Raw genomic sequence first — 57671 nt, 5'->3', positions numbered from 1 at the left:
ATGGTGAACGCACCTTTGTGACTAACCGTAACGGCAGTTTATGGAAACTGAATATAAACGATGTTGATTTTGACCGATTCTCGCAGGCAAAGCTGCTGTCGCTGGCGAGTATTTTTAATAGTCCGCTGCTTGATGGCCAGGCGTTAACGGATATTTTCACTCAGGCCAAAGTGCATGGATTAATTATCTGCGCCGACATGATTAAGCCACGGCTTAACGAAACGCTGGACGACATCCGTGAAGCGCTGAGCTACGTGGATTATCTGTTTCCCAATTTTGAAGAGGCAAAACTGCTCACCGGGAAAGATACGCTGGATGAGATTGCCGACAGTTTCCTGAACTGTGGTGTGAAAACCGTCGTGATTAAGACCGGCAAAAGAGGCTGCTTTATCAAACGTGTCGATATGAAAATGGTAGTCCCTGCCGTGTCGGGGATTACCGCCATCGACACCATCGGCGCGGGGGATAACTTTGCTTCAGGATTTATCTCCGCGCTGCTTGAAGGTAAGCCGCTTCGCGACTGCGCGCTGTTTGCTAATGCAACGGCGGCAATATCGGTACTGAGCGTGGGTGCGACGACGGGTGTGAAGAACAGAAAGCTGGTTGAACAACTTCTTGACGAATACGAAGGGTAATAGCGGCAGATGAAAATGATTCCTTTAGGCAGTACGGATATTACGCTTTCCCGCATGGGATTAGGTACATGGGCCATTGGCGGCGGTCCGGCATGGAATGGCGATCTCGATTTGCAGATTTGTATTGATACCATTGTTGAGGCGCATCGCTGCGGTATTAATCTGATTGATACCGCGCCAGGATACAACTTTGGCAACAGTGAAGTGATAGTCGGTCAGGCGCTGAAAAAGCTGCCGCGCAGCGAGGTAGTGGTTGAAACCAAATGCGGCATCGTCTGGGAGCGAACAGGCAGCCTGTTTAACAAAGTGGGCGATCGCCAGCTGTATAAAAACCTCACGCCTGAGTCGATTCGTGAGGAGGTTGATGCCAGCCTGCAAAGATTGGGTATCGACAGTATTGATATTTATATGACCCACTGGCAGTCGGTTGAACCCTGTTTTACGCCGATTGCGGAAACCGTAGACACGCTGAATACACTGAAAAAAGAGGGAAAAATCCGTTCGATTGGTGCGGCGAACGTCGATGCCGGGCATATAAGGGAGTATCTCAAACACGGTGAGCTGGATATCATCCAGGCCAAGTACAGCATTCTTGACCGGGCGCTGGAAGCTGATCTGCTGCCGCTATGCCAGCAGAATGGCATCATCGTGCAGGTATATTCACCGCTTGAGCAGGGGTTATTGACTGGTACTATCGCCCGAGATTATGTTCCTGGCGGCGCACGGGCTAACAAGGTTTGGTTTCAGCGGGAAAATATGCTGCGGGTGATTGATATGCTAGAGCAGTGGCAGCCACTGTGTGAAAAATACCGCTGCACAATCCCCGCATTAGCTCTGGCGTGGATTTTAAAGCAAAGCGATTTGATCACCTTACTGAGTGGTGCAACCGCACCTGAACAGGTTCGCGAGAACGTCGAGGCGTTAAACATTCCCCTGACAGATGATGATTCATCATTGATGAGGCGAATGGCGGAAGCGTTGGATATAAATTAAGTCGGATAGAATTGACCTCTGTTTCTGCGTAAAAAAGTATTGAAATCTGTGATTCAGACATGTTCTTTTGAAAATAAACATAGCCTGTGAGATACTAGGGTCTTATTATTACTTTGCAGGAAACAGAGGTGTCATCGTGGCGGCAAAAGACAGGATTCAAGCCATTAAGCAAATGGTGGCTAACGATAAGAAAGTGGCGGTATCTAATTTAAGTTCAATCTTTCAGGTGACTGAGGAAACGATTCGCCGCGATCTTGAAAAACTGGAAGATGAAGGTTTTTTGACCCGAACATATGGCGGTGCAGTGCTCAATACCACCGCGTTGTCCGACAATATTCATTTTTATAAGCGTGCAAAATCTTTCTTCGAAGAAAAGCAGATTATTGCCCGTAATGCATTACCGTTTATTAAAAATAAGACCACAATGGCTGCCGACTCCAGCAGTACCGCGATGGAATTATTAAAGCTGTTGAAGGAAAGAAACGATCTGACGTTGCTAACCAATTCGGCTGAAGCATTTCATGAGTTGGCGCAGTCAGAAATTAACGTGGTTTCTACCGGCGGTGAGTTGAATAAGAATACGCTGTCGCTGCAGGGAAGAATCACCAAGGAGATTATCAGCCGTTATCATGTTGATATCATGGTGATGAGCTGCAAAGGTTTGGATATGCAGAGTGGGGCGCTTGATTCTAATGAAGCGGAAGCGGAAATCAAAAAAACCATGATCCGCCAGGCGACTGAGGTGGCCCTGTTAGTTGATCACTCAAAGTTTGACCGTAAAGCTTTCGTTCAGCTCGTGGACTTTAGCCATATTAATTACCTAATAACCAATAAGGCACCGGGTGCAGAGTGGATTGCATTTTGCAAAGAGAATAATATTCAACTCGTTTATTAGCTATAACGAGGGTTGTGTCGATATTATTTTAAGTTTGCACCTGGTAAATGCCATAAGAATCTAATGATGATGGATGGCGCGGCAAAAATTTTTCTGCCGCGATCGCCATACTTTCTATTTAGCTGAATTTGAGGCATCCAGATGGAACAATGTGACCCTATCGGCGCAAGATTAGATCGCTTACCTTTATCTCGATTTCATTTTCGTATTTTTGGAATTATTAGTTTTAGTTTGTTAATAACTGGTTTTCTCAGCTATTCCGGGAATGTGGTATTAGCAAAACTAGTCAGCACAGGCTGGTCAAACAATTATCTCAATGCCGCGTTTACCTCAGCGCTGATGTTCGGTTACTTTATCGGTTCGCTAGCCGGTGGCTTTATTGGTGATTATCTCGGTCGACGCAAAGCGTTCCGCGTCAATTTGTTAATCGTCGGGGTCTCAGCCTGCGCTGCAACGTTTGTGCCCAACATGTACTGGCTTATTTTCTTCCGCTGTCTGATGGGGATAGGAATGGGGGCGCTAATTATGGTGGGCTATGCCTCATTTACAGAATTCATTCCACCCGCGGTTCGTGGGAAATGGTCTGCCCGTCTGTCATTTGTCGGCAACTGGGCACCAATGCTATCTGCGGCAATTGGCGTCGTGATTATTGCACTTTTAAGCTGGCGGGTGATGTTTCTGCTCGGCGGCATGGCAATGCTGTTGGCCTGGTATCTGTCGGGAAAATACTATATTGAATCCCCGCGTTGGCTGGCTGGCAAAGGGCAGAGAAGCGAAGCTGAAAAACATCTTATGCAGGTGGAATCGCAAATTGAGAAAGAAAAAAACATCACTTTACCATCCTGCCGGAACGAATGCTCGTCGGCGGATTTAAGCACGATAAGTGGTTCATTTTGGCTCTTGTTTAAGGGGCCAATGTTGCGCTGTACACTGGTGGCGATCACGGTGCTTATTGCAATGAATATTTCGCTCTACACCATTACGGTATGGATTCCGACGATATTTGTTAATTCGGGAATCGATGTAACGAAATCCATATTTATGACCGCGATAATTATGATTGGCGCGCCGGTCGGGATATTTATTGCCGCGTTAATTATCGATCGCTTTCCTCGGCGATTGTTTGGCTCATTCTTGTTGATTATTATCGCCTTGCTTGGGTATTTCTATTCGCTTCAAACTGAAGAGTGGGCAATTCTGAGCTACGGACTGGTGATGATTTTTTTTCTGTATATGTATGTCTGCTTTGCCTCTGCAGTTTATGTCCCGGAACTATGGCCCACGCATCTTAGATTGAGAGGATCGGGTTTTGTGAATGCGGTGGGGAGGATTGTCGCTGTGTTTACGCCTTATGGCGTCGCTATTTTGTTGACCCGCTATGGCTCGGTTACGGTCTTTATCGTGCTAGGAGCAATGTTGGTGCTATGCGCTTTGATTCTTTTTTGTTTTGGCATCGAAACACGCAAAGTATCGCTGGAAGAGATTTCAGCGCTGGCCTGAGATAACGCGCCGACAGGAGTGACCCGGTCGGCATCGCTTACGGCTGGGTTTCCAGCCAGTCGTCCAACGTATACAGCGTTGCGCCCGCAGCTGCCATTTCCATAAAGGCGTTTGCACTGTCCTGGGGATGAATATTAACGCCACGGCAGCCGTCGGTTATAACGCTGACGGTGTAGCCAAGATCGAGCGCATCCAGTACGGTGAATTTGACGCAATAGTCGGTAGCCAGACCCATGATGATGAGCTCGGCAATGCGGTGTTCGAGTAGCCATGCATTTAGCGCGGTTGCCTGACGACGACCGTTATCAAAAAAAGCACTGTAGCTGTCGACCAGCGGGTTCTCACCTTTAGTGAACGTTTGAGTTATCGCACGCTGGTTCAGCAGCGGATGCAGGGCAGCACCTTCGCTGTTTTGTACGCAATGATCGGGCCAGAACGTCTGCGCCAGGCCATCGAGTTGTCCCTGGCTGTAGGGCTCGACCTGATGCTGGCTGGCAAAACTACCGTGATTCGCCGGGTGCCAGTCCAGACTGGCAACGACCGTGTCGCCGCGTATGGCACACCAGTCAATCAGGCGGTTGGCGATATCGATTGTGCTGTCACCTTGTGGGACCGCGAGGGCACCACCGGCACAAAAGTCATTTTGTAAATCGACCAACAGTAAGGCTCGGGCCATGGGCATAGACTCCTTTAATCGTCAGGCGTGAGCTCACCACGCAGATTTTGCGTCATTGCTTCACGAATTGTCTGCGTATCCAGTCCCTGACTCAGCAAATAGTGCAGTTTGGTGAGTGTGGCTTCGACGGTCATATCCGCGCCGCCAATCACGCCAGCATGCGCCAGCGCATTCCCTGTCGCGTAGCCCCCCATGTTCACCTTGCCGGACATACACTGCGTAAGGTTCACCACCACAATGCCACGCGAGCTCGCATCTTCAAGTTCTTTCAGGAACTCTTTATTCTGCGGCGCATTGCCCACGCCGTAGGAGCGCAAAATTAATGCTTTTACCGGCTGGCGCAGGAAGTTGCGTACCACGTCAGCGGAGATCCCAGGATAAATAGTGACCACGCCAATCGGTTGCGGAGTGATAGGATGCACAATCAACTCACCTGTGCCGTGAGGTGCGGGCGGTGTTCCCAGACGACGAATGTGGATCCCGGCTTCCAGCAGTGGTGCAAGGTTGGGTGAGGCAAACGCGTCAAAACCATCAGCATGCGCTTTAGTGGTCCGGTTACCGCGAAACAGTCGGTTGTTGAAAAACAGGGTCACTTCATTGATCGGATAATTTGCTGCAACGTACAACGCATTCAGCAAATTGATTTGTCCGTCAGAACGTAGCTCTGCTAATGGGATTTGTGACCCTGTCACAATGACTGGCTTGCCCAGATTCTCCAGCATAAATGAGAGCGCCGAAGCCGTAAACGCCATGGTGTCAGTGCCGTGCAGAATGACAAAACCATCGTAATCGTCGTAGTGCGCTTTAATGTCTTCAGCAATATGTTGCCAGTCTTCTGGCGTCATGTCTGAGGAATCCATCAGCGGGACGTATTCGTGGATGGTGAAGTCTGGCATCTCTGGGCGGTGGAATTCAGGCATCAGTGCCAGCTGACGCTGGAGATGACCGGAAACAGGAATATAACCCTGTTCTGAGCGCTGCATACCAATGGTACCGCCGGTATAGGCAACGTAAATCGATTTCTTTTGCATGGGCGTCACAGGTTAAGTTGTGCATAAACAGGCGCAGTATAAAGTTCCCCCCGAAAAAATACAGTGCAAATGACGCATACCTGCCATCCGATCAATATGTCATTTATGTTCAGTGCCTTGTCCCGTTTGTTCAGTGTGGTTTTGCACCCTCGGCCCTACAGTAGCAGCCTTCTATGGTGTGTGTTGTTGTCGAGTGCAGAAATGATCAGAAAGAGAATTGATAATGCGGCTATTTTGCTGATGGTGCTGATTTGCGGTGTCTGGGGCAGTCAGCAGGTGGCAATTAAAGCGGCTGCTGATGATATGTCACCTTTTTTGCAGGTCGGTTTGCGTTCCGCAATCGCCGCGCTGTTTATTGGATTGCTGTTTCAGCGACGAGATAATATTTTTGGCCTTCTGCGTGACCGTAATATCGCCAAAATGGGCGCAATCGTTGGATTACTATTTGCGCTTGAATTTGTGCTGGTTTCCGTAGGGATCACGTTAACGACGGCCTCCCATATGGCGCTTTATCTGTATACTGCGCCTTTGTTTTCGGCCATTGGATTACATTTTCTTTTACCTGAAGAGCGACTGAGTCGTCTGCAATGGTGTGGGCTTGCGATCGCCTTTTTGGGCATTGCCATCGCCGTTACGATGGTTCCTCAAAATGGCAACACACAATGGAGCCTGACGGGCGATCTGTGCGGGCTTTTCGCCGGTATGGCGTGGGGGGCGTCCAGTGTGGCGATCCGCTGTAGCCGACTCGCCACTATTCCCTCGTCCTGCACACTGTTTTATCAACTGGCGACTACCGCGCTGATTTTATTGCTTATCGGACTGATGCTGGGAGAAACGACGGTACAACTGACGACTGTGTTGGTGATGAGTCTGACTTTTCAGACGGTGATTGTCGCCTTTTTAAGTTACCTGATCTGGTTTACCCTGCTGCGTTATTATCATGTCGCATCTTTGGGAACCCTGATTTTAATGACGCCAGCGATGGGAATCATTGCCGGGGTACTCTTTCTTGGTGAATCCCTGCAGCCCGCGTTTATCGCAGGCGCTCTCTTGATATTGATTGGATTGCTTTGTGTTTCATTACCCTCCAGCGCGAATTTACGCCGCCTTTCACGTTTATAACGGGAGCCTGAAGTGAAGAAAGACCTGAGAATTTTTCAGCCAGGCGAGTGGGCGGATGGAGACATCATTACGGCTATCGATGCGAGTCAGACAGAGACACCGCACAGACCACAGTTGAATGTCGGCATTCTTCTGTGGCCGGAATTTCCTCTACTGGCGCTGGCGGGGTTAACCGATGCGTTACGTCATGCGGCGGATATGGGGGATGATAGCCAGAAAATTCGCTGCTCCTGGCGTCTGATGAGCGCTACACCAGACCGACCTGTTCTCAGCAGTTCAGGAATGGCGATGATGCCGGATAGCGCATTCGTTGCACCGGAACAATTTGATTATGTGGTGGTGATTGGCGGCTTGCTGCGCAGCATGGCGAAAGCCGATCGGGCCGCGCGACGTTACCTGCATCTTGCACATCAGCTCAATATTCCGCTGGTAGGTATCTGCACGGGGAGCTTTGTTCTGGCGCAAGAAGGTTTCCTCAATGGGCTGACGGCGGCGATCCACCCCTGGCATCTGAATGATTTTAAAACGCAATTTCCTCAGCTGGCTGCCCGCAGCGGGGTCGATTTTCATGAGGAAAAAGGGATTCTGACATGTCCGGGGGGCATTTCGACGATAGGGCTGGCAACAGAACTTATTCGCCGCCACTGTGGCCCCGACAGGGCGACAAAAGCCATCTTCCAGATGTCCGTCCCCAACCGCATAGACAGCACGTCAGTGGCGGTCTCCAGAGCGATAGGTTTTACCCACGTGAGCGACAGTCGGTTACGCAAAGCGGTCTTTTTAATTGAGCAAGGGCTGGTAAAGCCCATATCGACCCGCTGGCTGGCCGCAGAAGTCAACCTGAGTCCTCGACAGCTTACCCGGTTGTTTAACGCCGAATTCGCCCAATCGCCAGGAGAGTTTATACGACGAGCGCGTTTGCGTTATGCCCACTGGCTGCTGATGAATTCTGGAGAGAGCGTCACGGAGATTGCGCTGCGTCTGGGATTTAGCGACTGTGCGCACTTTATTCGTTTGTTTAGTCGGGAGTTTGGCTGTACGCCAGGAGATTTTCGCAGTACGCGACATCAGAATGTGTAAAAAAATGCTGCCCCGACTTGGGGCAGCATTGGCAGATTAGCGAACGTTGGCGCAGGTCAGGCAAAACGCATAGCGGTTTTGCGGATCGTTAAACGCGGCCAGCTTATCGCTCTCCGCTTTAACCGTACTCGCCGCAGAAGCGAGCGGCGCCGGGAGCATCGCCTGGATAGCTTCAGGCAGCATGGCACGAACGGAACCGGACATGCTGTCCATCACCATATCAACGAATGTCGGTTCGTCCTGATAATACTCAATGTGCCATTGCTTCAGTTTGGCCAGCTCAGCCGCTTTCGCCACGGCGTCATCAAAATCACCCAGACTGTCTACCAGACCGTTGGCTTTCGCATCCTGGCCGGTCCAGACGTGGCCCTGCGCGATTTTGTCAATCTGCTCAGGCGTTGTCTTACGCGCATCTGCGACCAGCGTGATAAAGCGCTTATAGCCGTTCTCGATGCTCAGTTGCATCATTTGCTGCACTTCAGGTGGTAACGCTTTGGTGATGGAGATATCCGCCAGTGGGGATGTCGCCACGCCGTCGGTGTGTACACCAATGGAATCCAGACTGTTTTCCACAGTGTTGATCACGCCAAAGATCCCGATTGAACCGGTCAGCGTGCTGGGGTTCGCCACAATGTAGCTTGCTGGGGTGGAGATCCAGTACCCGCCGGATGCCGCCATGCCGCCCATGGACACGACAACCGGCTTGCCTGCCGCTTTTGCCGCAGCCAGCTCAGCGCGAATGACTTCGGAAGCGCTGACGCTGCCGCCAGGGCTGTTCACGCGCAGCACAATTGCTTTCACTTTCGGATCAAGACGCGCTTCGCGGATCTGCGCGGCAGTCGTGTCACCGCCCACATTCCCAGGGGTTTCTTCACCGTCCATAATTGCGCCATTCGCGAAGACGACGCCAATGCTGTCCCCAGTATCCGCTGGCGTTTTCAGCGAGTAATCGTAATAGCTGACGGCGCGATAATTTTTATCCGCTTTGCTCCAGCCAAACTGTTTGGTCAGCATTTTTTCGACTTCGGCGCTGGAGGCCAGTGCATCCACCAGTTTGTTGTCGAGCGCATATTTCGCGGTATCACCATCGACTTTTGTCAAACCGTCCAGCATGGCCTGTGCGCCCGGGAACACCTGCTGAGCAGGGATCTGGCGGTTGGCAGCGACCGTGTCGAGATAGTTCTGCCACAGCTCGCCGATCCAGCGGCTGTCGGCCTCGCGCGCGGCAGGAGACATATCATCACGAATGAACGGTTCTACGGCAGACTTATAAGTCCCGACACGGAACACGTGCGTGGAAACTTTCAGCTTGTCGAGCAGGGACTTGTAGTACAAACCGTTGGTGGCAAAGCCGTGCAGATCAACGGAACCCTGCGGAGAGAGATAAATTTTATTGGCGAAACTGGCCAGGTAGTACTGCCCCTGGCTGAAGTTATCGCCCACGGCAAAGACCGGTTTGCCGCTGTCGCGGAATTCCCGCAGCGCTTTACCGATATACTGCATGGAAGGCTGGTCGGCCCCGGCAAAATTTTTCAGATCCATCACAATGCCGGTGATGTTGCGATCATCTTTTGCCTGGCGAATAGTATTCACGATATCGAACAGGGAGTTTTCCTGCAGACGATCTGAGCTGGCGCCAAACAGTTGACGACCAATAACGCTTAACCGACTGGTGCTCGAAGGCTTATCGACAATCACCCCCGAGATATCCAGCAGCAGTGCGCCTCGCTCAGCGTGTTCACTGGTATTGCTGCTGCTGACCTGCATCCAGATGCCCACGCCCACCAGCACCAACAAGATGAAGAACAGGTTAAGCACAAATTCACGGACGAAATTCAGTAATCGCCATGTCCATTTAAAAAATCCGGCAATAAATCGCCACAGGGTTCGCATGTATTCTCCCTACCGATTAACAACACGCCATCCCGAAATTCCGGAGAAAGGCGATAAGATGAGGCTATCGTAATGACCCGACAGGCACTTGTCAGCAGGAATCACCGCCTGTGCTGTAACAAAATCCGCTCACGTGTTAATTTTGTGAACAAATCTCATTGTTGGAGTTAAGCAAATGGATGCACTCGAATTACTGATTACCCGTCGTAGCGCCTCTCGTCTCGTCGAGCCGGCCCCGACAGGAGAGCAACTGCAAAACATTCTGCGGGCGGGTATGCGCGCGCCAGACCACAAAACGCTGCAACCGTGGCAATTCTTTGTCATTGAGGGCGAAGGGCGTGAGCGTTTTAGCGCGGTGCTTGAAAAAGGGGCGATTGCCGCAGGCAGTGACGCGAAAGCCCAGGAAAAAGCGCGCAGCGCACCGTTTCGCGCACCGCTGATTATTACCGTGGTGGCGAAATGTGAAGAAAACGACAAGGTTCCTCTGTGGGAACAAGAAATGTCTGCCGGTTGTGCGGTGATGGCTATGCAGATGGCCGCAATTGCCCAGGGCTTTGGCGGTATCTGGCGCAGTGGTGCATTAACCGAAAGTGCGGTCGTGCGCGAAGCATTCGACTGTCGCCCGCAAGATAAAATCGTCGGTTTCCTCTATCTGGGCACACCGCAGCTAAAAGCATCCACGACGATTAACCTTGCCGATCCGAGCGCATTCGTCCGTTATTTCTGATATCAACGGCAAAACTGTCTGGATTCTGAGCAAAGACACCCGAATTCAGACAGTCACTCTTACCACATCAAGGAATGAGCGCTACCATATCCGGATTGCAATGACAGGAGATGTCCATGAGCGAGCAAGCTATTCGTTTAACGCAATACAGCCACGGAGCCGGTTGCGGTTGTAAAATTTCCCCAAAAGTGCTGGAAACCATCCTGCACAGCGAGCAGGCGAAGTTTGTTGATCCGAACTTACTGGTGGGTAATGAAACCCGCGACGACGCGGCCGTATACGATCTTGGAAACGGCACCAGCGTTATCAGCACCACCGATTTCTTTATGCCGATTGTCGATAATCCGTTTGATTTTGGACGCATCGCCGCGACTAACGCCATCAGCGATATTTTCGCCATGGGCGGCAAACCGATTATGGCAATTGCTATTCTGGGCTGGCCGCTGGATAAGCTGGCACCGGAAATCGCCCGCGAAGTAACCGAAGGCGGACGCTTTGCCTGCCGTCAAGCGGGTATTGCGCTGGCGGGCGGCCACTCTATCGATGCCCCAGAGCCTATCTTTGGCCTTGCGGTAACCGGCGTTGTGCCGACCGAACGCGTGAAGAAAAACAGCACCGCTGAGTCAGGGTGTAAGTTGTTCCTGACCAAGCCTCTGGGTATTGGCGTTCTGACAACTGCAGAGAAAAAATCACTGCTGAAGGAAGAACACAAAGGACTGGCGACAGAAGTTATGTGCCGGATGAACATTGCCGGTGCGGCATTCGCCGATATTGACGGCGTGAAAGCCATGACCGATGTTACCGGTTTTGGTCTGCTGGGGCATCTGAGTGAGATGTGCCAGGGCGCAGGCGTTCAGGCGCAGATCGTCTACCAGGATATTCCTAAGCTGCCTGGCGTTGAAGAATACATCGCGCAGGGCGCGGTGCCGGGTGGTACCCAACGTAACTTTGCCAGCTACGGACACCTGATGGGTGAAATGCCGCAATCGGTACGCGATCTGCTGTGCGATCCGCAAACTTCCGGTGGCCTGTTGCTGGCGGTAACGTCGGAAGCTGAAGCCGAAGTGAAAGCGGCAGCGGCGCAGTTCGGTATCGATCTCACCGCCATTGGTGAGTTAGTGGAAGCTCGTGGCGGTCGCGCCATGGTTGAGATTCGTTAACTCGATGCGGTTGTTTATTGCCGAAAAACCAAGTCTGGCGCGTGCTATCGCCGATGTGCTGCCGAAGCCGCATCGCAAAGGCGATGGTTTTATCGAATGCGGAAATGGACAAGTGGTGACCTGGTGTATTGGTCACCTGCTTGAACAGGCGCAGCCGGATGCCTACGACAGTCGTTATGCTCGCTGGAGTCTGGTCGATCTGCCGATTGTCCCTGAAAAGTGGCAACTGCAACCGCGCCCCTCGGTGACCAAACAGCTCAACGTCATTAAGCGCTTTTTGCATGAGGCCAGCGAAGTTATTCACGCCGGTGACCCCGATCGTGAAGGGCAACTGCTGGTGGATGAAGTGCTGGATTACCTGCAACTGGCGCCTGAAAAGCGCCAGAAGGTGCAGCGTTGCCTGATTAACGACCTCAACCCGCAGGCCGTTGAGCGGGCTATTGAGCGGCTGCGCGCCAACAGTGAGTTTATCCCGCTGTGCGTGTCAGCACTGGCGCGAGCGCGTGCGGACTGGTTGTACGGTATCAATATGACGCGCGCTTACACCATTCTTGGACGTAACGCGGGCTATCAGGGCGTACTTTCGGTCGGGCGCGTACAAACGCCGGTGCTCGGGCTGGTTGTGCGTCGCGATGAAGAGATAGAGAACTTCGTCGCCAAAGACTTCTTCGAAGTGAAAGCGCATATCGTAACGCCCGCCGATGAGCGGTTCACCGCTATCTGGCAGCCGAGCGAAGCGTGTGAGCCGTATCAGGATGAAGAAGGGCGCTTGCTGAATCGCACGCTGGCTGAACACGTGGTGAACCGCATTAACGGTCAACCGGCGATAGTCACCAGCTATAACGATAAACGGGAATCAGAATCCGCGCCGTTGCCGTTCTCGCTGTCGGCGTTGCAGATTGAAGCGGCGAAGCGCTTCGGTTTAAGTGCGCAAAACGTTCTGGATATCTGCCAGAAGCTGTATGAAACCCATAAGTTGATTACCTATCCGCGTTCGGATAGCCGTTATCTGCCGGAAGAACACTTTGCCGGACGTCACGCGGTACTGAACGCGATTAGCGTCCATGCGCCGGATCTGCTCCCGCAGCCGGCGGTCAATCCCGATACGCGAAATCGCTGTTGGGACGACAAAAAAGTGGATGCGCACCACGCCATCATTCCTACCGCGCGCAGTTCGTCCATCAACCTGAATGACAACGAAGCGAAAATTTACAACCTGATTGCCCGTCAGTATCTGATGCAATTTTGCGCAGATGCGGTATTCAGGAAGTGCGTCATTGAGCTGGACATCGCCAAAGGCAAGTTTGTCGCCAAAGCGCGTTTTCTGGCGGAAGCCGGATGGCGCACGCTGCTCGGCAACAAAGAGCGCGACGAAGATAATGACGGGACGCCGCTGCCGGTGGTGGCAAAAGATGACGAACTGCTGTGCGAAAAAGGCGAAGTAGTTGAACGTCAGACCCAGCCCCCGCGGCACTTTACTGATGCAACTCTGCTGTCAGCGATGACCGGGATTGCGCGATTCGTGCAGGATAAAGATCTGAAAAAGATCCTGCGCGCAACGGATGGTTTAGGTACGGAAGCAACGCGCGCCGGAATTATCGAGCTGCTGTTTAAGCGCGGGTTCCTGGTGAAAAAAGGACGTTATATCCATTCGACCGACGCGGGAAAAGCGCTGTTCCACTCGCTGCCAGAAATGGCGACGCGCCCGGACATGACAGCGCACTGGGAATCTATCCTGACCCAAATCAGCGAAAAGCAGTGTCGCTATCAGGATTTCATGCAGCCGCTGGTGGGGACGCTGTATCAGCTTATCGATCAGGCGCGCAGCACACCGGTACGACGCTTTCGTGGAATTGCCGCGCCGGGCGGTAGTGGTAGCGATAAGAAAAAAAGCGCGCCGCGTAAACGTCCGGCGAAAAAAAGCCCGCCATCTGAAGAGGCGGGCCTGTAAGTTTGTAGGCCTGATAAGCATAGCGCATCAGGCTTAGCCGGATGCGGCACCCGTGCCTAATCCGGCCTACTGGCCTGCAGAGACAATATTAAATCACGCCCTGACCCAGCATCGCGTCGGCAACCTTCACGAAGCCCGCGATGTTGGCGCCACGTACGTAGTTGGTCTGCTTGCTTTCGCCGCCGTATTCAACGCAGGCATGGTGAATATCCAGCATGATGTGGTGCAGGCGCGCATCCACTTTCTCCGCTTTCCAGCCCAGACGAGCGGCGTTTTGCGCCATTTCCAGACCGGATGTCGCTACGCCACCGGCGTTTGCGGCTTTACCCGGTGCGAACAGTACGCCCGCTTCGAGGAACAGATCGGTGGCCTCGATAGTGGTCGGCATGTTTGCCCCTTCGGCGACTGCCTTCACGCCGTTGGCGATCAGTACGCGCGCTGCATCGACATCCAGTTCGTTCTGAGTGGCGCACGGCAGGGCGATATCGACCGGAACCGACCACGGCTGTTTTCCTTCCAGATAGGTCAGGCCAAACTCACGGGCGTAATCCGCCACGCGACCGTCACGGCTGTCTTTGATCGCACACAGACGCGCCAGTTTTTCTTTAGTAAATCCGCTTTCGTCAACTACGGTACCGCTGGAATCGGAGGCGGTAACTACTCGCGCGCCAAACTCCATGGCTTTCTCAATGGCGAATTGCGCTACGTTGCCGGAGCCAGAAACCGCCACGCGCATGCCTTCAAAGCCCAGACCATGGCGTTTGAGCATTGCTTCGGTGAAGTACACCAGACCGTAGCCGGTGGCTTCCGGGCGGATCAGGCTGCCGCCAAAAGAGAGACCTTTACCGGTAAAGACGCAGGCGCTGTTGTTGGACAGTTTTTTCATCATCCCGGCCATAAAGCCGACTTCACGACCACCCACGCCGATATCGCCCGCCGGGACGTCGGTATCAGGACCTAAATGGCGGAACAGTTCGGTCATCAGTGCCTGGCAGAAACGCATGATTTCGCCTTCGCTTTTACCTTTCGGATCGAAATCGCTCCCGCCTTTACCACCGCCCATTGGCAGCGTGGTGAGGGCGTTCTTAAAGGTCTGCTCGAAACCCAGGAATTTCAGGATCGACAGGTTCACGGAAGGGTGGAAACGCATACCGCCTTTGTACGGGCCAATGGCAGAGCTAAACTGTACGCGCCACGCGCGGTTGACCTGCACCTGATTGCGATCGTCCAGCCAAACTACGCGGAACTGGATCACGCGCTCCGGTTCAACCAGACGTTCCAGCAACGACATCTGACGATAACGCGGGTTCTGCTCAAGAAAGGGCCACAGCGTCGTCATTACCTCACGAACGGCTTGCGCGAACTCGGTTTGATTCGGGTCGCGCTTTTGCACATGGTTGAGAAATGACTCCAGAGAACATGTCTGATCCATAGATATAAGAACCTCTTATGTATTGATATGGTTATATTTTTGATATTTATGTTATGTGTTGTGCAGTTTTTGACTATACCATCAGCAGTGTGACGTGACGCAAGAAAAAATTAACCCCGCTAAGTAAATTAATATTGCGCCGTGGGTCATAACCAAAAGCGATGATGGAAGGGACTAAAGTTTCTGCCGATTTATACCGTTATACTGAGCATAAATGTCAGTTAAAAAGGAAAGACAATGCGCCGTTTAATCATGGCAGGAGCGTTGGTACTGGTGTCCAGCGCGACGCTGGCAAATCAGCTTTATCGCCCGGACGTGCAGGTGAATGTACCGCCGGAAGTGTTCAGTTCCAGCGGTCAGCGGGCGCAGCCCTGTAGCCAGTGCTGTATTTATCAGGATCAAAACTACTCTGAAGGGGCGGTGATTAAAGCCGATGGCATTCTGTTGCAGTGCCAGCGCGATGATAAAACGATCAGCACGAATCCGCTGGTCTGGCGGCGCGTAAAAGGATAAACGTCTCTAACAGCGGGATATCGGCGGGCGCCAGTGGATAACGCAGCGCCTCTTCAGGTGAGCACCAGACGATATCCTGATGTTCAAATGCTCTCAATTCCCCCTGAAAAGACGGTACATGCCAGGCGTGTAGGTGAATCAATCGGCCTGAAACCTCGCGTTGATGACTGGCAATGTAGCGCCCCACGACCGCCTCAATGCCCAACTCTTCACGCAGTTCACGGATCAGCGCCTCGGGCTGACTTTCGCCAGATTCAACCTTACCGCCAGCAAACTCCCACATGCCTGACTGATCCGCATGCAGCGGACGCTGAGCCAGTAAAATTTTGCCATCACGTTCAATGATAGCGGCGACCACGTCGAGGGTTTTCATCATATTCATCAAGATCTAACAGCAGAAAATGACATACTATCGTTATCTTTGTTTTATCTAAAGTATTCAGGAGCCACCGTTGAACGAACCTCAGTCGTGGGTAAAGCCGTTAACGCGTATCCCTTCCAGTTTAAAACCGCTCGTTGCCACGCAGAAAAAACATTATGGCGATGTGCTGCATCCCACGCGCTGGTGGGGGCGGATGCCGTTTCTGTTCTGGCTAGTGGCGCTGTTTGTCGGGTTTCTGGAGCGTAAAAAGGCGCGCTTAACGCCGGTGATGCGTGCGCTGTTGATGACCCGCGTTTCTCAGGTCTGCCATTGCGCTTTCTGTGTTGATGCGAATAGTTTACGGCTGGCAGAACGCTGTGGCGCGCTGGATAAAGTCATGCAGGTTGCCACCTGGCAAGATTCGACGCTGTTCAGTGCAGAAGAGCGCGTAGCGCTGGCCTATGCCGATGCGGTTACCGCAACGCCTCCACAGGTTGACGATGCGCTGAAAGTGCAGATGAAGCAGCATTTTACCGATGATGCCATTACGGAAATGACCGCGCTGATTGCGTTTCAAAATCTCTCGGCGCGTTTTAATGCCGCTCTCGATATTCCCTCGCAGGGACTGTGCGACAGTTTTAAAGGACGCCCGCATGCTTGACCGCCATCTTCATCCACGATTAAAACCGCTGTTGCATCGGTGCGTAGGTATTATCGATAAACCGGCGATTACCCCGGACGGACTTACGCTGGTAGGATTTGCCATTGGCGTGCTGGCGTTGCCATTTCTGGCGTTAGGCTGGTATCTGGCGGCGCTGGTGGCCATTGTGCTCAATCGGTTGTTTGACGGACTGGATGGGGCGCTGGCACGGCGCAGAGGGCTCTCCGACGCGGGGGGATTTCTCGATATCTCGCTCGATTTTTTATTTTACGCCCTTGTGCCGTTTGGTTTTATTCTTGCCGCTCCGGCGCAGAATGCGCTGGCAGGCAGTTGGCTGTTGTTCGCGTTCATTGGCACCGGTAGCAGCTTTCTGGCCTTCGCCGCACTGGCAGCGAAACATCAGATTGATAACCCCGGTTACGCGCATAAATCGTTTTATTATCTTGGCGGGCTGACCGAAGGAACTGAGACAATTTTGCTGTTTGTGTTGGGGTGTCTGTTCCCGGACTATTTTGCCGTGCTGGCGTGGGTCTTTGGCGCGCTGTGCTGGATGACAACGTTCACCCGGATCTGGAGCGGATATCTGACGCTGAAAACCGTTCAGCGTCAGGCGTAAGGTAATGCGTTGCCGGATGCGCTTCGCTTATCCGGCCTACAACGATGATATATCCAGGCTGGGTCAAGCGTTCTCGCCGCATCCGGCAATAATGCCAGTCTTACTTGCTGGCGTCCGGACCCCGTTCACCGCTGGCGACCGGGTTTTTCGGATTGCTGCTCCACTCGTACCAGCCACCATCGTAAACAGAGACGTTTTTCCAGCCCATCGCGCGGGCATACATAAACGTTTCTGAAGCACGCCAGCCGGTACCGCAATAGAAAGAGACCTGTTGATTCGGCAGGATATTCCATTGCTTCCACATGGCGGCGATGTCATCCGCGCTGCGCATGGTGCCATCCGGGTTATGGAAATCTTCCATGTGGGTGGAGTCGCTGCCCGCGTGGCCCCAACGCGCGCCTGCGATCTCACCTTTTGGCTTAATGTAGCTGTAGCCGCTGGTAGTACCGACAAATTCTGGCCAGGAACGAATGCTCACCAAAGACGCATCCTGGCGATGCAGCAGACCGCGAGCCTGTTCCGTATCGAGCATCAGCTGCGGCTGGGCAGGGATTTTTACGCCGAAATCAGGTTCTGGTTTCACCGTTGGCGGAGTGCCGCGTTCGACCGGTAAACCTGAGTCGGACCAGGTTTGCCAACCGCCGTCGAGCAGACGAACGTCTTTCACGCCTGCGTACAACATAATTTGTGCCACGCGTGCGGCGGCATAGACATCGCGGCCGTATAAAATTACCGTGGTGTCGTGGCGGATACCGTGTTTCGCCAGCATCGCTTTAAGCTGCTCATCGGAAACTTTATTCCACAGCGGTTCGCTTTCAACTTCATTGGTATCAATGTAGCCCGCGCCGGGGATGTGGCTGAGCAGATACAACTTCGGCGCGCCCCAGGCGGCTTCAATCACTTTCCAGTCACCCGCCGGTTTGGCAGTCACGTCTTTACCCTGCTGAAGATTGTGCAGCCACTGTGGGTAGACCAACTGTTCGAAGTGCGGCAGACGTTGCAGACGCGCAGGATCTGTCAGCGCATCGCTGAGGGTTGAAATCTGGTTAAAGCCAACTTTTTGCAGACGGGATTTAACGGCCTGCATGTCGTTATCACTGCCATACAGCGCCACCGGAGCGTCGGTCTTAAGTTGATGTGACTTAACCCAGGCGCTGAGTTGTTCATCATTCATCTTGTCGAGCCAGGCGGCAGACAGGTTCAGTGCGGAAAGTTCGTGTCCTGAAGGACCATTGAGCGATTGTGGCCAGCCGTTGTAAAAAGCGCTCTGACGGGTATCGATCGCCGCGCCTTGCTTTTGCTGTAACTGGTTGAGGGTGAGCGTCTGTGCTGTTTCAGCAGCCCAGGAAGAAGCGCAAGCGAGCCCTAAAGCCAGTGCCAGCGCGGTCATTTGAGAAACACGTTTCATCGAATAGCCCGACGTTGAAAAAAAGAAGACGACATTCTGTGCCGCCAGTTACGTAAAAACCTTGCGTTAACGCAGCATATCGCCACATTCACGCCCAGTTTTCCATCTGAAATACGCGGCCTGCAGGCGGTACGTCCTGCGCGTCATGTGTCACCTGTACCACCGGGATCCCCAATTTACACACCTCGGTGAAGACCCATTGGCGAAAGTTATCGCGTAGCGACGCATCCAGCCTGCTAAAGGGTTCATCAAGTAACAGCGCCTGGGGCTGCGCCAGCAGCGCGCGGAGCAGGGCGACCCGCGAACGCTGCCCACCGGAGAGCGAAGCCGGATCGCGCGAATAAAAACCTGCCAGGTCCGCGCGTGCGAGGGCGCTTTCTACCTCATGACGCCTGGCAGGACCTTGCAGTCTGGCGGGTAAGGCTAGCAGTAAATTCTGCCCAACGCTGAAATGGTCAAACAGCAGCGCATCCTGGAACAAAATGCCAATCTGGCGCTGCGTGGTAGGTAACGTATCGATGCGTCGTTCATTAAGCCAAAGTTCGCCTGAGGACTGGAACTGGGGAGATAACGCCCCGATCATCCATGAAAACAGCGAAGATTTCCCGCTGCCGGAAGGTCCCATAATTGTGACAATGTCACTTTTGTTAACCTGAAAATTAACGTCTTTCACCAGCGCTTTCGCGCCCTGGTACAACGAAACGCCTCGTATGGTAAGCATTAGCGGAGTCCTTGTCGAAAGCGGCCGATCCACGCGGCGAGAAAGGCTGCAAGTGCGAAAACGAGCAGTGGTAAAAGCAGCTGCCACAACGCTTGTGTTGCCAGAATCGCACTGCTACCGCCGCTGCTTAATGCCACCGCTTCGGTGGTTAACGTGGGATAGCGTCCGGCACCTAGCCACAGCGTTGGCATATACTGGGCGATACTAACCGAGAAGCCAACCGCGAAGGCAATCAATGCCGGGCGCGCCAGCTGCGGGCATTTCACCAGCCAGAATATCCGCCACCGCGTCCAGCCCAGGGTTTGCGCAATCAAAATTAATCGTGGGTCAATGCGCTGCCACGCCGGTTTAAGCACAAATAGCATCCAGGGCATCACCCACAGCAGGTGGCCCCAGATAATGGTCGTCATCAGTCCATCTTGTTCGGCATATAACGCCAGCAGATATTGTCCGGTTACCAGCGGTAGCGCAGGCAAAATGAGCGGTAGCCAGACCCAGCGGTGTCCGGTTTGTGGACCCCATTCCAGCCAGGCAAAAAGTATCAGAAGCGCCAGCACGCTGGAAAGGAGCCCCAGTTGCAGGCTATTGCTGAGCGCCTCGTTGTTTAGCGAGGAATAGCTGGCGATAAGCGCCAGTACCAGCGCGCATACCACACCGCTGACGGGCAAAATCTGTACCAGCGGGCGTACGATTGTCATAGATGAAAAATGCTGGCGTTCACCGTTTACTGCCGGAATAGTATGTCGCCAGGCACGCCAGAGCAGATAACCCACCAGCGCGATAACAAGGAGCAACAGCACCAGCAACAGACTGGCAAGTGCGCCTTTCGCCTGCTGTTCGACGTCGCCCTGACTGAGCCACTGCCAGCTCAATACGGCAAGCGTTGGCGGATTGCCGGGGCCAAGAACGATTGCCACATCAACAACGGAGAGTGACCAGGCAACAATCGCCAGCATAGCTTTACCTAATGCCGGGCCGATAGCGGGCAGAACCAGCCAGTTCAGGCATTGCAGTCGGCTGTAACCCAGCGAATCCAATACGATAACCTGCTGAGAAAGTTGTTTTTCACTCAGCAGGGCCGAGAGAATCCATAACAAAAAAGCGCTCTCTTTCACCGCCAGCGTTACGCCAAGTCCAATGCCGTAGCGGTCCGGCTGTGGGCTGAGGAGCGGGAGCCATTGCCAAAGTATGCCGCCTTCAGCAAAAACCAACAGCACGCTCGTGGCGAAGGCAACGTGCGGAATTGCCAGCAGCCACGGAAGACGCGTATACAGACGTACCCAGCCTGCGCCGGGCCACAAGGCGAGGATTGCCAGCAGCGCGATAATCAGCGCGCTCCCAGCCGCGAGGCCGACGGAAACCAGCGTTGCCAGTAACGCCTGCGGGAGTTGAGGATCGGCAAAGAGCGCCAGCCAGTGTGTGGTACTAAGCGCCGGTGTTATCAGAGACCATGCCGCTGGCGCCAACGGCAGATAAACTGCCGCCATGATGGCCCAGAGTAGCAGAATTAATGCGTACCGTAGCGGCGTAGCCATTCTTGTTCCAGAGCGTTTACCCAGGCTGCATGCGGTTCTGGCAACACGGCAGGGAGCCCCTGTGGGATCCGCGCCAGCAGCGCATCACGCTGTTCGTCAGGCAATTTTTGTGGATCAAGCACCGAAGGATCTCCCCAGATAGCCGGGTCAGCTTTGCGCAGTTGTGCTTCAGGAGAAAGCAGGAAGTTTGCCACGACTTTTGCTCCGGCACTGGCGTGGGCATTCGCCGGAATGGCAACAAAGTGCACGTTGCCGAGCATGCCCTGTGAGAAACCAAAACTGTAGCTGCTTTTAGGTAATTCGCCGCTCGCCATTTTTTGCTGCGCGTGGGCAGGGTTAAAGGTCAATGATAAACGCAGGGTACCGCTATTGAGCAGTGAATCCATTCGTGCTGGCGTGGGCGGAAAATCTTTGCCCTCACGCCAAAGTACAGGATGCAAGGTATCAAGATACTGCCACAATGGCGCGGTAACTTCGGCGAATGTCGCTGCATCTGGCGCAACTTTCAATGCCTGTGGTTTGGTGGTGAGCGAAATTAGCAACTGCTCAAGAAAAGCCGTTCCGGTAAAGTCTGGCGGGCGTGGATAGGTCACCGTGCCAGGGTGCGCCTGCGCAAATTCGAGAAGTGCCTGCGGAGATAACGGCGGCTGCGCGGTGAGATCGCGCCGGGCAATAAAGGTGAGTTGGGCACCGCCCCACGGTGATTCAGCCCCCTCTGTTGGAACGGAGAAATCTTCGGTCACCGGTTTTTGTGTATCAACATAGCGCCAGTTAGGCAGCGATTGTGCCCACTGGGTTTGCAGCAGCCCGGCTTCTTTTAGCGTACGGAAGTTTTCGCCGTTAACCCACAGTAAATCGACAGAGCCGCTGGTTTTTCGCCCGGATGCCGCTTCCGTCTGGATGCGTTTTACGGCATCGGCGGCGTCTGCCAGGCGCACGATTTTCAGGTTAATGTCGTAGTGCGTTTTCATCTCGACGCTAACCCAGTCGAGATACTGGTTAACTGCATTGTCGCCACCCCAGGCGTTGAACCACACCGTTTGACCACGGGCGTCATTTTTGATTTGTTGCCAGCTGGCGTCCTGGGCAAACGTCGCCAGCGGGCAGAGCAACAAACTCAGACACAATAAGCAGTAACGCATAATATCTCCATGGCTAAAAATGGGGGAAGGTCTCAGCTTTTTTTCCGTTGGCGCTCAAGATAAAGGCTTCTCGCTATCGATATCACCACGCTTAGGGCAAACAGGACAAACAGACCCGTCACAAACCAAAATGTGCCGCCGGTTAACAGGCTTCCCGCCCATGAGTAGACGATAGTGGCGGGTAACTGTCCGATGCCGGTGGCGATGAAAAAATGGCGAAAACGAATTGAGGTCAGGCCAGCCGCGTAGCTTACCGGGTCGAACGGCACAAAAGGTAACAGGCGGCAGACCAGAATAGTGTGCTTACCATAGCGCTCGAAAAAAGCGTCCATATTGTTCAGCACCGTTTTTCCGGTCAGCTTTTCCACCGCACCGCGACCTAAAATGCGGGCAATAAAAAAGCACAGCGCCGCACCTGCCATTGCGCTGCTCCAGGATAGTACGCCGCCCCAAAATGCGCCAAACAGCGAGGCATTGGCAAACGTGATCACAAACGCAGGAAGCGGTGCAACGATGGCCTGTAAGATCATCAGGAAGAACGACACCACTGCCGCCTGGGTTCCATAAGAACGAATAAAGTTCTCAAGAGCATGCTGATCGAGTGTGGTAAATGCTGCCAGGCTGCCGTGGAGAAAATCACTCACGCCAGGTATCCATGCCCATGCCATTAGCCCGAGCAGTAGCAGAGCAATCAAACCCGCCCGGTAATAGCGAGTCAGCCGCGCTTTATTCCGTTTTATCATTTACCCGTACACTCATGGTTGGCTGACGGATCGGTATGCTTATATCGGGCCCAGGCTTTGGCTGCCTGAACGAGGGTGAATAACGCCAGCCCTGCCACGCTGAGCTTACCGATGAATACCAGGGTAATGCCTTCGCTGGCGAGTTCATGCGACATCAGCGTATAGATAAAGATGCCGGGTAAGGTGGTAAGTGCCGATATTACGGTAAATGACCAGAACGGAATGGCCGTCAGCCCATAGGCGTAATTTTGAATATTATAGGGGAACAGCGGCACGAGCCGGGTCAGGATTAGAAAGTCTACTCCGCTATGGGCAATGCCTTTTTCGATAGCCTGAAACGTTGCCGTGTGCCCAACGTATTTCAGTAGTAGATCCCGTCCAAGCCATCGAGCCAGCAAAAACGACAGCGCCGAGGCCACGGTTGCTGCCACTAACGAGATAAGCGTCCCAGCCACGGGGCCAAACAGCACACCGCCGACGATCACCAGGATGCTGCCTGGGATCAGACACAGCGCAGCAACAATAAACAGCAGGATATAAAGCGTATAGCCGAACATACCGCTTTGGCGGATGACGTCTTGTAAATGATGGAAATTGGTTATCAGGTCGGTCAGACCATAATGATGGAAAACTCCCGCCAGAACGCAGAACAGGACCGCGACAATCAGCAGCCGGTATTCTGCTTTATGCGAACTTCTTTTTCATGGGGGTTCTCCTGTAAAACCGAGTGCAATGGAGCATTTTCGTCAGCGAAAAGCGCGCGCGAAGATATAATAAATTCCCGGCCGTAACAATGTATTACCGTCACTTTATTGATTTTGCACAGAATAAACAGACTCTCCAGGCCGGGCCTGGAGAGTAAAAAGACGCAGAAGGTCAGACGCGGAATTTAGCCCATACAGGCGCATGGTCGGACGGTTTTTCCATGCTGCGAATTTCATAGTCGATGCCGGTTTCTTCGCAGCGTTCCGCCAATGGGTTGCTCGCCAGCAGCAGGTCGATACGCAGGCCGCGGTTATCGTCAAAGCCTTTTGAGCGATAGTCGAACCACGAGAACTGGTCATTCTTTTCAGGATTTGCGTGACGGTAAGTATCCACCAGACCCCAGCCCAGCAGGCGTTCCATCCACTCACGCTCCTCCGGCAGGAAGGAACATTTACCGGTACGCAGCCAGCGTTTACGGTTTTCTTCGCCAATTCCGATATCGAGATCGGTTGGGCTAATATTCATATCGCCCATGATCAATACCGGATTGTCGCGTTTCAGCTCTGTCTCCAGATAGTTTTGCAGGTTCTGATAAAACGCGGCTTTGGCCGGGAATTTGGTTTCATGGTCACGGCTTTCGCCCTGCGGGAAATAGCCGTTGATCACCGTGATGCTGCCCAGAGGGGACGGAATTTCTGCCATGATGATCCGACGCTGCGCTTCTTCGTCATCGCCCGGGAAGCCACGACGTACCGCAATTGGCGTTTCTTTCGTTAACAGCGCCACGCCGTAATGACCTTTCTGGCCGTGATAAAAGACGTTGTAACCGAGCTTTGCTACCTCTTCGAGAGGGAACATATCGTCGTGGACTTTTGTCTCCTGTAAGCCAATAACATCCGGTTGATGTTTTTCGACAATGGCTGCCAGTTGATGGGGACGGGCACGCAGGCCGTTGATATTAAAAGAGACAAATTTCATAGTCGCTGCCACTTTGCAAGATGAATAGTGCAAGGATGGTAGCAGAATTTCTGCAGCCTGACTGCTTCTTGTCACCTGATTCCAACAATGATTGCTAATGGTGTTAACGATGGAGCAAAAACTGCACCGTTTTGGCGCGAAGCGCGTCGGAATGGGTCAATAATTTCCGAAAAATTTCGTATACGATCACAATTCCAGAATTATATTTGGCGACTGAATAAAACTGCGTTTTTTCCTCTGTTTAGTCGCCTGATGCGCAAACATATTCACTTTATATGCACATGTAGTGAATATCGCCACGTTGTAACTTGTTGATATTCCGTCATCGACCTCCGTTTATGCACTTTTTTCGCTGGCTGGCACGAACCCTGCAATCTACATTTACACCGCAAACACTATATTTATTAACATATAAATAACCTTTTATTTACCGTTGAGGTCGCTATGTCTCTGTCAATTACGCGTGAAAATTTTGATGAATGGATGATGCCCGTATATGCTCCGGCCCCTTTTATTCCGGTGCGGGGTGAAGGTTCACGTCTGTGGGATCAGCAGGGTAAAGAGTATATCGATTTCGCGGGAGGCATTGCGGTTAACGCGCTGGGTCACGCCCACCCGGCATTGCGCGAGGCATTAAACGACCAGGCGAGCAAATTCTGGCATACGGGAAATGGCTACACCAACGAGCCGGTACTGCGTCTGGCGAAAAAGCTGATTGACGCCACCTTCGCCGAGCGCATTTTCTTCTGTAACTCCGGTGCAGAAGCTAACGAAGCGGCACTAAAACTGGCGCGTAAATATGCCCACGATCGTTTTGGCAGCCAGAAGAGCGGGATTGTAGCGTTTAAAAATGCTTTCCATGGCCGCACGCTGTTTACCGTCAGCGCCGGAGGACAGCCTGCCTATTCACAGGATTTCGCGCCGCTGCCGCCGGATATCCGTCATGCCGTATACAACGATCTCGATTCTGCCAGCCAACTGATTGATGACACCACCTGTGCGGTTATCGTGGAGCCTGTGCAGGGTGAAGGCGGTGTGGTACCGGCAACAAAAGCCTTTTTACAGGGGCTACGTGAGTTATGCGATCGCCATAATGCGCTGCTGATTTTTGATGAAGTTCAGACCGGTGTTGGCCGTACCGGGGAGCTGTATGCCTATATGCACTACGCCGTGACGCCGGATCTGCTGACGACAGCAAAAGCGCTGGGCGGTGGTTTCCCCATCGGCGCACTGCTGGCGACAGAGCGTTGCGCCAGTGTGATGACGGTTGGTACACACGGTACAACGTACGGCGGAAACCCGCTGGCGACGGCGGTGGCAGGTAAATTGCTGGAAATTGTGAATACACCGGAAGTGCTCAACGGAGTAAAACAGCGCCACGACTGGTTTGTGGAGCGTATAAACGCCATTAACGAACGTTTTGGACTGTTTAGTGAAATTCGTGGACTCGGACTGCTGATCGGCTGCGTGCTGAACGCGGAATTTGCCGGGAAAGCGAAACTCATCTCGCAAGAAGCGGCTGTTGCCGGGGTGATGGTACTGATCGCTGGCGCTAACGTGGTGCGTTTTGCGCCAGCGCTCAACGTCAGCGAAGAAGAAGTCGCCACCGGACTGGATCGCTTTGCGCTGGCCTGCGAACGCATTAAAGCAGGAGGTTCATCATGATGGTGATTCGTCCCATTGAACGCGCGGATATCACCGCGTTGATGCAGCTTGCCAGTAAGACCGGCGGCGGGTTGACCTCGCTACCGGCGAATGAAGCTACGCTGATGGCGCGTATCGAACGTTCACTCCAAACCTGGCGCGGTGAGTTGCCAAAAAGTGAGCAGGGATATGTGTTTGTGCTTGAAGACAGTACCAGCGGAACCGTGGCCGGGATTTGCGCCATTGAGGTGGCGGTAGGGCTTAACGATCCCTGGTACAACTACCGGGTTGGTACCCTGGTCCACGCCTCGAAAGAACTGAATGTCTATAACGCGCTGCCGACGCTGTTTCTGAGTAACGATCACACGGGTAGCAGCGAGCTTTGCACTCTGTTTCTCGATCCGGACTGGCGAAAAGAAGGCAACGGCTATTTGCTGTCAAAATCGCGCTTTATGTTTATGGCGGCCTTTCGCGACCGATTTAATGAGAAAGTCGTGGCCGAAATGCGCGGCGTGATTGATGAGCACGGTTACTCGCCGTTCTGGCAAAGCCTTGGTAAACGCTTTTTCTCAATGGAGTTCAGCCGGGCGGATTTTCTCTGCGGGACAGGGCAGAAAGCCTTTATTGCTGAACTGATGCCCAAGCATCCTATTTATACCCATTTTCTGTCTGATGAAGCGCAAGGCGTGATTGGTCAGGTGCATCCGCAAACTGCCCCGGCGCGGGCGGTGCTGGAGAAAGAAGGATTTCGCTACCGCAACTATGTCGATATTTTCGACGGTGGGCCAACGCTGGAATGCGATATCGACCGGGTTCGGGCTATTCGTAAAAGCAGGCTGGTGGAAGTGGCGGAAGGTCAGCCAGCAACCGGTGATTATCCGGCCTGTCTGGTTGCCAATGAAAACTATCAAAACTTCCGCGTCATGCTGGTTCGCGCAGACCCGGATACCCAACGTCTGGTACTGACGGCGGCGCAACTGGATGCCCTGAAATGCCACGCGGGCGACCATGTACGTTTTGTACGTCTTTGTGCAGAGGAGAAAACAGCATGACACTATGGATAAACGGTGACTGGGTGACGGGTCTGGGCGAGCGTCGGGTGAAAACCAACCCGGTAAGCGGTGATGTGCTGTGGCACGGTAATGATGCAGATGCAATGCAGGTGACGCAAGCGTGCCAGGCCGCACGCGCAGCCTTTGCCGGTTGGGCTAAACAGCCTTTCAGCGCACGCCAGACTATTGTTGAAAAGTTTGCTTTATTGCTGGAAAGCAATAAAGCCGAGCTAACTCAGATTATCGCCAAGGAAACCGGAAAACCTCATTGGGAAGCCGCGACTGAACTGACGGCGATGATCAATAAAATCGCCATCTCCGTCAAAGCTTATCACGCCCGTACCGGTGAGCAGCACAGCGAACTACCGGATGGTGCGGCAACGTTGCGCCATCGCCCACACGGCGTGCTGGCGGTTTTTGGTCCGTATAACTTCCCCGGACATTTACCAAATGGTCATATTGTTCCGGCATTGCTGGCAGGCAATACGTTGATTTTCAAACCCAGCGAGTTGACGCCGTGGACCGGTGAAGCAGTAATAAAACTGTGGGAGCAGGCGGGGTTGCCGCCGGGCGTGCTGAATCTGGTGCAGGGCGGACGTGAAACGGGGCAGGCGCTGAGTGCGCTGGAAGACCTCGATGGCCTGCTGTTTACCGGCAGTGCGAATACCGGTTATCAGCTGCATAAGCAGTTATCCGGCCAGCCGGAAAAAATCCTTGCCCTGGAGATGGGGGGCAACAACCCGCTGATTATTGAGAATCCGGAGGATATTGATGCCGCGGTGCATCTGACTATTCAATCCGCATTTGTCACCGCCGGACAGCGCTGTACCTGTGCCCGCCGCCTGCTCGTAAAAAAAGGCGCGCAGGGTGATGCGTTCCTGACGCGTCTGGTGGAGGTTAGTCAGCGTTTAATGCCCGGCAACTGGGATGCACAACCGCAGCCATTTATGGGTGGACTAATTTCCGAACAGGCAGCGCAACACGTCTATGATGCCTGGCAGCGTCTGGCGTCGTTGGGTGGCCGTACGCTGTTAGCGCCACGTCTGTTAAATGCCGGAACGTCACTGTTGACCCCTGGAATCATCGAACTGACCGGGGCGGGGAACGTACCTGATGAAGAGGTTTTCGGTCCGCTGCTCGGCGTCTGGCGTTATGACAGCTTTGATGATGCGATTCGTATGGCGAACAATACCCGCTTTGGACTGTCGTGTGGGTTAGTTTCGCCCGATCGCGGCCAGTTTGAACAGCTACTGTTGGAGGCGCGGGCAGGGATCGTCAACTGGAATAAGCCGTTAACCGGCGCTGCCAGTACCGCACCGTTTGGCGGTGTAGGCGCTTCCGGGAACCATCGCGCCAGCGCGTGGTATGCCGCAGATTATTGCGCCTGGCCGATGGCAAGTCTGGAATCCCCGGCCTTAACGCTGCCAACGGCGCTTAGCCCGGGACTGGATTTTTCTCGCGAGGATAAGCTATGAAAGCCCGTGAGGTAAATTTTGATGGTTTGGTGGGGCTAACTCACCACTATGCTGGATTGTCATTTGGTAATGAGGCCTCAACCAAACATCGATTTCAGGTGTCGAACCCGCGTCTGGCGGCAAAGCAAGGTCTGCTAAAGATGAAAGCACTGGCGGATGCAGGATTTCCTCAGGCGGTGATCCCGCCCCACGAGCGGCCTTATATTCCGGTTCTGCGTCAGTTGGGTTTTAGCGGCAGTGACGAACAGGTGCTGGAGAAAGTGTCGCGTCAGGCGCCTCACTGGCTCTCCAGTGCCAGCTCCGCATCGCCTATGTGGGTAGCGAATGCGGCGACGGTTTGCCCTTCGGCAGACTCGCTGGACGGGAAAGTGCATCTAACGGTGGCGAATCTGAATAATAAGTTCCACCGTTCACTGGAAGCGCCTACTACCGAAGCATTGTTACGGGCGATTTTCCGTGATGAGAATAGCTTTGCGGTCCACGGTGCGTTACCCCAGGTTGCGCTTTTTGGCGATGAAGGGGCGGCAAACCATAACCGCCTCGGTGGCGATTACGGTGACCCCGGCGTACAGCTGTTTGTTTACGGTCGTGAAGAAGGCAATGCATCCCAACCGAAGCGCTATCCGGCAAGGCAATCCCGTGAGGCCAGCGAGGCGGTCGCGCGACTGAATCAGGTCAACCCACATCAGCGCATTTTTGCTCAGCAAAACCCGGACGTTATCGATCTTGGCGTGTTCCATAACGATGTGATTGCGGTATCGAATCGCCAGGTGCTGTTTTGTCATCAGCAGGCGTTTGTCAGACAGCAGGCATTGTTAGAGCAGTTGCGCAGTCAGGTGGCAGGTTTTACCCCGCTGGAAGTCCCGACAGCGGAAGTGTCGGTGCAGGATGCCGTGACCACTTATCTGTTTAACAGTCAGTTGCTGAGTCGTAGTGACGGTTCGATGATGCTGGTCCTGCCGCAGGAGTGTCGGGAGAATGCTGGCGTGTGGCGGTATTTGAACCGGCTTCTCGAGGAAGACAATCCGATCGATGACCTGCGGGTATTCGATCTGCGTGAAAGTATGTCCAACGGCGGTGGTCCGGCATGCTTGCGCCTGAGAGTGGTGCTCACTCCGCAGGAACAGCAGGCGGTGAATCCGGCGGTTATCATGAACGACACGCTGTTTAACACGTTGAATAACTGGGTTGACCGTTACTATCGCGATCGTCTTACCGCTGCCGACCTTGCCGACCCACAGCTGTTGCGCGAGGGGCGTGAAGCGCTGGATACGCTGACGCAATTGCTCAACCTCGGCTCAGTGTATCCTTTCCAGCAGGAGGGGATGCACCATGGATAACTTTCTGGCGATCACGCTCGCAGGCGCCACTCCAGAGAAAACGCAAGGAACCACTCATGGTTTTGACTGGCAGTGGATCGGTCACGGAATTCTGGAACTGACGCCGCTTGCACCCGTTGAACATTCACTGGTGCTGTCTGCGGGGATCCATGGCAATGAAACCGCGCCGGTAGAGATACTCGATTCATTGCTTTCCAGTCTGTTTAGCGGCGAGCTGACACTGACATGGCGGCTGCTGGTGATTCTGGGAAACCCGCAGGCGCTGGCTGCGGGAAAACGATATTGTCATAGCGACCTGAATCGTATGTTTGGCGGCCGGTGGCAGATTTTTACCGCGAGTGAAGAAACGCACCGAGCCCACGAGCTTGAGCTGTGTCTTGAAGATTTTTATTCGCGCGCAAAGGAGCCTGTGCGCTGGCATTTGGATCTGCACACCGCGATCCGCGGTTCACAGCATCTGCGCTTTGGCGTATTGCCACAACGCAACGTTGCCTGGGACGAGGATTTTCTTGAATGGCTGGGGGATGCGGGACTGGAAGCGCTGGTTTTCCATCAGACGCCTGGCGGCACGTTCACCCATTTTAGCGGGGAACATTTTGGTGCGTTGGCCTGTACGTTGGAACTGGGTAAAGCGCTGCCGTTTGGACAAAACGACCTCACCCAGTTTGCACAAACGGCAGACGCACTGGAGAAACTGCTGCGGGGTGAACGAGGGGCGACGAGAGAAATATCCCCGCTGCGTTATCGCGTGGTGTCGCAAATCACGCGTCGTAGCAATGATTTTATTCTCCACATGGATAACCAGACGCTAAACTTTACCCCCTTTAAAGAAGGCACCTTGCTGGCGCAGGACGGAGATGAACGTTTTATCGTCACCCATGATGTTGAATACGTTCTCTTTCCCAACCCTAACGTGGCCTGTGGTTTACGTGCCGGATTGATGCTCGAAAAGTTGTGATCAATATATTCGCCCTGCAGGATTATCCTTTAGGGCTTATTTTTGCGTGCTGTTTTTATTTATTACGGATTATTCCTGGTGAATTGCTTTCTTAATAAACAGGGTTCAGGTATAGTTCTTCATAATCCGTTCAAAATCATACGGTTGTAAATTTTTATTGCAACTCTGCGCAATTTATTCTTTTTTTCTTCATAATTGATGAAAGTTTGTTTTTTACACTTTCACTGTTTTACCGTTGCTCTGATTAATTGACGCTTAAGCCGGTAAAGTTAATCTCGTCAACACGACATCACATTGCATAAGAGTCGCATGAGTGTCGTAAAAATAACTGAAAGAAAGGATAGAAATTATGCGTAAACTGACTGCTCTGTTTGTTGCCTCTACTCTGGCGCTGGGTGCTGCGAACCTGGCTCATGCTGCTGACACTACAACAGCTGCACCAGCGGATGCTAAACCGATGATGCACCACAACGGCAAATTTGCCCCGCATCACGACATGATGTTTAAAGACCTGAATCTGACTGACGCTCAGAAACAGCAGATTCGCGAGATCATGAAAGGCCAGCGCGATCAGATGAAACGTCCGCCGCTGGAAGAACGCCGTGCAATGCACGATATCATCGCCAGCGATAGCTTCGATAAAGCGAAAGCCGAAGCGCAGATTGCGAAGATGGAAGAACAGCGCAAAGCCAACATGCTGGCGCATATGGAAACCCAGAACAAAATTTACAACATTCTGACCCCGGAACAGAAAAAGCAGTTTAATGCCAATTTTGAGAAGCGTCTGACAGAACGTGCAGCGCAGAAAGGTAAAATGCCGGAAGCTGCCGAGTAATCGATCAGCGTCTACACTAAATCATTCACACTGTGTCGCGCTGATTGCCGCACAGTGTGAAACAAAACTCAAGACCGCCGCTCTTGTCCACAACACGTATAACGATGTGGGCAGGATCGGCGGTTTTTTCATTTCTGCCTATTGCACCGGACGCACGACACGCTATTCTCCTGAAGCCTGCGAAAATTCTACCTGGATCAGCGCGTTATTCTTTTTTGCAAAATGCCGGGTTCATCGCTAAGGCAAATCAACTCTGCTGCCGATAACAATAATCTGCAGGGTGAACATAATAATGATGATTTATGGCTGTCTGTTTACGGCAGGCTGCCATGCTGCTCCTTTCTGGAGGGATGATGGAATACTTTGATATCCGCAAAATGCCGGTTAACCTCTGGCGAAATGGTGCGGGAGAAACGCGTGAGATTTGCTGTTTTCCGCCAGCAACACGAGATTTTCACTGGCGGGCGAGTATCGCCTCCATTGCAGCAAACGGTGAGTTTTCACTTTTCCCGGGTGTAGAGCGCGTGATTACGCTGCTGGAGGGAGGGGAGGTCACTCTGGAAGAAGCGAACATCTTTACGCATACCCTCAAACAGCACCAACCTTTTACCTTTGCCGGTGACAAGGTGGTAAAAGCAAAGCTGACGGAAGGGCAGATGTCTATGGATTTTAATATCATGACCCGACGAGATGTTTGCCAGGCAAAAGTCAGAGTTGCCGATCGCACCTTTACGACCTTTGGTTCACGCGGCGGCGTGGTGTTTGTTATCAGTGGTGCATGGCAACTGGGCGATAAACTGCTGACGGCCGACCAGGGTGCGAGCTGGCATGACGGCAAACACACATTACGACTGCTGGAGCGCGAGGGAAAATTGCTGTTCAGCGAGATTAACTGGATGCCGGGGCATTCTCCGGACACAGTTCAATAATGTCATATTGACCAGACAGAACAGGCCGGCAGAGAATTTTGTAGCCATCATGGTCAAAGCCTGCTGGCATACGCGCAAGGGTAGTCGCTTCATCCAGCGTTGAAACGGCTCCCAGCCACAGCCAGTTGTTGATGATATGGTACTGTGTCATTTCAGCGCCGGTTTCCTGCAGTGCAATAGCATTGCTCCATGGCCAGCAAATCACTCTCACTCTTTCCAGCGCCGCTAACAGACGCAAATGATGCGCTTCATGACTTTCTTTTCCGCAGCACGCTCCGGCGCAGCGTTTAAGCGCGGAGCGAAAACAGGCGCGCCCGCGACTCAGGGGTTCCAGCCCCAACAGGCCGTAGCACAGCTGTTGTTCATCCGCGAGGCTTTGCAACGCTTGTAGCGCTGTGCGACGATTGGCAAACAGGCCAAACAGATTGGGTGCATGGGAGAAATCAATATCTCGTGCGTAGACAATCTGAACAGTTCGGTCGGTAAGCTGCAAGGCGCAAAGCTGACGATTGCGCCGCAGTCGTTTATTAAACAACGGCTGTTGTTCTTTGATCAACCGCGCTTCCAGCAGCAGGGCACCAATTTCTCCCGCCGTACAAATCCAGCTAATGCGTTTGGCCTGGCGCAGCATTGCCGCTTCGTCTGCGGTACGTAGGTGTGCCAGCACGCGGCTGCGAATATTGACGCTTTTACCAATATAGAGCGGCATAGTGTCGCTTTCACTGTGAAACAGATAGACGCCTGGCGCGGTGGGAAGCGCACTCAAAAATGGACGCAGGTGCTCTGGATATTCATAGATTGCCGCTGCCTCAAATGTCAGGCGTGGGGCTGATTGACGCCGTACCACTTCTCACTCCGGATGCTGGTTATTCATCCAGTGTAGCAGTTTGAAACCGATTAAAAAAGCGGCATCAGACCAGGGGGAGGGGCCGGACAGCGGTGATCCCAGTGCTATCCGGCGATATGTGATTAAAAAAATTACGCTTTTTTCCAGAAGTCATCAAACACCGTGATCGGTGTGCGACGTTTGTGCTCGGTCTTCAGATACCAGCCTTCAATTTTTTTCGCGATGTCGGCAGCCAGCTTTTTTCCTTCCAGATAATCGTCGATGTTGTCATAGGTGACGCCTAATGCGGCTTCATCCGGCAAAGAAGGGCGATCGTCTTCGAGGTCGGCGGTTGGCGCTTTCTTATATAAATGTTCCGGGCAACCCAGTGCGGCAAGCAGCTGCTTACCCTGACGCTTGTTCAGGCGGAAAATAGGGTTAATGTCAGTACCGCCATCGCCGTATTTGGTGAAAAATCCGGTGATGGCTTCTGCTGCATGATCGGTACCCACGACAACACCGCTGGTCATTCCGGCGATACTGTACTGGGCCTTCATACGTTCACGGGCTTTTTCATTGCCACGGACAAAATCGCTCAGTTCAATACCCGCTTCACGCAGGGCCTGTTCACTGGCCAGTACCGCACCCTTAATATTTACTGTGAGCACGCGGTCAGGTTGGATAAAGGCGATGGCATCCTGACAGTCCTGTTCATCAGCCTGAACGCCATACGGCAGACGTACGGCAATAAACTGCAGCGCGTCATTCCCCGTTTCTTCGCGAAGCTCGGAAATAGCCATCTGGCAAAGTTTTCCCGCGAGCGTTGAGTCCTGTCCGCCGCTTATCCCTAATACCAGTGATTTCAGAAAAGGGTAGGTTTGCAGGTAGGATTTCAAGAAATCCACGCTGCGGCGAATTTCCTCTTCTGCATTAATTCGCGGTTTTGCGCCAAGCGCCTGGATTATCTCTTGCTGCAGAGTCATTTAACCCCCTCCGAAAAATGAAATGATCAAAAAAATGATGTGTTAAAGCTAACGCGTTGGGACCCAAACGACAAGGGATGCAGGCCTGATCTAACATCATTTTGTTTTAATAGAATTTTCCGAAACGACCTAAGTATCATCTGATTGCTTGAAAAATGTGTTGTTGTGCTCCAGGCTTATATAACACGCTGAAATACAAGAGGACGGAATATGAACAAGAACCTAACAGGAATTCTAAGCGCAGCGGCTGTTTTGACTATGCTGGCAGGGTGTACGGCCTACGATCGCACCAAAGACCAATTTGTTCAGCCCGTGGTGAAAGATGTGAAGAAAGGGATGAGCAGGGCGCAGGTGGCGCAGATTGCCGGTAAACCTTCTTCTGAAGTCAGTATGATTCATGCGCGCGGGACATGCCAGACCTACATCCTGGGTCAACGAGATGGTAAAGCTGAAACCTATTTTGTTGCTTTAGACGACACCGGACATGTGATTAACTCCGGTTACCAGACCTGCGCAGAGTACGACACTGACCCGCAGGCGGCGAAGAAGTAACAACTGCCTATTGCCTGAGCATTCAGAAGAACCGGCCATCGTGCCGGTTTTTTTGTGCCGAACGATCTTATTTATTGCCGCGAATTATTTGCCCGAAATGTGAGGGGGGTCATAACGACAGGTCAAGGAGAGACAATTTAGTTGGTCAAGGAAATACCATCCACCGGTGCAATCCCGTATACTCATTTCAGCCACCTAAAAAAGTAATTTAGCTGACGCAAGTTACCCAGAGCATGGATGCAGGTTATGGCTTGCGGAGTGTCTGGTTGACAGATAATCGCACATGAGGATCGTTTTAATGGAAAAGAAACACATTTATCTGTTTTGTTCTGCGGGCATGTCGACTTCATTGTTGGTTTCGAAGATGCGTGCTCAGGCCGAAAAATACGAAGTGCCGGTTATTATTGAAGCATTTCCTGAAACGCTGGCCGGAGAAAAAGGTCCTGTCGCCGATGTCGTGTTATTAGGTCCACAAATTGCTTATATGTTGCCCGAAATTCAGCGTTTGTTACCCAACAAGCCTGTGGAAGTGATTGACTCGCTGCTGTATGGCAAAGTCGATGGTTTAGGCGTGCTTAAGGCTGCTGTTGCAGCAATTAAAAAAGCCGCAGCAAATTAATTATTTTATTTTAATTTTTCCCGTCAAAGAGTTATTTCATTAACATTCACCGCAATTATTAATTGCGGTATTTAAGGGTATTTTTCTATGAGTAACGCTATTGCTTCACTTGAAAAGGTACTCCTTCCTTTTGCTGTAAAAATTGGAAAGCAGCCACACGTTAATGCAATCAAGAACGGTTTTATTCGTTTAATGCCGTTAACCCTCGCAGGGGCTATGTTTGTATTAATCAATAACGTTTTCCTGAGCTTTGGGGAGGGGTCGTTTTTTTATTCAATGGGCATTCGACTTGATGCTTCAACTATTGAAACTTTGAATAGCTTGAAAGGCATTGGTGGAAACGTCTATAACGGTACGCTGGGTATCATGTCATTGATGGCACCGTTCTTTATCGGCATGGCGCTGGCAGAAGAACGTAAAGTCGACTCACTGGCTGCCGGGCTGTTATCCGTCGCCGCGTTTATGACCGTAACGCCTTATAGCGTGGGTGAAGCCTATGCCGTTGGCGCGAACTGGCTCGGCGGTGCCAATATTATTTCCGGTATTATTATCGGCCTTGCGGTCGCGGAAATGTTCACCTTTGTGGTTCGTCGCAATTGGGTCATTAAATTACCTGATAGCGTACCGACATCCGTATCGCGCTCTTTCTCTGCGCTGATTCCTGGCTTCCTTATCCTCTCCATTATGGGGATCATCGCCTGGGCACTGAACACCTGGGGTACGAACTTCCACCAAATCATTATGGATTCCATTTCAACTCCGCTGGCGTCGTTGGGCAGCGTGGTGGGCTGGGCCTACGTGATTTTTGTTCCGCTGCTGTGGTTCTTCGGTATTCACGGTTCACTGGCGCTGACTGCGCTGGACAGCGGTATCATGACGCCATGGGCGCTGGAAAACATCTCTATCTACCAACAGTTTGGTTCCGTAGATGCCGCGCTGGAAGCCGGTAAGACGTTCCACGTCTGGGCGAAACCGATGCTCGACTCCTATATTTTCCTTGGGGGTAGCGGGGCAACGCTGGGTCTGATTATCGCTATCTTCCTGGCATCGCGTCGTCCTGACTATCGTCAGGTTGCTAAACTGGCACTGCCGTCAGGTCTGTTCCAGATTAACGAACCTATCCTGTTCGGTCTGCCGATCATCATGAACCCGGTGATGTTTATCCCGTTCATTCTGGTGCAACCGATTCTGGCGGCGATTACGCTGGCAGCTTACTACTCAGGCATTATTCCACCGATTACCAACATTGCACCGTGGACTATGCCAACCGGTTTGGGCGCGTTCTTTAACACCAACGGTAGCGTCGCTGCTCTGCTGGTCGCGCTGTTCAACCTCGGTATCGCAACGCTGGTTTACCTGCCGTTCGTGGTGGTAGCCAACAAAGCGCAGAACGTTATTGACCAAGAAGAAAGCGAAGAAGATATCGCTAACGCATTAAAATTCTAAATTTAATCCGGCATGGCTTTACGGTCATGCCGGACTGAACCAGAGGAAAAAAGTATGTTGGATATCGAGAACATCGTCGATACGCAGTCAGAAGCAGAAGAACTTGAAGAAGTGGTGATGGGCCTCATCATCAACTCCGGTCAGGCGCGTAGCCTGGCGTACGGCGCACTCAAAATGGCCAAGCAGGGTGATTTCGAGTCAGCTAAGACCATGATGGACCAGTCTCGTCTGGCGCTGAACGAAGCGCACCTCGTGCAAACGAAACTGATTGAAGGCGATCAGGGTGAAGGTAAAATGAAAGTCAGCCTGGTGCTGGTCCACGCGCAGGACCACCTGATGACATCAATGCTGGCACGTGAGCTGGTGACTGAACTGATTGAGCTTCACGAAAAGCTGAAATAGCGAGGAGTGCATAATGCAGCTACAGATTAACGCACCGGAAATCAAAACCGTTTATGAACAGCAGCTGTTTAATGGCAAAAATTTCCATGTGTTCATCTATAACAAAACTGAGAGCATCAGCGGGCTGCATCAGCATGACTACTATGAGTTTACCCTGGTTTTAACGGGGCGCTATTATCAGGAAATCAACGGTAAACGCGTACTGCTAGAACGTGGAGACTTTGTCTTTATCCCGTTGGGATCGCACCACCAGAGTTTTTATGATTTTGGTGCGACAAGGATCCTTAACGTTGGCATCAGTAAACGTTTTTTTGAACAGCACTATCACCCGCTGCTGCCATTTTGTTTCGTTGCATCGCAGGTCTACCGGGCGAATAACTCGTTTCTTACCTACATTGAAACGGTTATTGCATCACTTAACTTTCGTGAGAGCGGGCTGGATGAATTTGTAGAAGTGGTCACCTTCTATATTATAAATCGGTTACGCCATCATCGCGAAGAGCAAGTGCTGGATGATATTCCGCAGTGGCTTAAAACCACCGTCGAGACCATGCACGACAAACGGCAGTTTAGCGAGAATGCGCTGGAAAATATGGTACACCTGTCCGCGAAATCCCAGGAGTATCTGACCCGCGCTACCCAGCGTTATTACAGCAAAACGCCGATGCAGATTATTAATGAAATCCGCATTAACTTTGCTAAAAAACAGCTGGAAATGACGAACTATTCTGTAACGGATATTGCTTACGAGTCTGGCTACAGTAGTCCAAGCCTGTTTATTAAAACGTTTAAAAAGCTGACGTCGTTTACACCGAATAGCTACCGTAAGAAATTAACTGAATTTAATCAGTAGATATTATTTGCCAATAACCCATTTTTTATAGCTTGCCCAAAATAGCGTCGGGACAGCCACGCTATACCTGACAAACGGGTTGAGCATAATACACGTCAGTGTTTTTACACTGAAGGGAGAAAGTATGAGCCAGAAATTAAAAGTCGTCACTATCGGTGGCGGGAGCAGCTACACCCCTGAATTACTTGAAGGCTTTATTAAGCGCTATCATGAATTACCGGTTTCTGAGTTGTGGCTGGTTGATGTCGACGGTGGAAAAGAGAAGCTGGACATTATTTTTGACCTTTGCCAGCGCATGATCGACAAAGCGGGTGTGCCGATGAAGTTGTTTAAAACACTGGACCGCCGCGAAGCGCTGAAAGATGCTGATTTCGTTACTACCCAGCTGCGCGTAGGGCAACTGAAAGCCCGTGAAAAGGATGAGCGCATTCCACTGAGTCACGGTTATCTGGGACAGGAAACCAACGGTGCTGGCGGGCTGTTCAAAGGTCTGCGTACCATTCCGGTTATCTTTGACATTATTAAAGATGTGGAAGAACTGTGCCCGAATGCCTGGGTGATTAACTTTACTAACCCGGCAGGGATGGTGACTGAAGCGGTCTATCGCCACACGAATTTCAAGAAATTCATCGGTGTGTGTAATATTCCTGTCGGCATGAAAATGTTCATTAGCGATGTGCTGGCGCTGAAAGAGAGCGATGACTTATCCATCGATCTGTTCGGTCTGAACCACATGGTCTTTATTAAAGACGTGCTGGTGAACGGTACATCACGCTTTGATGAACTGCTGGACGGCGTGGCTTCTGGACAACTGAAAGCTTCCACCGTGAAGAACATTTTCGACCTGCCGTTCAGCGAAGGGTTGATTCGTTCGCTGAAGCTGCTGCCGTGCTCGTATTTGCTGTACTACTTTAAGCCAAAAGAGATGCTGGCGATCGAAATGGGCGAGTACTATAAGGGCGGCGCACGTGCCCAGGTAGTACAAAAAGTAGAAAAACAACTGTTTGATCTCTACAAAAATCCTGAGCTAAACGTTAAGCCGAAAGAGCTGGAGCAGCGCGGTGGCGCGTATTACTCCGATGCGGCCTGTGAAGTGATCAACGCCATCTACAACGACAAACAGACCGAGCACTACGTCAACATTCCACATCATGGACATGTTGATAACATTCCTGCGGACTGGGCAGTTGAGATGACCTGCACGCTCGGACGTAACGGTGCTACGCCGCACCCACGTATTACCCATTTTGATGAGAAAGTGCTTGGCCTTATCTACACCATTAAAGGCTTTGAGGTTGCGGCGAGCAATGCGGCATTGAGCGGCGAGCTGAATGATGTGCTGCTGGCGTTAAACCTGAGTCCGCTGGTGCATTCTGACAGCGATGCCGAGATTCTGGCGCGTGAGCTAATCCTGGCGCATGAAAAATGGTTGCCAAACTTCGCCGGGTGCATTGAGAAACTCAAAAGCGAACAACACTAACTGAGGTCGGCTATGGAACGCGTACTGATAGTGAATGCGGATGATTTTGGCCTGAGTAAAGGACAAAACTACGGCATTGTTGAAGCCTGTCGTAATGGCGTTGTCACCTCGACAACGGCGCTGGTTAACGGTGCGGCGATTGACCATGCGGTACAGCTGAGTCGCGACATACCTGCACTTGCCGTCGGGATGCATTTTGTTCTGACGCTGGGTAGGCCGTTGACGGCAATGCCGGGCCTTACTCGTGACGGATTACTGGGGAAATGGATCTGGCAGATGGCAGAGGAGGACACTTTGCCGCTGGATGAAATATCTCAGGAGCTGGCCGCGCAGTATCAGCGTTTTATTGACCTGTTCGGGCGGGAGCCGACGCATCTGGATAGCCATCACCATGTGCATATGTTCCCGCAAATTTTCCCTATCGTAGCCGGGTTTGCTGCCCAGAAGGGGATTGCATTGCGTATCGATCGTCAGACCGTGTTCCAGGCGTCTGATTTTCCGGAAACGTTACGTACCTCCCAGGGATTCAGCAGCGAGTTTTACGGCGAAGCGATTTCCGAGGCTCTGTTTTTACAGACGCTGGATGCGTCAGCCGACCGGGGAGAGTCTTCGCTGGAAGTGATGTGTCATCCGGCCTTTATCGATGACATTATTCGTCAAAGTGCCTACTGTTACCCCCGCTTAACTGAGCTCGACGTGCTGACGTCTTCGTCACTGAAATATGCAATTGCGGAGCGCGGTTATCGTCTTGGCAGTTTTCTGAACGTGTAATTCCTGAGTTTGCGGCGCAATCGTGCGCCGCATTTTTTTAGGCGGGAATCGTTTCTATTTTTCCGGCACGTGACCAGACGCGGTGCGCGGTCATCAGCGTCAACAGGGCATCCATAAACTGTGCGTCTGCACTGTCCGCTTCCACCACGCCTTCTTCTCCTTCATTTTTGATATTCAACGTTGCTTTAAACTGACGAGCATCGCCGGACAAGGCGATAGGTTTTAAGTGCTTATACGCTTCGAGTAAATAATATCGGGCATCACCGTTCTTAATGATGTCCGCGAGATTACCGCATGGAACGATAACCGCATCGACCGTCAGGGATGGCGAACCCGCAAAAGTACCGGCGATCGTCAGAGCAGATCCATCATCGGCAACTACCTTACCCATTCGGGAATAGAGCAATTTGGCATGAACGCCTTTGGCCTGTAGGGCTTGCATGATGGCGAGCAGGTCGCTCGATTTCACCTGGTCATTAAGTAGGATGGCGACCACGCGGCCCTTAATCTCACCTTGCGCACCTGCATATAAACTGAGTGACGGTGCATTTGTCAAACCGTTGACGTTGGGCGGTGGCGCAATGCTGGCCTGTTCCTTGGTTAGCTTAAAACCGAGATTATCGGCAACCGCCTCGGCGAGGGCAGCATCAATATGAGCTAACTGTTCGACCACTCTTTCCCGAATATAGGGGCGCGTAACCTTACTGAGTTCGAAACTGAATCCGCCGATAATATGCTGCTGTTCAATTGGCGTCTGACTTAGCCAGAACAGGCGAGGGTGCGCATAGTATTCGCCAAAAGAGGGGCTACGTTCGCGGATTTTGTTTCCTTCAATCCGTTCCTGATACGACTCAAATCCACCGCGTTTTGGCCCCGGCGGCGTTTCACGCGGCCAGTTATCATTGATGGAATTCGGTTCATAGTTGGCTGGATTGGTATCGATGTCCATTCGATGCATGCCGTCACGCTGGAAATTATGGTACGGACAGGTCGGGCGATTAATCGGGATTTCATGGAAATTGGGCCCGCCCAGGCGACTGATTTGAGTATCGGTATAGGAGAACAAGCGACCCTGCAGCAGGGGATCGTTAGTAAAATCGATGCCAGGGACGATATGTCCGGGATGAAAAGCGACTTGTTCATTTTCGGCGAAGAAATTATCAGGATTGCGGTTCAGCACCATTTTACCGACGCGTTGCACCGGAACCAGCTCTTCCGGGATCAGCTTGGTCGGGTCGAGCAGGTCAAAATCGAACTTAAATTCATCTTCTTCGGGAATCAGCTGTAGTCCCAGTTCATATTCCGGATAATCGCCCGCTTCGATAGCTTCCCACAGATCGCGGCGATGAAAGTCGGGATCCCGACCGGTAAGTTTTTGCGCTTCATCCCATACCAGCGAGGCTTTGCCTGCCAGCGGTTTCCAGTGGAAACGGACAAAGGTGGCTTTCCCTTGCGCATTAATCAACCGAAATGTGTGAATACCGAAGCCTTCCATCGTGCGATAGCTGCGCGGAATACCCCGATCGGACATTGCCCATATGACGTTGTGCAACGTTTCAGGCTGTAATGAGACATAATCCCAGAAGGTGTCATGGGCGCTTTGGCCCTGCGGGATAGCCCAATGCGGCTCCGGTTTAACCGCATGGACGAAATCCGGGAATTTATGGGCATCCTGAATAAAGAAGATGGGAGTATTGTTTCCCACCAGGTCGAAAATGCCCTCTTCAGTGTAAAACTTGGTCGCAAATCCCCGTATATCTCTGACCGTATCCGCAGAGCCTGCGCCGCCCTGAACGGTAGAGAATCGGACAAAAACCGGGGTGATTTTATTTTCATCACTTAGAAAGTCCGCTTTCGTCGTCGCACTCAGGTTGGCATAGGACTGAAAGTAACCATGAGCGGCAGAACCTCGGGCATGTACGATCCGCTCCGGGATGCGTTCATGATCAAAATGGGTAATCTTTTCCCGCAGGATAAAGTCTTCCAGTAGGGTTGGCCCGCGATTACCTGCGCGCAGAGAGTTTTGATCGTCTGCGATTCGCACGCCCTGATTAGTTGTCAGAGCAAAATCTTCGCTTCCTTTACGAAAACTGTCCAGTGCATTGAGTTTGTCACTTTTGATATCCGGCGCTTTTAAACTGCCGGACGTAGTGGGCTGCATACCTGGCGGCGTGGGTTCAGGTGTTGACCGATGTGAACCGTCTGTGGGTGCCAGTGAGTCAAGTCCTGGCTGGGATTCGCTGGCATCATGAACCGGCGCTGAGTGATGGAGTGGATGCTTATCATTCTGTGACATTAAACTCGTCTCCTGGTTTCATTGCTGAAAGGGTCGTTGTTGCTGTCAAAAGCTTTAACTATAGACCACTCACTCAGTGGCGCAGGTACAGGTCGATGACGTAAAGCGCGATGAACCAGGCAAACAGCGCACGCAAGGCAGGACGCAAGGCGGCAAAATCGGCTAAGATAGCGGTTTTCTGATTTTTAGAATTTGTCTTTAGTGAAGCAACTGATTATGAAACCTCTTCGCCAACAAAATCGTCCGGTTATCAGCTATGTTCCTCGCGTGGAGCCCGCGCCACCAGAGCATGCGATTAAAATGGATGCGTTTCGTGACGTATGGATACTACGCGGAAAATATGTCGCTTTTGTCTTAATGGGGGAGGCGTTTCAACGTTCGCCTGCATTTACGGTCCCGGAATCAGCACAGCGTTGGGCTAATCAGGTTCGCCAGGAAAATGAACTAAGGGATTAATGGATATAAAAAAACCGCCGGAGCATGATACTCCGACGGTTTTTTTTAGCTGACAGACTTAGCGATGCGCCAGTTCGGCGTTATCGTCGCTGTCCAGAATCGTTTTATCAGTCTGCTTGAGCCATTGGCTGGTCAGCGTACCGGCAGTCATGGAACCGCTTACGTTCAGCGCGGTACGACCCATATCGATCAGCGGCTCAACGGAGATCAGCAGCGCAACCAGCGTGACCGGCAGACCCATAGCGGGCAGGACGATCAGCGCGGCAAATGTTGCACCGCCACCTACACCCGCAACCCCTGCGGAGCTCACGGTCACGATACCAACCAGCGTGGCAATCCACATTGGGTCCAGTGGGTTGATACCGACGGTCGGTGCAACCATTACTGCCAGCATTGCCGGGTACAGGCCCGCACAACCGTTCTGACCAATCGTGGCACCAAACGAGGCGGCAAATGAGGCGATGGATTCAGGCACGCCCAGACGACGGGTCTGCGCTTCAACGTTCAGCGGAATTGAGGCTGCGCTGGAACGGCTGGTGAAGGCGAAAGTCAGCACCGGCCATACCTTGCGGAAGTATTTCAGCGGGCTAACGCCGTTAATACCCAGCAGAATCCCGTGAACCACGAACATAATGCCCAGACCGAGATAAGAGGCCACGACGAAGCTACCCAGCTTGATGATGTCCTGCAGGTTGGAACCTGCAACCACTTTGGTCATCAGCGCCAGAACACCGTACGGCGTCAACTGCATCACCAGACGAACCAGTTTCATCACCCAGCTTTGCAGGGTATCGATAGCGACCAGAACGCGCTCGCCTTTTGGGGCATCATCTTTCAGCAGTTTCAGTGCGGCTACACCCAGGAATGCGGCGAAGATAACCACGCTGATAATCGACGTCGGGTTCGCGCCAGTCAGATCGGCAAACGGGTTTTTCGGAATAAACGACAGCACCAGTTGCGGAACGCTGAGGTCAGCCACTTTGCCAACATAGTTGGTTTCAATCGCGTTCAGACGGGCGGTTTCAGCACCACCTTGCACCAGACCTTCGGCGGTCAGGCCGAACAGGTTGGTCACCAGAACCCCTACCAGCGCGGCAATCAGCGTAGTAAACAGCAGCGTTCCGATGGTCAGGAAGCTGATTTTACCTAACTGAGAGGCGTTGTGCAGACGAGCAACGGCGCTGAGAATAGACGCAAATACCAGCGGCATAACAATCATCTGCAGCAGTTGGACATAGCCGTTGCCGACAATGTTGAACCACTGTACTGAGTCTTTAAGAACCTGGCTGTCGGAGCCATAAATGGTGTGCAGGGCAAGGCCGAACACGACACCCATGACCAGACCGACCAGTACTTTTTTGGCCAGACTCCACTGTTTGTGACGGGCTTGCGCCAGCACGAACAGCAGCACTACGAACACGATAATGTTCGCGATTAATGGAAAGTTCATCCCCGTTCTCCTGATCTTATTATGCGTATCACCGTTTAAAGGTGATTCTGTTGGCGCAAGATTAGCAGAACTGTGACTTGCCTCTTATATTCAAATGGAATTGTTTATACCTAAAATGATTTTTTGGCTGATTTATTAGTCAATCTGATGCGTTATGAAACGATTGAACTGCATTTGTAGCGTATTAATCATCTGCGAAGACCAGCGTACCGCGCTGTTCTCTTGTACGGTTTGCGGCATCCAGATTGCCCACGCGAACAGTGCCATGCACAGAAACCGCTCCAGTTGATTGCCTTTTTGCGGCACGAGGATGGGCAGACGAAAACGCCAGCGGCAGGGCCAAAGCAGGGGAACGCCTGCTGGAGTCAGCATGTCAGCCAGAATGTGGCTAAGATAGCCGAGTACCATACCTTGTAAGGCATCGGCAGGTATTATCCAGGTATCCGGGACTTTCAGGTAGAACGTGGCCAGCAGGGCAAAAACCGCCAGCAGGCTATGCGTAAACCCGCGATGGCCAAATGCGCGGGCAATGGGTTTTGATATCCACTTCAGACGCTGTCCCAGCAGAGATTTGGGATGATCGATATCCGGCAGCAGGCACGTTAAAATGGCTGAAGGAACAATATGCCACCAGTCACCCTGCGCAAGAACGGGCGTTAGCTCGGCATTTTTGGCAAATACCGCACAGGCAATCGAAAAAAGAAGGTGGCCTTCCGCCGTCATGATAAAACCCAATAAACTGTCGATTCATACAGTATAGGGGTTTTATACAGTAGGCGGAAGAGGTGACGTTGTAACCCTTTGTCACAAGTGCGCCTTTACCGCGCCAGCCAACCGCCATCCACCGCCAGCGTATAACCATGAATATAGTCAGAGGCGGGACTTGCGAGGAACACGACCGGGCCTTTCAGGTCATTTGGCGTGCCCCAGCGTCCGGCGGGAATACGATCGATAATCTCCTGATTGCGCTCGCTGTCTGCGCGCAGTTGCTGGGTGTTGTTGGTCGCCATATAGCCGGGCGCGATGGCGTTGACATTAATTCCTTTGGCCGCCCATTCATTGGCGAGCAGGCGAGTGATGCCCAGAACGCCGCTTTTTGATGCGGTATAGGAAGGTACACGGATACCCCCCTGAAAAGAGAGCATCGAGGCAATGTTAATGATTTTTCCGCCATTGCCCTGAGCCAGAAACTGGCGCGCCACGGCCTGCGACAGAAAGAAAACGGATTTTAGATTCAGATTCATCACGTCATCCCAATCTTTTTCACTGAAGTCCAGTGCATCCTGACGGCGTATAGTTCCTGCATTGTTGACCAGAATATCGACCCGGCCAAACGCCGACACCGTTTGTGTCACGATGCTGGTGAGAGCATCTTGTTGACTGAGGTCGGCCTGAATGGCCATAAAGCGTCGACCGAGGGCGTTAATTTTCTCTGCGGTTTCATGCGGTATTTTACGATTCACGCCGACTACATCGCAGCCCGCTTCAGCCAGCGCCACTGCCATACCCTGCCCGAGGCCGGTGTCACATCCAGTGACGATGGCGACTTTACCTTCGAGACGAAAAGCTTCCTGAATCATGTTTACCTCAACTATTTATGTCATTAACGCTTGCGCTATAGGGCAAGGATAGGAGAGGTTAAACAGAAATACAATTAAAAATGAAACGCTGTTTTAAAAGCGAAGGTCTGAAAAGACGGGCAATACGATCATTGCCCGTTACAGGATTAGCCGCGCAGATGAGCGGCTGTGAGTTCGGTGAGCGAGGTTAGTTTGACGTCGGCAAGAACGAAGCGAGGATCGTCCTGATTCTCATGCGCTGGTACGACGATGGAACGCATACGGGCAGCTTTCGAGGCAATCATGCCGTTCACTGAGTCTTCCAGTGCTACGCAGTTTAACGGGTCAATGCCCAGTTTCGCCGCACAATCGAGGTAAACTTGTGGGTGCGGTTTGCTGTAAGGCAGTTTTTCTGCAGAAGCCAGCGCGTCGAAGTCATCGCGCAGATCAAACATGGTCAGCACTTTTTCCAGCATATGTAGCGGCGAGGCGGATGCCAGTCCTACTTTGATTCCCTGAGATTTGCACAGTGTCACAGCTTCACGAACGCCTGGCAGCAGCGGTTTTGTTTCTTCAACCAACGCAATGGCCCGGGTAATGATGCGCTCGGTGACTTCCTGACGTGAGGGGCCGTTCCAGGGTTGCTGCGCAAACCACAAATCAACCACCATGTCGATGCGTAAGCCAAGGGTATCGGGAAGTTCATGGCGGCGGGAGATATCAACGCCTAAACTTGCTATCACATCCAGTTCAGCCTGATCCCAAAGCGGTTCAGAATCGACCAGTAACCCATCCATATCGAAAATTGCAGCAAGAATTTGACGCGGGGTTGACATTACAACCTCTCCTTTACGGTGATAAAAGGGATTAGAGCCAGCCTGGACGGACTCTGAGCGTTCATTATGGCTAATTCAGAAGTATACCGCCTTTAAAGATCAGGCGAAAACGGTAATCAACGGGTAAACTTAGGCCAAAATGACACGTCTTAATCAAGGGGAACTCATGACGTATCAACAAGCTGGACGCATTGCCATCTTGAAAAGGCTGGTGGGATGGGTGGTTTTCATTCCTGCGCTGATTTCAACGCTGGTTTCAGTACTGAAGTTTATGTACGCGCACAGCGAAAAGCAGGAAGGGATTAACGCGGTCATGCTCGATTTTGCCCATGTGATGATCGACATGATGCGGGTGAACACACCTTTTCTTAACGTGTTCTGGTATAACTCGCCAACGCCCGATTTTCAAAGTGGACTGAATCTCGTTTTTTGGCTGATATTCATTCTGATTTTTATCGGCCTGGCGTTGCAGGACTCAGGCGCCAGAATGAGCCGCCAGGCGCGTTTCTTACGCGAAGGCGTTGAGGATCAGCTAATTCTGGAACAAGCAAAGGGCAGTGAAGGATTATCCCGCGAGCAACTTGAGTCGCGAATTGTGGTACCGCACCATACGATCTTCTTACAAATTTTCCCGCTTTATATTCTGCCGGTGATCGTTATCGTGATCGGCTACTTTTTCTTCTCATTGCTGGGCTTTTTGTAAGTGCCACTCTATCGGGCCTGCCACGTTGCGAAACGGCAGGCCTGATAAGCAACACGGTACGTCGTTAGGCCGCCAGTAATCTATCCAGCGCTTTCTGCGCCACAACCAAATGCTGTCCCCCGAACAGAATTGCCCGATTCAGCAGCGTATAGAGCTGGTAGATTGGCTGCCTGTCGAGAAAGTCCAGCGGCAGTGGCGAGACAGACTGGTAACCGTCATAAATTTGCGGCGGCTGATCGGTATGTAACGGCAGCATTGCCAGGTCACACTCTCTGTCCCCCCAGTAGCAGGCAGGGTCAAAGATATACGGACCGTTAGGACCGAGGGCGCAGTTCCCGGACCACAAATCACCGTGCAGGAGAGACGGCTGCGGCTGATGAGAAGAGAGACGTTGCTGAACGTGTTCGACGATGGCGTCAATATTGCCAAACGCTATGCCTTTTTCAGCGGCGAGTTCCAGCTGCCAGCCTATACGCTGCTCGGCGAAAAAGGTTGACCAGCGACGTTGCCAGGTATTTGGCTGCGGCGTGGTAGAGAGCGCGTTATCGAAGTCGAGACCAAACTGAGGCTGGTCGCTCCATTCGTGCAAATGCGCAAGCTGTTGGCCGAGGATAAACGCGTTATGCGCATCAAGCGGACGGGGAGGGAGGAAATCCATCACCAGAAAGCTGTAATCTCTGTCTGCGCCTACTGCCCAGACTTTCGGTACAGATACAGTTTGACTGCGGGAAAGTAGCTCCAGCTGATCGGCTTCTGCCGTAAAGCCGGTTAACAGCTCTCTTTCATCGCATTTGACGAAAAAATCTCGCCCCGCATAGCGTAAATGCCATGCGGCGTGGATCTCTCCGCCGGGCAGTTCATTACGCAGTTCGATTTCGCCTTCACCTAATTGCTCGCTTAAAAGACGACTGATAGCCTGCCACATGATGTCTCTCCCCATGTTGTCTGCCAGATCATAAGGTTAGCGCAAGAATGCGGTTAAAAAACACGAACTGACGCACACCACGGACGCGTCATCGCTGGAAAGGCACTTAATGTTTGTCGTTCTTCTTCACCCCGTACCGCTGTGGAGACGTCTGACTGCACATGATTCACTTCTTTGTAATCACGTGATTTTTTATCATAGTCGCATAACACCCATGCTGACAGTTTTACGCGAGAATCCCCCTTTTTCTTCAAAAGAGGGACGGTGTCGTTACTGAGCGAGATACGAATATATTTTTTGCGTGTCGTCCAAAGAGCACAGGCGAGTACCCTGATTCAGCGTTGCTGCGCTGCCCGCGGCGACACCGTAACGGACAATATCCTCAAAAGGCGCGTTCTCTGCCAGTTTAAGCGTCATGGCCCCGACCATACTGTCGCCTGCACCTACGGTACTTTGACTTTTCACCGGTGGCGGAACCACCTGAACGCAGGTATCGCGATCTACACCCAGCGCCCCTTGCGGCCCAAGCGATACCACAACGCGGTGCGCTTTTCCGCTTTGCACGATTTCCTGCGCGGCCTTGCGCACATCATCGGGTTGAGTGAGTTCGCGGTTTACCAGCGCACTCAGTTCTTTGAGGTTGGGTTTGACCAGTTCGATATTGCCGATGGCTAACGCCGCCGTCAGTGCTTCGCCTGAACTGTCGACAATACAGCGGATCCCCTGTTTTTGTGCGGTGGTAATGAGTCGGGTCAACTTCTCAAGCTGTACGCCGGGCGGCAAACTGCCGCTGATGACCAGCAGCGCACCAGACTCAATTTCCAGCACCTGATCCTGAAGTTGGTAGAACTCGTCATCGGTCAGCGCAGCGCCCGGCATGACAAAACGATACTGTTCGCCGCTGGACTCCACGTGGACATGAAGATTTTGTCGGGTCCAGTCTTTGGCTTCGACGGTAGATACGGGAACATTTTCGTCGGCGAGCAATGCAACAAGATGCTCTCCGGTTGCTCCCCCCGCGGGGAAAATCGCCGTTGCGGTTCCGCCAAGATGGGCAATTGCGCGAGCGACGTTGATACCGCCGCCGCCGGGTTCAAAAACCGGCGAGGTACAACGAAGCTTACCTTCCGGGTAAATTTGCGGGGTGATTGTTGCGCTATCGAGAGAGGGCGCAAGTGTTAACGTATAGATACGTACCATCTTTACCTCCTGTTAGGCTGAACTCAGTCTGGCACTTAACCTCCCGAAAGTGAAGTAATTAACAACATGATTTTTCATATCTTTATTTAAAATTATCGCCATAAAGATATATAAATAAAATAAAGGTTTAGGAACGCTCTTATTCAAAAAATGAAATAAGAATTTATTGCTATGTTATTCGAGTCTTTTTATAATTTGTTACCTTTCAAGGGTCTTTTGTCATTGATCCATATGAAAGTTTCCGAGACCGTAATGGTCTCTTTTTTTGTTGTACGGACTCTTAATAAATGAAGCTTTTGAAGACAGTGCCCGCAGCATTACTGTTGACGGGAGGCCTGCTTGCGTCAATGCATGCTGTAGCCGATGATTCCGTTTTTACTGTCATGGATGACCCTTCCAGCGCGAAAAAACCCTTTGAAGGTAACCTGAACGCGGGATATCTCGCCCAGTCAGGCAACACAAAAAGTTCTTCTTTAACCGCAGATACCACCATGACCTGGTACGGCCAAACGACCGCATGGTCTCTGTGGGGAAATGCCAGCAATACCTCCTCAAATGATGAGCGTTCATCGGAGAAATATGCCGTAGGTGGCCGTAGTCGTTACAACATGACCGACTATGACTATCTCTTTGGACAGGCAAGCTGGTTGACCGACCGCTACAACGGCTACCGCGAGCGTGACGTGCTGACAGCGGGTTATGGTCGTCAGTTCCTCAACGGACCTGTGCACAGCTTCCGTTTCGAATTCGGTCCTGGCGTGCGCTATGACGAGCACACGGATGGCACCACCGAAACACAGCCGTTGGGCTATGCGTCCGGGGCTTATGCATGGCAGATGACGGACAACACCAAGTTTACTCAGGGTGTGTCGGTATTCGGCGCTGACGATACCACGCTCAACTCTGAAACTGCCCTGAACGTTGCCATCAACGAGCACTTTGGGTTAAAGGTGGCTTACAACGTGACCTGGAACTCTGAACCGCCGGCAACAGCGCCGGAACATACCGATCGCCGCACGACAGTTTCCCTCGGCTATCGGATGTAATGACAAGCCGGGTCAAATAAATGACCTGGCTTTTCTAAGTTAAAGTTAAGTTTATTTAATATTTAATTTGCGTTTTATTTTTTTATCTGGCCATAACGCGCTATTTTCAGACAAATTCGATTAATCGATAAATAAACGAAACCGGAACAGTGGGTGAGCGTCATTTAGCCCCAGATCATCGCAGCCCAGCGCAGCATCAACATGGCCGCACAAATAACGAGCAGAATCACAACCATCTTCCAGTGTTTCTTCGCAAAGCGATTTGTGGGCATTGTTTTTTTCCTGCTCAGGTTAGATGACTTTGTGCAAGTGTAACAAAGACGGTTGGGTGTCAGTGAATTGATTTACATCATAGAGCGCGCGTTGATTGTTGCTTTGATCGACCCGTAATGCCGTGTACACTGTCAAACGGTGTTATCAAAAAGCGGGTGTAGGTCCAGTGTGGTCTCTAAGGCGACCAGTGACATATTTCGCAGAGTGAAGCGGGAATCAGCCCAGACCTTTTTGATAATTTTAAATATTGAATCTTTGTATGTGCTCTTACGTGTGGGGCACCACTGCAAATAAGGATATAACATGCCTGTTATTACTCTTCCTGATGGCAGCCAACGCCATTACGACCACGCTGTAAGCCCCATGGATGTTGCGCTGGACATCGGTCCAGGTCTGGCGAAAGCCACTATTGCTGGCCGTGTTGACGGTGAGCTGGTAGATGCTTCCGATCTGATTGAGCATGATGCGAAGCTCTCCATCATCACCGCGAAGGATGAAGAAGGTCTGGAGATCATTCGTCACTCCTGTGCGCACCTGTTAGGGCACGCGATCAAACAACTCTGGCCGCACACCAAAATGGCGATCGGACCGGTTGTTGATAACGGTTTTTACTACGATATCGATCTTGACCGTACGTTAACCCAGGAAGACGTCGACGCGCTCGAGAAGCGGATGCACGAGCTCGCTGAGAAAAACTACGATGTCATTAAGAAGAAAGTCAGCTGGTACGAAGCGCGTGAAACCTTCGTGAAGCGTGGCGAGACCTATAAAGTCTCCATTCTTGATGAAAACATTGCCCATGATGACAAGCCTGGCTTGTACCATCATGAAGAATATGTCGATATGTGCCGTGGCCCGCACGTGCCGAACATGCGTTTCTGCCATCACTTCAAACTGATGAAGACCGCAGGGGCATACTGGCGTGGCGACAGCAATAACAAGATGCTGCAGCGTATTTATGGTACAGCATGGGCAGATAAAAAAGCCCTGAATGCCTACCTGCAACGTCTGGAAGAAGCGGCCAAACGCGATCACCGTAAAATCGGTAAACAGCTTGACCTGTATCATATGCAGGAAGAAGCACCGGGTATGGTGTTCTGGCACAACGATGGCTGGACTATCTTCCGTGAACTGGAAGTATTCGTTCGTTCAAAACTGAAAGAATACCAGTATCAGGAAGTGAAAGGTCCGTTCATGATGGACCGCGTGCTGTGGGAAAAAACAGGTCACTGGGATAACTACAAAGATGCAATGTTCACCACCTCTTCTGAGAACCGTGAATACTGCATTAAGCCAATGAACTGCCCAGGCCACGTGCAGATCTTTAATCAGGGTCTGAAATCCTATCGCGATCTGCCGCTGCGTATGGCTGAGTTTGGTAGCTGCCACCGTAATGAACCGTCAGGTGCGCTGCATGGCCTGATGCGTGTTCGTGGCTTCACTCAAGATGATGCACATATCTTCTGTACTGAAGAGCAGATTCGTGATGAAGTTAACGCGTGCATTCGTATGGTCTACGATATGTACAGCACCTTTGGCTTCGAGAAAATCGTCGTCAAACTGTCCACTCGCCCCGAAAAACGTATCGGTAGCGATGAAATGTGGGACCGTGCTGAAGCTGACCTGGCCGTTGCGCTGGAAGAAAACAACATCCCGTTTGAGTTCCAACTGGGTGAGGGCGCGTTCTACGGTCCGAAAATTGAATTTACCCTGTATGACTGCCTCGATCGTGCATGGCAGTGCGGTACTGTACAGCTGGACTTCTCCCTGCCGTCCCGTTTAAGCGCCTCTTACGTTGGCGAAAACAACGAGCGTCAGGTTCCGGTTATGATTCACCGTGCAATTCTTGGGTCGATGGAACGTTTCATCGGTATCCTGACCGAAGAGTTCGCTGGCTTCTTCCCGACCTGGCTCGCACCAGTTCAGGTTGTGGTCATGAACATCACCGATTCTCAGTCTGAATACGTTAACGAATTAACGCAGAAACTACAAAATGCGGGTATTCGTGTAAAAGCAGACTTGAGAAATGAGAAGATTGGCTTTAAAATCCGCGAGCACACTTTACGTCGTGTCCCTTACATGTTGGTCTGTGGCGACAAAGAGGTAGAAGCAGGCAAAGTTGCCGTGCGCACCCGTCGTGGCAAAGACTTGGGCAGCCTGGACGTAAATGAAGTGATTGAGAAGCTGCAACAAGAGATTCGCAGCCGCAGTCTTCAACAACTGGAGGAATAAGGTATTAAAGGCGGAAAACGAGTTCAAACGGCACGTCCGAATCGTATCAATGGCGAGATTCGCGCCCTGGAAGTTCGCTTAACAGGTCTGGAAGGCGAAGCTTTGGGTATTGTGAGTCTGAGAGAAGCGATCGAAAAAGCTGAAGAAGCTGGAGTAGATTTAGTTGAAATCAGCCCTAACGCCGAACCGCCAGTTTGTCGTATTATGGACTACGGCAAGTTCCTTTATGAAAAGAGTAAGTCTTCTAAGGAACAGAAGAAAAAGCAAAAAGTTATCCAGGTTAAGGAAATTAAATTCCGTCCTGGCACCGACGATGGCGATTACCAGGTAAAACTCCGCAGCCTGGTACGCTTTCTGGAAGATGGCGATAAGGCTAAGATCACGCTGCGTTTTCGCGGTCGTGAGATGGCCCACCAACAGATTGGTATGGAAGTGCTCAACCGCGTCCGTGACGATCTGAGTGAACTGGCAGTAGTCGAATCCTTCCCTACGAAGATCGAAGGCCGCCAGATGATCATGGTGCTCGCTCCTAAGAAGAAACAGTAAGGCCTTCAAGTAGCAATGTCTGTGGAGCCTACGGGTTCCACAGCCGTTGTTCGCCTACGTTTCGTTTATTAACAATGCGAAGTGGAAGTTATTAAAATGCCAAAAATTAAGACCGTACGCGGTGCTGCTAAGCGTTTCAAAAAAACCGGTGGTGGTGGATTTAAGCGTAAGCACGCAAACCTGCGTCATATTCTGACCAAAAAATCTACTAAGCGTAAACGTCACCTGCGTCCAAAAGGCCTCGTGTCTAAAGGCGATCTGGGTCTGGTTATCGCGTGCCTGCCGTACGCATAAGCCGTTAACGTTTAATTCATTTTTTTACTAAGAATATAGATACAGGAGAGCACATATGGCTCGCGTAAAACGTGGTGTAGTTGCCCGTGCACGTCACAAGAAAATTTTGAAACAAGCTAAAGGCTACTACGGTGCGCGTTCTCGCGTATACCGCGTTGCCTTCCAGGCTGTTATCAAAGCTGGTCAGTACGCTTATCGTGACCGTCGTCAGAAAAAGCGTCAGTTCCGTCAACTGTGGATTGCGCGTATCAACGCAGCAGCACGTCAGAACGGTATTTCTTACAGCAAATTCATCAACGGCCTGAAAAAAGCCTCTGTTGAAATCGACCGTAAGATCCTGGCTGACATCGCAGTATTCGACAAAGTAGCGTTCACCGCTCTGGTCGAAAAAGCGAAAGCAGCTCTGGCATAAGCCGGTGAAAAGAGGGAGCCTGGCTCCCTCTCTTTTATTTGTAGTGCAATCAATTAGTTGACAATTTATCCGTAAGCCTTTTCAATAAAGGTTGTCCGGTTTTTACCACACAAGGTAACGCAAGCATGAATGCTGCTATTTTCCGCTTCTTCTTTTACTTTAGCACCTGAACTCAGGAGGCTTGCGCGTGAAAGAAGAAACGGAAAACAGCGCCTAAAAGCCTCCCTGGTGGAGGCTTTTTTTATACGCGTCATCCTTCAAGCTGTCTTTGTGATGGCTGTATTCGTGCTTTGGCCGCGTTGATACAACTTGAATGATTTTGCGTAAATACGAGCGACTAGTGAATATCGCAACATAACGAGGAAAACCATGTCACATCTCGCAGAGCTGGTTGCCAGTGCAACGGCCGCCATTAACCAGGCTTCAGATGTTGCCGCGTTAGACAATGTCCGCGTCGAATATTTGGGCAAGAAAGGGCACTTGACCCTTCAGATGACAACCCTGCGCGAACTGCCGCCAGAAGAGCGCCCGGCAGCAGGTGCGGTGATTAACGAAGCCAAAGAGCAGGTACAGCAAGCGCTGAACGCGCGTAAGGCCGAATTAGAAAGCGCTGCGCTGAATGCTCGTCTGGCTGAAGAAACGATCGATATTTCCCTTCCTGGGCGTCGTATCGAAAACGGCGGTCTGCACCCGGTGACGCGTACAATCGACAGGATTGAAAGTTTCTTCGGTGAGCTGGGCTTTACCGTGGCGACTGGTCCGGAAATCGAAGATGACTATCATAACTTCGATGCGCTCAACATTCCTGGCCATCACCCGGCGCGCGCTGACCACGACACTTTCTGGTTTGACGCGACGCGTCTGCTGCGCACACAGACTTCCGGCGTGCAGATCCGCACCATGAAAGAAAAACAGCCGCCGATCCGTATTATCGCCCCGGGCCGTGTATATCGTAACGATTACGATCAGACACACACACCAATGTTCCACCAGATGGAAGGGCTGATTGTTGATACCAACATCAACTTCACCAACCTGAAAGGCACGCTGCACGATTTCCTGCGCAACTTCTTTGAAGAAGACCTGCAGGTTCGTTTCCGTCCTTCCTACTTCCCGTTCACTGAACCATCTGCGGAAGTTGACGTGATGGGCAAAAACGGCAAATGGCTGGAAGTGCTGGGCTGCGGGATGGTTCACCCGAACGTGTTGCGTAACGTTGGAATCGATCCGGAAATCTATTCCGGCTTTGCATTCGGTATGGGTATGGAGCGTCTTACTATGCTGCGTTACGGCGTTACCGATCTGCGTTCTTTCTTCGAAAACGATCTGCGTTTCCTCAAACAGTTTAAATAAAGGCAGGATAAAACAATGAAATTCAGTGAACTGTGGTTACGCGAATGGGTAAATCCGGCGATTGATAGCGATGCGCTGTCAAACCAAATCACGATGGCGGGTCTTGAAGTTGACGGTGTGGAACCTGTTTCCGGCGCGTTCAATGGCGTTGTGGTAGGTGAAGTGGTTGAATGCGGCCAACACCCTAACGCTGACAAACTGCGCGTCACCAAAGTGAATGTAGGCGGCGACCGCCTGCTGGATATCGTCTGCGGTGCGCCAAACTGCCGTCAGGGGTTGAAAGTGGCTGTGGCAACCGTTGGTGCCGTTCTGCCGGGCGATTTCAAAATTAAAGCCGCGAAACTGCGCGGTGAACCGTCTGAAGGCATGCTGTGCTCGTTCTCCGAGCTGGGTATTTCCGACGATCATAACGGGATTATCGAACTGCCTGCCGATGCGCCAATTGGTACCGATATCCGTGAATACCTGAAGCTTGACGACAACACCATCGAAATCAGCGTCACGCCGAACCGCGCCGACTGCTTAGGCATCATCGGTGTAGCGCGTGACGTTGCTGTACTGAACAAAGCCCCGCTGGTTGAGCCGGAAATCGCTCCAGTAGCCGCGACCATTAGCGACGTCCTGCCGATTCAGGTTGAAGCCGTGGAAGCCTGCCCACGCTATCTGGGCCGCGTGGTGAAAGGCATCAATGTTAAAGCGCCGACCCCGCTGTGGATGAAAGAAAAACTGCGCCGTTGCGGTATTCGTTCTATCGATGCCGTGGTTGACGTGACTAACTATGTGCTGCTCGAACTGGGTCAGCCGATGCACGCATTCGACAAAGACCGCATTGAAGGCGGAATTGTTGTTCGTATGGCAAAAGAGGGTGAGACCCTGGTATTGCTGGACGGCAGCGAAGCGAAGCTGAATGCAGATATGCTGGTGATTGCGGACCACAACAAAGCGCTGGCGATGGGCGGCATCTTTGGTGGCGAACATTCCGGCGTGAATGATGAAACACAAAACGTCCTGCTGGAATGTGCATTCTTCAGCCCGCTGTCTATTACCGGTCGAGCGCGCCGTCACGGTCTGCACACCGATGCATCTCACCGCTATGAACGTGGTGTCGATCCTGCGCTGCAACATAAGGCCATGGAACGTGCAACGCGCCTGCTGATTGATATCTGCGGCGGTGAAGCGGGCCCAGTCATTGATGTGACGAACGAAGCCACGCTGCCAAAACGCGCAACCATTACGCTTCGTCGTAGCAAACTGGATCGTCTGATCGGACACCATATTGCCGATGAGCAGGTGAGCGACATTCTGCGTCGTCTGGGTTGTGACGTGACGGAAGGGCAGGATGAGTGGAAAGCGGTCGCGCCGAGCTGGCGTTTCGATATGGAAATCGAAGAAGACCTGGTCGAAGAAGTCGCCCGCGTATACGGTTATGACAATATCCCGAACACGC

58 protein-coding genes and 1 other annotated feature (2 of these 59 only partly in view) are annotated in these 57671 nt (G+C 52.0%); of the genes, 36 read left to right on the top strand and 22 right to left on the bottom strand.

Translation table 11 applies throughout. The annotated features are described in order from the left end of the window. From OGY08_RS17650 to OGY08_RS17635, 4 genes are all read left to right on the top strand, one after another. Positions 1-635, top strand: the 3' portion of a protein-coding gene (locus OGY08_RS17650; protein WP_057068373.1) for a sugar kinase. 313 nt of this gene lie to the left of the window's left edge; only the last 635 of its 948 coding nucleotides appear in the window; its start codon lies off the left edge, out of view; the stop codon is at positions 633-635. Positions 636-644: 9 nt separating this feature from the next. Then, positions 645-1628, top strand: a complete 984-nt coding sequence (gene ydjG, locus OGY08_RS17645; RefSeq protein ID WP_125362977.1) for an NADH-dependent methylglyoxal reductase — start codon at positions 645-647, stop codon at positions 1626-1628. 136 nt (positions 1629-1764) lie between these two features. After that, positions 1765-2523: a DeoR/GlpR family DNA-binding transcription regulator gene (locus OGY08_RS17640; protein ID WP_032943120.1), complete on the top strand. Its 759-nt coding sequence runs from the start codon at positions 1765-1767 to the stop codon at positions 2521-2523. Between the two features lie 141 nt (positions 2524-2664). Next, positions 2665-4023, top strand: coding sequence for an MFS transporter (locus OGY08_RS17635; RefSeq protein WP_125362978.1), 1359 nt, complete (start codon positions 2665-2667; stop codon positions 4021-4023). 37 nt (positions 4024-4060) lie between these two features. On the opposite strand, the gene pncA is transcribed toward OGY08_RS17635, so the two are convergent. Both pncA and ansA read right to left on the bottom strand, forming a co-directional pair. Further along, positions 4061-4699 (bottom strand): bifunctional nicotinamidase/pyrazinamidase, encoded by a 639-nt coding sequence (pncA, locus tag OGY08_RS17630; RefSeq protein ID WP_020996452.1) that lies wholly within the window; start codon positions 4697-4699, stop codon positions 4061-4063. A 14-nt stretch (positions 4700-4713) separates the two neighbouring features. Then, positions 4714-5730 (bottom strand): asparaginase, encoded by a 1017-nt coding sequence (gene ansA, locus OGY08_RS17625; protein ID WP_003832492.1) that lies wholly within the window; start codon positions 5728-5730, stop codon positions 4714-4716. A gap of 201 nt (positions 5731-5931) precedes the next feature. Here ansA and OGY08_RS17620 point away from each other — a divergent pair, with 201 nt between their 5' ends. Next, positions 5932-6852 (top strand): DMT family transporter, encoded by a 921-nt coding sequence (locus tag OGY08_RS17620; RefSeq protein WP_125362979.1) that lies wholly within the window; start codon positions 5932-5934, stop codon positions 6850-6852. A 12-nt stretch (positions 6853-6864) separates the two neighbouring features. Continuing rightward, on the top strand, positions 6865-7932 hold the full coding sequence (locus OGY08_RS17615; RefSeq protein ID WP_125362980.1) for a GlxA family transcriptional regulator: 1068 nt from the start codon (positions 6865-6867) through the stop codon (positions 7930-7932). A gap of 36 nt (positions 7933-7968) precedes the next feature. Here OGY08_RS17615 and sppA read toward each other — a convergent pair whose 3' ends face one another. Continuing rightward, entirely contained in the window at positions 7969-9825 is a 1857-nt protein-coding gene (sppA, locus tag OGY08_RS17610) for a signal peptide peptidase SppA (protein ID WP_032943122.1), read from the bottom strand. A gap of 175 nt (positions 9826-10000) precedes the next feature. Between sppA and OGY08_RS17605 the strand changes: the two genes are divergently transcribed. From OGY08_RS17605 to topB, 3 genes are all read left to right on the top strand, one after another. Beyond that, entirely contained in the window at positions 10001-10552 is a 552-nt protein-coding gene (locus tag OGY08_RS17605; RefSeq protein ID WP_048226791.1) for an NAD(P)H nitroreductase, read from the top strand. Positions 10553-10668: 116 nt separating this feature from the next. Further along, positions 10669-11712, top strand: coding sequence for a selenide, water dikinase SelD (selD, locus tag OGY08_RS17600; RefSeq protein ID WP_125362981.1), 1044 nt, complete (start codon positions 10669-10671; stop codon positions 11710-11712). A gap of 4 nt (positions 11713-11716) precedes the next feature. Further along, entirely contained in the window at positions 11717-13663 is a 1947-nt protein-coding gene (topB, locus tag OGY08_RS17595) for a DNA topoisomerase III (RefSeq protein WP_032934436.1), read from the top strand. 88 nt (positions 13664-13751) lie between these two features. Here topB and gdhA read toward each other — a convergent pair whose 3' ends face one another. Further along, positions 13752-15095 carry an NADP-specific glutamate dehydrogenase gene (gene gdhA, locus OGY08_RS17590; protein WP_003832501.1) on the bottom strand — a complete coding sequence of 448 codons (1344 nt, stop codon included), beginning with the start codon at positions 15093-15095 and terminating at the stop codon, positions 13752-13754. Positions 15096-15347: 252 nt separating this feature from the next. On the opposite strand from gdhA, the gene OGY08_RS17585 reads away from it, so the two are divergent. Then, complete coding sequence (locus OGY08_RS17585) at positions 15348-15608, top strand: YnjH family protein (protein WP_185757616.1); 261 nt, start codon at positions 15348-15350, stop codon at positions 15606-15608. Here OGY08_RS17585 and OGY08_RS17580 read toward each other — a convergent pair. Beyond that, the gene (locus OGY08_RS17580) at positions 15568-15981 is read right to left on the bottom strand and encodes a pyrimidine (deoxy)nucleoside triphosphate diphosphatase (protein ID WP_048216321.1); all 414 of its coding nucleotides are present in this window, start codon (positions 15979-15981) and stop codon (positions 15568-15570) included. The two genes, OGY08_RS17585 and OGY08_RS17580, sit on opposite strands and share 41 nt — an antisense overlap. Positions 15982-16060: 79 nt before the next feature. On the opposite strand from OGY08_RS17580, the gene OGY08_RS17575 reads away from it, so the two are divergent. Continuing rightward, complete coding sequence (locus tag OGY08_RS17575) at positions 16061-16630, top strand: carboxymuconolactone decarboxylase family protein (protein WP_020996450.1); 570 nt, start codon at positions 16061-16063, stop codon at positions 16628-16630. Beyond that, a complete protein-coding gene (locus tag OGY08_RS17570) occupies positions 16623-17246 on the top strand; it encodes a CDP-alcohol phosphatidyltransferase family protein (RefSeq protein WP_008784544.1) in 624 nt (207 codons plus the stop codon). Before OGY08_RS17575 ends, OGY08_RS17570 begins: the two co-directional genes overlap by 8 nt. 100 nt (positions 17247-17346) lie before the next feature. Here OGY08_RS17570 and OGY08_RS17565 read toward each other — a convergent pair whose 3' ends face one another. The 7 genes from OGY08_RS17565 to xthA form a co-directional block, all read right to left on the bottom strand. Then, positions 17347-18654: a sulfurtransferase gene (locus tag OGY08_RS17565; RefSeq protein WP_125362983.1), complete on the bottom strand. Its 1308-nt coding sequence runs from the start codon at positions 18652-18654 to the stop codon at positions 17347-17349. Between the two features lie 88 nt (positions 18655-18742). Beyond that, positions 18743-19375 (bottom strand): ATP-binding cassette domain-containing protein, encoded by a 633-nt coding sequence (locus OGY08_RS17560; protein WP_020996449.1) that lies wholly within the window; start codon positions 19373-19375, stop codon positions 18743-18745. Beyond that, positions 19375-20910 (bottom strand): ABC transporter permease family protein, encoded by a 1536-nt coding sequence (locus OGY08_RS17555; protein WP_125362984.1) that lies wholly within the window; start codon positions 20908-20910, stop codon positions 19375-19377. The genes OGY08_RS17560 and OGY08_RS17555 overlap by 1 nt, the downstream gene beginning before the upstream one ends. Then, positions 20883-22052: an ABC transporter substrate-binding protein gene (locus tag OGY08_RS17550; protein ID WP_125362985.1), complete on the bottom strand. Its 1170-nt coding sequence runs from the start codon at positions 22050-22052 to the stop codon at positions 20883-20885. Before OGY08_RS17550 ends, OGY08_RS17555 begins: the two co-directional genes overlap by 28 nt. Before the next feature lie 32 nt (positions 22053-22084). Further along, positions 22085-22795: a TVP38/TMEM64 family protein gene (locus OGY08_RS17545; protein WP_103014593.1), complete on the bottom strand. Its 711-nt coding sequence runs from the start codon at positions 22793-22795 to the stop codon at positions 22085-22087. Next, positions 22792-23448 carry a TVP38/TMEM64 family protein gene (locus OGY08_RS17540; RefSeq protein ID WP_185757617.1) on the bottom strand — a complete coding sequence of 219 codons (657 nt, stop codon included), beginning with the start codon at positions 23446-23448 and terminating at the stop codon, positions 22792-22794. Before OGY08_RS17540 ends, OGY08_RS17545 begins: the two co-directional genes overlap by 4 nt. Before the next feature lie 223 nt (positions 23449-23671). Next, entirely contained in the window at positions 23672-24478 is an 807-nt protein-coding gene (xthA, locus tag OGY08_RS17535; protein WP_003030642.1) for an exodeoxyribonuclease III, read from the bottom strand. Between the two features lie 444 nt (positions 24479-24922). On the opposite strand from xthA, the gene astC reads away from it, so the two are divergent. From astC to ves, 7 genes are all read left to right on the top strand, one after another. Further along, positions 24923-26143 (top strand): succinylornithine/acetylornithine transaminase, encoded by a 1221-nt coding sequence (astC, locus tag OGY08_RS17530; protein ID WP_048235516.1) that lies wholly within the window; start codon positions 24923-24925, stop codon positions 26141-26143. Then, entirely contained in the window at positions 26140-27174 is a 1035-nt protein-coding gene (gene astA, locus OGY08_RS17525; RefSeq protein ID WP_060682309.1) for an arginine N-succinyltransferase, read from the top strand. Before astC ends, astA begins: the two co-directional genes overlap by 4 nt. After that, positions 27171-28649, top strand: coding sequence for a succinylglutamate-semialdehyde dehydrogenase (gene astD / locus OGY08_RS17520; protein ID WP_125362989.1), 1479 nt, complete (start codon positions 27171-27173; stop codon positions 28647-28649). The genes astA and astD overlap by 4 nt, the downstream gene beginning before the upstream one ends. Then, complete coding sequence (gene astB / locus OGY08_RS17515) at positions 28646-29989, top strand: N-succinylarginine dihydrolase (RefSeq protein WP_125362990.1); 1344 nt, start codon at positions 28646-28648, stop codon at positions 29987-29989. The genes astD and astB overlap by 4 nt, the downstream gene beginning before the upstream one ends. Next, positions 29982-30947, top strand: a complete 966-nt coding sequence (gene astE / locus OGY08_RS17510; protein WP_125362991.1) for a succinylglutamate desuccinylase — start codon at positions 29982-29984, stop codon at positions 30945-30947. Before astB ends, astE begins: the two co-directional genes overlap by 8 nt. Positions 30948-31296: 349 nt before the next feature. Then, positions 31297-31782: an ATP-independent periplasmic protein-refolding chaperone Spy gene (spy, locus tag OGY08_RS17505; RefSeq protein ID WP_003832537.1), complete on the top strand. Its 486-nt coding sequence runs from the start codon at positions 31297-31299 to the stop codon at positions 31780-31782. Between the two features lie 353 nt (positions 31783-32135). After that, a complete protein-coding gene (gene ves / locus OGY08_RS17500; RefSeq protein WP_103285095.1) occupies positions 32136-32711 on the top strand; it encodes an environmental stress-induced protein Ves in 576 nt (191 codons plus the stop codon). On the opposite strand, the gene cho is transcribed toward ves, so the two are convergent. Together cho and nadE are read right to left on the bottom strand one after the other, a co-directional pair. Further along, positions 32671-33558 carry an excinuclease Cho gene (gene cho / locus OGY08_RS17495; RefSeq protein WP_125362992.1) on the bottom strand — a complete coding sequence of 296 codons (888 nt, stop codon included), beginning with the start codon at positions 33556-33558 and terminating at the stop codon, positions 32671-32673. The genes ves and cho overlap by 41 nt on opposite strands. Before the next feature lie 131 nt (positions 33559-33689). After that, positions 33690-34520, bottom strand: a complete 831-nt coding sequence (nadE, locus tag OGY08_RS17490; RefSeq protein WP_125362993.1) for an NAD(+) synthase — start codon at positions 34518-34520, stop codon at positions 33690-33692. A gap of 210 nt (positions 34521-34730) precedes the next feature. On the opposite strand from nadE, the gene osmE reads away from it, so the two are divergent. From osmE to chbG, 7 genes are all read left to right on the top strand, one after another. Continuing rightward, complete coding sequence (gene osmE / locus OGY08_RS17485; protein WP_003030621.1) at positions 34731-35072, top strand: osmotically-inducible lipoprotein OsmE; 342 nt, start codon at positions 34731-34733, stop codon at positions 35070-35072. Between the two features lie 298 nt (positions 35073-35370). Beyond that, positions 35371-35691, top strand: a complete 321-nt coding sequence (gene chbB / locus OGY08_RS17480) for a PTS N,N'-diacetylchitobiose transporter subunit IIB (RefSeq protein WP_003832547.1) — start codon at positions 35371-35373, stop codon at positions 35689-35691. 87 nt (positions 35692-35778) lie between these two features. Then, a complete protein-coding gene (chbC, locus tag OGY08_RS17475; RefSeq protein WP_003030619.1) occupies positions 35779-37137 on the top strand; it encodes a PTS N,N'-diacetylchitobiose transporter subunit IIC in 1359 nt (452 codons plus the stop codon). Between the two features lie 54 nt (positions 37138-37191). Next, entirely contained in the window at positions 37192-37539 is a 348-nt protein-coding gene (gene chbA / locus OGY08_RS17470) for a PTS N,N'-diacetylchitobiose transporter subunit IIA (protein WP_003832549.1), read from the top strand. A 10-nt stretch (positions 37540-37549) separates the two neighbouring features. Then, positions 37550-38392, top strand: coding sequence for a transcriptional regulator ChbR (chbR, locus tag OGY08_RS17465; RefSeq protein WP_085951046.1), 843 nt, complete (start codon positions 37550-37552; stop codon positions 38390-38392). Between the two features lie 124 nt (positions 38393-38516). Then, on the top strand, positions 38517-39872 hold the full coding sequence (locus tag OGY08_RS17460) for a 6-phospho-beta-glucosidase (protein WP_032943151.1): 1356 nt from the start codon (positions 38517-38519) through the stop codon (positions 39870-39872). A 12-nt stretch (positions 39873-39884) separates the two neighbouring features. Next, entirely contained in the window at positions 39885-40643 is a 759-nt protein-coding gene (chbG, locus tag OGY08_RS17455) for a chitin disaccharide deacetylase (protein ID WP_057066961.1), read from the top strand. 37 nt (positions 40644-40680) lie between these two features. On the opposite strand, the gene katE is transcribed toward chbG, so the two are convergent. Further along, the gene (gene katE / locus OGY08_RS17450; protein ID WP_125363156.1) at positions 40681-42939 is read right to left on the bottom strand and encodes a catalase HPII; all 2259 of its coding nucleotides are present in this window, start codon (positions 42937-42939) and stop codon (positions 40681-40683) included. 192 nt (positions 42940-43131) lie between these two features. Between katE and cedA the strand changes: the two genes are divergently transcribed. After that, entirely contained in the window at positions 43132-43395 is a 264-nt protein-coding gene (gene cedA / locus OGY08_RS17445; RefSeq protein WP_008784569.1) for a cell division activator CedA, read from the top strand. Between the two features lie 58 nt (positions 43396-43453). Here the strand turns inward: cedA and tcyP are convergent, their stop codons facing one another. The 4 genes from tcyP to hxpB all read right to left on the bottom strand — a co-directional run bounded on the left by tcyP (position 43454) and on the right by hxpB (position 47240). After that, positions 43454-44845, bottom strand: coding sequence for a cystine/sulfocysteine:cation symporter (gene tcyP, locus OGY08_RS17440; protein ID WP_003832558.1), 1392 nt, complete (start codon positions 44843-44845; stop codon positions 43454-43456). 135 nt (positions 44846-44980) lie between these two features. Continuing rightward, a complete protein-coding gene (locus OGY08_RS17435) occupies positions 44981-45580 on the bottom strand; it encodes a metal-dependent hydrolase (RefSeq protein ID WP_008784570.1) in 600 nt (199 codons plus the stop codon). A gap of 83 nt (positions 45581-45663) precedes the next feature. After that, the gene (gene kduD / locus OGY08_RS17430) at positions 45664-46425 is read right to left on the bottom strand and encodes a 2-dehydro-3-deoxy-D-gluconate 5-dehydrogenase KduD (RefSeq protein ID WP_125363157.1); all 762 of its coding nucleotides are present in this window, start codon (positions 46423-46425) and stop codon (positions 45664-45666) included. A gap of 146 nt (positions 46426-46571) precedes the next feature. Beyond that, entirely contained in the window at positions 46572-47240 is a 669-nt protein-coding gene (hxpB, locus tag OGY08_RS17425) for a hexitol phosphatase HxpB (RefSeq protein WP_103014598.1), read from the bottom strand. Between the two features lie 166 nt (positions 47241-47406). On the opposite strand from hxpB, the gene OGY08_RS17420 reads away from it, so the two are divergent. Further along, positions 47407-47943 carry a YniB family protein gene (locus tag OGY08_RS17420; RefSeq protein ID WP_008784573.1) on the top strand — a complete coding sequence of 179 codons (537 nt, stop codon included), beginning with the start codon at positions 47407-47409 and terminating at the stop codon, positions 47941-47943. Positions 47944-48007: 64 nt separating this feature from the next. On the opposite strand, the gene OGY08_RS17415 is transcribed toward OGY08_RS17420, so the two are convergent. Next, positions 48008-48868 (bottom strand): fructosamine kinase family protein, encoded by an 861-nt coding sequence (locus tag OGY08_RS17415; RefSeq protein ID WP_003030598.1) that lies wholly within the window; start codon positions 48866-48868, stop codon positions 48008-48010. 270 nt (positions 48869-49138) lie between these two features. Beyond that, complete coding sequence (gene pfkB / locus OGY08_RS17410; RefSeq protein ID WP_048235508.1) at positions 49139-50068, bottom strand: 6-phosphofructokinase II; 930 nt, start codon at positions 50066-50068, stop codon at positions 49139-49141. A 287-nt stretch (positions 50069-50355) separates the two neighbouring features. Between pfkB and OGY08_RS17405 the strand changes: the two genes are divergently transcribed. Then, positions 50356-51114, top strand: coding sequence for a DUF481 domain-containing protein (locus OGY08_RS17405; protein ID WP_003832568.1), 759 nt, complete (start codon positions 50356-50358; stop codon positions 51112-51114). Between the two features lie 164 nt (positions 51115-51278). On the opposite strand, the gene yniD is transcribed toward OGY08_RS17405, so the two are convergent. Next, positions 51279-51386: a small membrane protein YniD gene (gene yniD, locus OGY08_RS17400; RefSeq protein ID WP_003030590.1), complete on the bottom strand. Its 108-nt coding sequence runs from the start codon at positions 51384-51386 to the stop codon at positions 51279-51281. A 304-nt stretch (positions 51387-51690) separates the two neighbouring features. On the opposite strand from yniD, the gene thrS reads away from it, so the two are divergent. The 7 genes from thrS to pheT form a co-directional block, all read left to right on the top strand. Continuing rightward, the gene (gene thrS / locus OGY08_RS17395; protein ID WP_003832572.1) at positions 51691-53619 is read left to right on the top strand and encodes a threonine--tRNA ligase; all 1929 of its coding nucleotides are present in this window, start codon (positions 51691-51693) and stop codon (positions 53617-53619) included. Between the two features lie 3 nt (positions 53620-53622). After that, positions 53623-54165, top strand: coding sequence for a translation initiation factor IF-3 (infC, locus tag OGY08_RS17390; protein WP_048997935.1), 543 nt, complete (start codon positions 53623-53625; stop codon positions 54163-54165). Between the two features lie 96 nt (positions 54166-54261). After that, positions 54262-54459: a 50S ribosomal protein L35 gene (rpmI, locus tag OGY08_RS17385; protein ID WP_003030583.1), complete on the top strand. Its 198-nt coding sequence runs from the start codon at positions 54262-54264 to the stop codon at positions 54457-54459. Positions 54460-54514: 55 nt separating this feature from the next. Further along, on the top strand, positions 54515-54871 hold the full coding sequence (gene rplT, locus OGY08_RS17380; RefSeq protein ID WP_003030578.1) for a 50S ribosomal protein L20: 357 nt from the start codon (positions 54515-54517) through the stop codon (positions 54869-54871). 120 nt (positions 54872-54991) lie between these two features. Further along, positions 54992-55116: a sequence feature (Phe leader region), on the top strand. Beyond that, a complete protein-coding gene (gene pheM, locus OGY08_RS17375; protein ID WP_001386830.1) occupies positions 54997-55041 on the top strand; it encodes a pheST operon leader peptide PheM in 45 nt (14 codons plus the stop codon). It overlaps the preceding feature by 45 nt. Positions 55117-55240: 124 nt before the next feature. Beyond that, a complete protein-coding gene (pheS, locus tag OGY08_RS17370) occupies positions 55241-56224 on the top strand; it encodes a phenylalanine--tRNA ligase subunit alpha (protein WP_003832580.1) in 984 nt (327 codons plus the stop codon). Between the two features lie 15 nt (positions 56225-56239). Next, positions 56240-57671, top strand: the 5' portion of a protein-coding gene (gene pheT, locus OGY08_RS17365; protein WP_125363158.1) for a phenylalanine--tRNA ligase subunit beta. 956 nt of this gene lie beyond the right edge of the window; only the first 1432 of its 2388 coding nucleotides appear in the window; the start codon lies at positions 56240-56242; its stop codon lies off the right edge, out of view.

Source organism: Citrobacter sp. Cpo069 (assembly GCF_030332785.1).
In the GTDB taxonomy this organism is placed as follows: domain Bacteria; phylum Pseudomonadota; class Gammaproteobacteria; order Enterobacterales; family Enterobacteriaceae; genus Citrobacter; species Citrobacter portucalensis.
Note: the sequence above shows the minus strand (reverse complement) of the source record. Positions and strands in the feature narration are given on the sequence as shown.

What these genes read in the sequence shown, in the direction of transcription:
- ydjG (WP_125362977.1), top strand. Translation starts at nt 645, where the DNA reads ATGAAAATGATTCCTTTAGGCAGTACGGATATTACGCTTTCCCGCATG.
- OGY08_RS17635 (WP_125362978.1), top strand. Translation starts at nt 2,665, where the DNA reads ATGGAACAATGTGACCCTATCGGCGCAAGATTAGATCGCTTACCTTTA.
- pncA (WP_020996452.1), bottom strand. Translation starts at nt 4,699, where the DNA reads ATGGCCCGAGCCTTACTGTTGGTCGATTTACAAAATGACTTTTGTGCC.
- ansA (WP_003832492.1), bottom strand. Translation starts at nt 5,730, where the DNA reads ATGCAAAAGAAATCGATTTACGTTGCCTATACCGGCGGTACCATTGGT.
- OGY08_RS17620 (WP_125362979.1), top strand. Translation starts at nt 5,932, where the DNA reads ATGATCAGAAAGAGAATTGATAATGCGGCTATTTTGCTGATGGTGCTG.
- sppA (WP_032943122.1), bottom strand. Translation starts at nt 9,825, where the DNA reads ATGCGAACCCTGTGGCGATTTATTGCCGGATTTTTTAAATGGACATGG.
- OGY08_RS17605 (WP_048226791.1), top strand. Translation starts at nt 10,001, where the DNA reads ATGGATGCACTCGAATTACTGATTACCCGTCGTAGCGCCTCTCGTCTC.
- selD (WP_125362981.1), top strand. Translation starts at nt 10,669, where the DNA reads ATGAGCGAGCAAGCTATTCGTTTAACGCAATACAGCCACGGAGCCGGT.
- topB (WP_032934436.1), top strand. Translation starts at nt 11,717, where the DNA reads ATGCGGTTGTTTATTGCCGAAAAACCAAGTCTGGCGCGTGCTATCGCC.
- gdhA (WP_003832501.1), bottom strand. Translation starts at nt 15,095, where the DNA reads ATGGATCAGACATGTTCTCTGGAGTCATTTCTCAACCATGTGCAAAAG.
- OGY08_RS17585 (WP_185757616.1), top strand. Translation starts at nt 15,348, where the DNA reads ATGGCAGGAGCGTTGGTACTGGTGTCCAGCGCGACGCTGGCAAATCAG.
- OGY08_RS17580 (WP_048216321.1), bottom strand. Translation starts at nt 15,981, where the DNA reads ATGAAAACCCTCGACGTGGTCGCCGCTATCATTGAACGTGATGGCAAA.
- OGY08_RS17570 (WP_008784544.1), top strand. Translation starts at nt 16,623, where the DNA reads ATGCTTGACCGCCATCTTCATCCACGATTAAAACCGCTGTTGCATCGG.
- OGY08_RS17565 (WP_125362983.1), bottom strand. Translation starts at nt 18,654, where the DNA reads ATGAAACGTGTTTCTCAAATGACCGCGCTGGCACTGGCTTTAGGGCTC.
- OGY08_RS17560 (WP_020996449.1), bottom strand. Translation starts at nt 19,375, where the DNA reads ATGCTTACCATACGAGGCGTTTCGTTGTACCAGGGCGCGAAAGCGCTG.
- OGY08_RS17555 (WP_125362984.1), bottom strand. Translation starts at nt 20,910, where the DNA reads ATGGCTACGCCGCTACGGTACGCATTAATTCTGCTACTCTGGGCCATC.
- OGY08_RS17550 (WP_125362985.1), bottom strand. Translation starts at nt 22,052, where the DNA reads ATGCGTTACTGCTTATTGTGTCTGAGTTTGTTGCTCTGCCCGCTGGCG.
- OGY08_RS17545 (WP_103014593.1), bottom strand. Translation starts at nt 22,795, where the DNA reads ATGATAAAACGGAATAAAGCGCGGCTGACTCGCTATTACCGGGCGGGT.
- xthA (WP_003030642.1), bottom strand. Translation starts at nt 24,478, where the DNA reads ATGAAATTTGTCTCTTTTAATATCAACGGCCTGCGTGCCCGTCCCCAT.
- astC (WP_048235516.1), top strand. Translation starts at nt 24,923, where the DNA reads ATGTCTCTGTCAATTACGCGTGAAAATTTTGATGAATGGATGATGCCC.
- astA (WP_060682309.1), top strand. Translation starts at nt 26,140, where the DNA reads ATGATGGTGATTCGTCCCATTGAACGCGCGGATATCACCGCGTTGATG.
- astD (WP_125362989.1), top strand. Translation starts at nt 27,171, where the DNA reads ATGACACTATGGATAAACGGTGACTGGGTGACGGGTCTGGGCGAGCGT.
- astB (WP_125362990.1), top strand. Translation starts at nt 28,646, where the DNA reads ATGAAAGCCCGTGAGGTAAATTTTGATGGTTTGGTGGGGCTAACTCAC.
- astE (WP_125362991.1), top strand. Translation starts at nt 29,982, where the DNA reads ATGGATAACTTTCTGGCGATCACGCTCGCAGGCGCCACTCCAGAGAAA.
- spy (WP_003832537.1), top strand. Translation starts at nt 31,297, where the DNA reads ATGCGTAAACTGACTGCTCTGTTTGTTGCCTCTACTCTGGCGCTGGGT.
- ves (WP_103285095.1), top strand. Translation starts at nt 32,136, where the DNA reads ATGGAATACTTTGATATCCGCAAAATGCCGGTTAACCTCTGGCGAAAT.
- nadE (WP_125362993.1), bottom strand. Translation starts at nt 34,520, where the DNA reads ATGACTCTGCAGCAAGAGATAATCCAGGCGCTTGGCGCAAAACCGCGA.
- osmE (WP_003030621.1), top strand. Translation starts at nt 34,731, where the DNA reads ATGAACAAGAACCTAACAGGAATTCTAAGCGCAGCGGCTGTTTTGACT.
- chbB (WP_003832547.1), top strand. Translation starts at nt 35,371, where the DNA reads ATGGAAAAGAAACACATTTATCTGTTTTGTTCTGCGGGCATGTCGACT.
- chbC (WP_003030619.1), top strand. Translation starts at nt 35,779, where the DNA reads ATGAGTAACGCTATTGCTTCACTTGAAAAGGTACTCCTTCCTTTTGCT.
- chbA (WP_003832549.1), top strand. Translation starts at nt 37,192, where the DNA reads ATGTTGGATATCGAGAACATCGTCGATACGCAGTCAGAAGCAGAAGAA.
- OGY08_RS17460 (WP_032943151.1), top strand. Translation starts at nt 38,517, where the DNA reads ATGAGCCAGAAATTAAAAGTCGTCACTATCGGTGGCGGGAGCAGCTAC.
- chbG (WP_057066961.1), top strand. Translation starts at nt 39,885, where the DNA reads ATGGAACGCGTACTGATAGTGAATGCGGATGATTTTGGCCTGAGTAAA.
- katE (WP_125363156.1), bottom strand. Translation starts at nt 42,939, where the DNA reads ATGTCACAGAATGATAAGCATCCACTCCATCACTCAGCGCCGGTTCAT.
- tcyP (WP_003832558.1), bottom strand. Translation starts at nt 44,845, where the DNA reads ATGAACTTTCCATTAATCGCGAACATTATCGTGTTCGTAGTGCTGCTG.
- kduD (WP_125363157.1), bottom strand. Translation starts at nt 46,425, where the DNA reads ATGATTCAGGAAGCTTTTCGTCTCGAAGGTAAAGTCGCCATCGTCACT.
- hxpB (WP_103014598.1), bottom strand. Translation starts at nt 47,240, where the DNA reads ATGTCAACCCCGCGTCAAATTCTTGCTGCAATTTTCGATATGGATGGG.
- OGY08_RS17420 (WP_008784573.1), top strand. Translation starts at nt 47,407, where the DNA reads ATGACGTATCAACAAGCTGGACGCATTGCCATCTTGAAAAGGCTGGTG.
- OGY08_RS17415 (WP_003030598.1), bottom strand. Translation starts at nt 48,868, where the DNA reads ATGTGGCAGGCTATCAGTCGTCTTTTAAGCGAGCAATTAGGTGAAGGC.
- pfkB (WP_048235508.1), bottom strand. Translation starts at nt 50,068, where the DNA reads ATGGTACGTATCTATACGTTAACACTTGCGCCCTCTCTCGATAGCGCA.
- OGY08_RS17405 (WP_003832568.1), top strand. Translation starts at nt 50,356, where the DNA reads ATGAAGCTTTTGAAGACAGTGCCCGCAGCATTACTGTTGACGGGAGGC.
- yniD (WP_003030590.1), bottom strand. Translation starts at nt 51,386, where the DNA reads ATGCCCACAAATCGCTTTGCGAAGAAACACTGGAAGATGGTTGTGATT.
- thrS (WP_003832572.1), top strand. Translation starts at nt 51,691, where the DNA reads ATGCCTGTTATTACTCTTCCTGATGGCAGCCAACGCCATTACGACCAC.
- rpmI (WP_003030583.1), top strand. Translation starts at nt 54,262, where the DNA reads ATGCCAAAAATTAAGACCGTACGCGGTGCTGCTAAGCGTTTCAAAAAA.
- rplT (WP_003030578.1), top strand. Translation starts at nt 54,515, where the DNA reads ATGGCTCGCGTAAAACGTGGTGTAGTTGCCCGTGCACGTCACAAGAAA.
- pheS (WP_003832580.1), top strand. Translation starts at nt 55,241, where the DNA reads ATGTCACATCTCGCAGAGCTGGTTGCCAGTGCAACGGCCGCCATTAAC.